General features: G+C 67.4%; 50 protein-coding genes and 1 pseudogene (1 of these 51 cut by a window edge). 28 read left to right on the top strand and 23 right to left on the bottom strand.

Annotation, left to right across the window (positions count from 1 at the left end):
• Positions 1-71 precede the first annotated feature (71 nt).
• Complete coding sequence (locus OWM54_RS14425) at positions 72-1,490, top strand: hypothetical protein (RefSeq protein WP_267697871.1); 1,419 nt, start codon at positions 72-74, stop codon at positions 1,488-1,490.
• Between the two features lie 175 nt (positions 1,491-1,665).
• On the opposite strand, the gene OWM54_RS14430 is transcribed toward OWM54_RS14425, so the two are convergent.
• The 5 genes from OWM54_RS14430 to OWM54_RS14450 form a co-directional block, all read right to left on the bottom strand.
• Positions 1,666-3,000: a hypothetical protein gene (locus OWM54_RS14430; protein ID WP_267697872.1), complete on the bottom strand. Its 1,335-nt coding sequence runs from the start codon at positions 2,998-3,000 to the stop codon at positions 1,666-1,668.
• A complete protein-coding gene (locus OWM54_RS14435) occupies positions 2,997-5,336 on the bottom strand; it encodes a hypothetical protein (protein WP_267697873.1) in 2,340 nt (779 codons plus the stop codon). The genes OWM54_RS14430 and OWM54_RS14435 overlap by 4 nt, the downstream gene beginning before the upstream one ends.
• Complete coding sequence (locus tag OWM54_RS14440) at positions 5,326-6,765, bottom strand: hypothetical protein (protein ID WP_267697874.1); 1,440 nt, start codon at positions 6,763-6,765, stop codon at positions 5,326-5,328. Before OWM54_RS14440 ends, OWM54_RS14435 begins: the two co-directional genes overlap by 11 nt.
• A gap of 690 nt (positions 6,766-7,455) precedes the next feature.
• Entirely contained in the window at positions 7,456-8,376 is a 921-nt protein-coding gene (locus OWM54_RS14445) for a DUF2381 family protein (RefSeq protein WP_267697875.1), read from the bottom strand.
• 73 nt (positions 8,377-8,449) lie between these two features.
• Positions 8,450-10,366 carry a serine/threonine protein kinase gene (locus OWM54_RS14450; protein ID WP_267697876.1) on the bottom strand — a complete coding sequence of 639 codons (1,917 nt, stop codon included), beginning with the start codon at positions 10,364-10,366 and terminating at the stop codon, positions 8,450-8,452.
• A 202-nt stretch (positions 10,367-10,568) separates the two neighbouring features.
• Here OWM54_RS14450 and OWM54_RS14455 point away from each other — a divergent pair, with 202 nt between their 5' ends.
• Both OWM54_RS14455 and OWM54_RS14460 read left to right on the top strand, forming a co-directional pair.
• Positions 10,569-10,943, top strand: coding sequence for a helix-turn-helix domain-containing protein (locus OWM54_RS14455; protein WP_267697877.1), 375 nt, complete (start codon positions 10,569-10,571; stop codon positions 10,941-10,943).
• A gap of 52 nt (positions 10,944-10,995) precedes the next feature.
• The gene (locus OWM54_RS14460; protein ID WP_267697878.1) at positions 10,996-11,343 is read left to right on the top strand and encodes a helix-turn-helix domain-containing protein; all 348 of its coding nucleotides are present in this window, start codon (positions 10,996-10,998) and stop codon (positions 11,341-11,343) included.
• A gap of 251 nt (positions 11,344-11,594) precedes the next feature.
• Here OWM54_RS14460 and OWM54_RS14465 read toward each other — a convergent pair whose 3' ends face one another.
• Together OWM54_RS14465 and OWM54_RS14470 are read right to left on the bottom strand one after the other, a co-directional pair.
• Entirely contained in the window at positions 11,595-11,981 is a 387-nt protein-coding gene (locus OWM54_RS14465; protein ID WP_267697879.1) for a hypothetical protein, read from the bottom strand.
• A 7-nt stretch (positions 11,982-11,988) separates the two neighbouring features.
• Complete coding sequence (locus tag OWM54_RS14470) at positions 11,989-13,161, bottom strand: serine/threonine-protein kinase (RefSeq protein ID WP_267697880.1); 1,173 nt, start codon at positions 13,159-13,161, stop codon at positions 11,989-11,991.
• A gap of 258 nt (positions 13,162-13,419) precedes the next feature.
• On the opposite strand from OWM54_RS14470, the gene OWM54_RS14475 reads away from it, so the two are divergent.
• A complete protein-coding gene (locus OWM54_RS14475) occupies positions 13,420-13,800 on the top strand; it encodes a DUSAM domain-containing protein (RefSeq protein ID WP_267697881.1) in 381 nt (126 codons plus the stop codon).
• A gap of 113 nt (positions 13,801-13,913) precedes the next feature.
• Here OWM54_RS14475 and OWM54_RS14480 read toward each other — a convergent pair whose 3' ends face one another.
• The 9 genes and pseudogenes from OWM54_RS14480 to OWM54_RS14520 all read right to left on the bottom strand — a co-directional run bounded on the left by OWM54_RS14480 (position 13,914) and on the right by OWM54_RS14520 (position 24,532).
• Positions 13,914-14,408, bottom strand: a complete 495-nt coding sequence (locus OWM54_RS14480; RefSeq protein ID WP_267697882.1) for a PspA — start codon at positions 14,406-14,408, stop codon at positions 13,914-13,916.
• 112 nt (positions 14,409-14,520) lie between these two features.
• Complete coding sequence (locus OWM54_RS14485; protein WP_267697883.1) at positions 14,521-14,943, bottom strand: hypothetical protein; 423 nt, start codon at positions 14,941-14,943, stop codon at positions 14,521-14,523.
• Positions 14,940-16,493: a recombinase family protein gene (locus OWM54_RS14490; protein WP_267697884.1), complete on the bottom strand. Its 1,554-nt coding sequence runs from the start codon at positions 16,491-16,493 to the stop codon at positions 14,940-14,942. Before OWM54_RS14490 ends, OWM54_RS14485 begins: the two co-directional genes overlap by 4 nt.
• The gene (locus OWM54_RS14495) at positions 16,490-16,690 is read right to left on the bottom strand and encodes a hypothetical protein (protein ID WP_176437595.1); all 201 of its coding nucleotides are present in this window, start codon (positions 16,688-16,690) and stop codon (positions 16,490-16,492) included. The genes OWM54_RS14490 and OWM54_RS14495 overlap by 4 nt, the downstream gene beginning before the upstream one ends.
• Entirely contained in the window at positions 16,687-17,244 is a 558-nt protein-coding gene (locus OWM54_RS14500) for a DUF2924 domain-containing protein (RefSeq protein ID WP_267697885.1), read from the bottom strand. The genes OWM54_RS14495 and OWM54_RS14500 overlap by 4 nt, the downstream gene beginning before the upstream one ends.
• A 229-nt stretch (positions 17,245-17,473) precedes the next feature.
• The gene (locus OWM54_RS14505; RefSeq protein WP_267697886.1) at positions 17,474-20,098 is read right to left on the bottom strand and encodes a hypothetical protein; all 2,625 of its coding nucleotides are present in this window, start codon (positions 20,096-20,098) and stop codon (positions 17,474-17,476) included.
• A 111-nt stretch (positions 20,099-20,209) separates the two neighbouring features.
• Positions 20,210-20,431: pseudogene (locus tag OWM54_RS43395) on the bottom strand (CHC2 zinc finger domain-containing protein); the annotation flags it as partial.
• Between the two features lie 266 nt (positions 20,432-20,697).
• Positions 20,698-21,468, bottom strand: coding sequence for a hypothetical protein (locus OWM54_RS14515; RefSeq protein ID WP_267697888.1), 771 nt, complete (start codon positions 21,466-21,468; stop codon positions 20,698-20,700).
• Positions 21,469-23,917: 2,449 nt separating this feature from the next.
• Positions 23,918-24,532 carry a tyrosine-type recombinase/integrase gene (locus OWM54_RS14520; RefSeq protein WP_141648973.1) on the bottom strand — a complete coding sequence of 205 codons (615 nt, stop codon included), beginning with the start codon at positions 24,530-24,532 and terminating at the stop codon, positions 23,918-23,920.
• 129 nt (positions 24,533-24,661) lie between these two features.
• On the opposite strand from OWM54_RS14520, the gene OWM54_RS14525 reads away from it, so the two are divergent.
• The 12 genes from OWM54_RS14525 to OWM54_RS14580 all read left to right on the top strand — a co-directional run bounded on the left by OWM54_RS14525 (position 24,662) and on the right by OWM54_RS14580 (position 31,687).
• Positions 24,662-24,844 (top strand): Bro-N domain-containing protein, encoded by a 183-nt coding sequence (locus OWM54_RS14525; RefSeq protein ID WP_267697889.1) that lies wholly within the window; start codon positions 24,662-24,664, stop codon positions 24,842-24,844.
• Positions 24,845-25,032: 188 nt separating this feature from the next.
• Positions 25,033-25,482 (top strand): hypothetical protein, encoded by a 450-nt coding sequence (locus tag OWM54_RS14530; RefSeq protein WP_223784996.1) that lies wholly within the window; start codon positions 25,033-25,035, stop codon positions 25,480-25,482.
• Positions 25,483-25,622: 140 nt separating this feature from the next.
• Positions 25,623-25,919, top strand: a complete 297-nt coding sequence (locus OWM54_RS14535) for a hypothetical protein (protein ID WP_223738440.1) — start codon at positions 25,623-25,625, stop codon at positions 25,917-25,919.
• A 71-nt stretch (positions 25,920-25,990) separates the two neighbouring features.
• Positions 25,991-26,215: a DUF6900 domain-containing protein gene (locus OWM54_RS14540; protein WP_141648975.1), complete on the top strand. Its 225-nt coding sequence runs from the start codon at positions 25,991-25,993 to the stop codon at positions 26,213-26,215.
• 114 nt (positions 26,216-26,329) lie between these two features.
• Positions 26,330-26,944 (top strand): DUF2924 domain-containing protein, encoded by a 615-nt coding sequence (locus OWM54_RS14545; protein WP_223738439.1) that lies wholly within the window; start codon positions 26,330-26,332, stop codon positions 26,942-26,944.
• Between the two features lie 175 nt (positions 26,945-27,119).
• Complete coding sequence (locus OWM54_RS14550) at positions 27,120-27,305, top strand: hypothetical protein (protein ID WP_223738438.1); 186 nt, start codon at positions 27,120-27,122, stop codon at positions 27,303-27,305.
• A gap of 279 nt (positions 27,306-27,584) precedes the next feature.
• Positions 27,585-27,923 (top strand): hypothetical protein, encoded by a 339-nt coding sequence (locus OWM54_RS14555; RefSeq protein WP_141648405.1) that lies wholly within the window; start codon positions 27,585-27,587, stop codon positions 27,921-27,923.
• A gap of 291 nt (positions 27,924-28,214) precedes the next feature.
• A complete protein-coding gene (locus OWM54_RS14560; RefSeq protein ID WP_267697891.1) occupies positions 28,215-29,171 on the top strand; it encodes an amidoligase family protein in 957 nt (318 codons plus the stop codon).
• An 86-nt stretch (positions 29,172-29,257) separates the two neighbouring features.
• Positions 29,258-29,698 (top strand): gamma-glutamylcyclotransferase family protein, encoded by a 441-nt coding sequence (locus tag OWM54_RS14565; RefSeq protein WP_141647213.1) that lies wholly within the window; start codon positions 29,258-29,260, stop codon positions 29,696-29,698.
• Positions 29,695-30,081, top strand: coding sequence for a gamma-glutamylcyclotransferase family protein (locus OWM54_RS14570; RefSeq protein WP_223738433.1), 387 nt, complete (start codon positions 29,695-29,697; stop codon positions 30,079-30,081). The genes OWM54_RS14565 and OWM54_RS14570 overlap by 4 nt, the downstream gene beginning before the upstream one ends.
• 8 nt (positions 30,082-30,089) lie before the next feature.
• Positions 30,090-30,320: a hypothetical protein gene (locus OWM54_RS14575; RefSeq protein ID WP_267701126.1), complete on the top strand. Its 231-nt coding sequence runs from the start codon at positions 30,090-30,092 to the stop codon at positions 30,318-30,320.
• 1,058 nt (positions 30,321-31,378) lie between these two features.
• The gene (locus OWM54_RS14580; RefSeq protein WP_223738432.1) at positions 31,379-31,687 is read left to right on the top strand and encodes a cell wall protein; all 309 of its coding nucleotides are present in this window, start codon (positions 31,379-31,381) and stop codon (positions 31,685-31,687) included.
• A gap of 68 nt (positions 31,688-31,755) precedes the next feature.
• Here the strand turns inward: OWM54_RS14580 and OWM54_RS14585 are convergent, their stop codons facing one another.
• The 5 genes from OWM54_RS14585 to OWM54_RS14605 form a co-directional block, all read right to left on the bottom strand.
• A complete protein-coding gene (locus tag OWM54_RS14585) occupies positions 31,756-33,630 on the bottom strand; it encodes a HEAT repeat domain-containing protein (protein ID WP_420715378.1) in 1,875 nt (624 codons plus the stop codon).
• 52 nt (positions 33,631-33,682) lie between these two features.
• Positions 33,683-34,297, bottom strand: a complete 615-nt coding sequence (locus OWM54_RS14590; protein WP_267697893.1) for an RDD family protein — start codon at positions 34,295-34,297, stop codon at positions 33,683-33,685.
• Positions 34,298-34,805: 508 nt separating this feature from the next.
• Positions 34,806-36,014, bottom strand: coding sequence for a copper oxidase (locus tag OWM54_RS14595; protein WP_324289117.1), 1,209 nt, complete (start codon positions 36,012-36,014; stop codon positions 34,806-34,808).
• Between the two features lie 274 nt (positions 36,015-36,288).
• Positions 36,289-37,815: a TolC family protein gene (locus OWM54_RS14600; protein WP_141648410.1), complete on the bottom strand. Its 1,527-nt coding sequence runs from the start codon at positions 37,813-37,815 to the stop codon at positions 36,289-36,291.
• On the bottom strand, positions 37,812-38,300 hold the full coding sequence (locus OWM54_RS14605) for a heavy metal-binding domain-containing protein (protein WP_324289118.1): 489 nt from the start codon (positions 38,298-38,300) through the stop codon (positions 37,812-37,814). Before OWM54_RS14605 ends, OWM54_RS14600 begins: the two co-directional genes overlap by 4 nt.
• Positions 38,301-38,526: 226 nt before the next feature.
• Here OWM54_RS14605 and OWM54_RS14610 point away from each other — a divergent pair, with 226 nt between their 5' ends.
• From OWM54_RS14610 to OWM54_RS14650, 9 genes are all read left to right on the top strand, one after another.
• On the top strand, positions 38,527-38,979 hold the full coding sequence (locus OWM54_RS14610; protein WP_267697895.1) for a cupredoxin domain-containing protein: 453 nt from the start codon (positions 38,527-38,529) through the stop codon (positions 38,977-38,979).
• Positions 38,980-39,322: 343 nt separating this feature from the next.
• On the top strand, positions 39,323-40,741 hold the full coding sequence (locus OWM54_RS14615; protein ID WP_267697896.1) for a TolC family protein: 1,419 nt from the start codon (positions 39,323-39,325) through the stop codon (positions 40,739-40,741).
• A 13-nt stretch (positions 40,742-40,754) separates the two neighbouring features.
• Positions 40,755-42,170, top strand: a complete 1,416-nt coding sequence (locus OWM54_RS14620; RefSeq protein WP_267697897.1) for an efflux RND transporter periplasmic adaptor subunit — start codon at positions 40,755-40,757, stop codon at positions 42,168-42,170.
• 3 nt (positions 42,171-42,173) lie between these two features.
• Positions 42,174-45,476 (top strand): efflux RND transporter permease subunit, encoded by a 3,303-nt coding sequence (locus tag OWM54_RS14625; protein WP_267697898.1) that lies wholly within the window; start codon positions 42,174-42,176, stop codon positions 45,474-45,476.
• 157 nt (positions 45,477-45,633) lie between these two features.
• A complete protein-coding gene (locus tag OWM54_RS14630) occupies positions 45,634-47,061 on the top strand; it encodes a sensor histidine kinase (RefSeq protein ID WP_267697899.1) in 1,428 nt (475 codons plus the stop codon).
• On the top strand, positions 47,058-48,458 hold the full coding sequence (locus OWM54_RS14635; RefSeq protein WP_223738424.1) for a sigma-54-dependent transcriptional regulator: 1,401 nt from the start codon (positions 47,058-47,060) through the stop codon (positions 48,456-48,458). The genes OWM54_RS14630 and OWM54_RS14635 overlap by 4 nt, the downstream gene beginning before the upstream one ends.
• Before the next feature lie 379 nt (positions 48,459-48,837).
• Positions 48,838-49,611, top strand: coding sequence for a hypothetical protein (locus OWM54_RS14640; RefSeq protein WP_267697900.1), 774 nt, complete (start codon positions 48,838-48,840; stop codon positions 49,609-49,611).
• Between the two features lie 218 nt (positions 49,612-49,829).
• On the top strand, positions 49,830-50,414 hold the full coding sequence (locus OWM54_RS14645) for a DUF305 domain-containing protein (protein WP_267697901.1): 585 nt from the start codon (positions 49,830-49,832) through the stop codon (positions 50,412-50,414).
• Between the two features lie 135 nt (positions 50,415-50,549).
• On the top strand, positions 50,550-50,927 hold the full coding sequence (locus OWM54_RS14650; RefSeq protein WP_267697902.1) for a hypothetical protein: 378 nt from the start codon (positions 50,550-50,552) through the stop codon (positions 50,925-50,927).
• Positions 50,928-50,985: 58 nt separating this feature from the next.
• Here the strand turns inward: OWM54_RS14650 and OWM54_RS14655 are convergent, their stop codons facing one another.
• Positions 50,986-52,260, bottom strand: coding sequence for a type II restriction endonuclease (locus OWM54_RS14655; protein WP_267697903.1), 1,275 nt, complete (start codon positions 52,258-52,260; stop codon positions 50,986-50,988).
• Between the two features lie 287 nt (positions 52,261-52,547).
• Between OWM54_RS14655 and OWM54_RS14660 the strand changes: the two genes are divergently transcribed.
• The 3 genes from OWM54_RS14660 to OWM54_RS14670 are packed head-to-tail and all read left to right on the top strand — an operon-like array spanning position 52,548 to position 56,109.
• On the top strand, positions 52,548-55,016 hold the full coding sequence (locus OWM54_RS14660) for a heavy metal translocating P-type ATPase (protein WP_267697904.1): 2,469 nt from the start codon (positions 52,548-52,550) through the stop codon (positions 55,014-55,016).
• A gap of 42 nt (positions 55,017-55,058) precedes the next feature.
• Positions 55,059-55,655 carry a c-type cytochrome gene (locus tag OWM54_RS14665; RefSeq protein ID WP_267701128.1) on the top strand — a complete coding sequence of 199 codons (597 nt, stop codon included), beginning with the start codon at positions 55,059-55,061 and terminating at the stop codon, positions 55,653-55,655.
• Positions 55,656-55,683: 28 nt separating this feature from the next.
• Positions 55,684-56,109 (top strand): DUF5666 domain-containing protein, encoded by a 426-nt coding sequence (locus OWM54_RS14670; RefSeq protein ID WP_267697905.1) that lies wholly within the window; start codon positions 55,684-55,686, stop codon positions 56,107-56,109.
• 342 nt (positions 56,110-56,451) lie between these two features.
• On the opposite strand, the gene OWM54_RS14675 is transcribed toward OWM54_RS14670, so the two are convergent.
• Positions 56,452-57,671, bottom strand: partial view of an efflux RND transporter permease subunit gene (locus tag OWM54_RS14675; protein ID WP_267697906.1) — the 3' portion only. Its footprint extends 1,927 nt past the window's final position; only the last 1,220 of its 3,147 coding nucleotides appear in the window; its start codon lies off the right edge, out of view; the stop codon is at positions 56,452-56,454.

A 57,671-nucleotide genomic window follows, 5' to 3' on the forward strand; every position in this document is an offset into this window, starting at 1 on the left:
GCATTCAAACTTGCTTGTGGTAAATTCCTCGGCTCGCGCAGCTCACACCCCATGCCTGTCAGGTGGAATGGATGGTCAAGCCTCTTCCCTGGTCATCGGCCGGTCGTGTCATCGCCCTCTGTCTTGCTCTGATTACATCGAGGCCCGCCACGGCATTCTCGCCGCAAGGCCACGAAGAAATCGAGGGTGAAGCTTACTCGCTCATCCCACCGGAGGATTTGAAGCTACTCATCGACAGGCACGCGATCCGCTCTTACATCAACGGACAGCCGGTGCGAGGTTCCGGAGGACCTGACATGGCAGTCGAGCGACAACTCGACACCGAGCAGCAGTGCTATCACTTCATGGCGCCCAACAGTGCGGTCCCCCGCAAAGACGACGCAGCCAGACTTCTCCTTCGCAAGGCCTATCCAGAATGCCTAAAACTCATGCGCATGCTGTATGACGAACTTCTCGAGAATCCGCTGGGTGCACGTCAAGCAGGACGCGGACTTTATGTGCTCCAACACATCGTTGGGGATTCTTTCTCACGGGAGCACACCACCCGCGATACGAGTGATCGAATTGAACGCCTGAAGGCTTGGCTTCTCCTTAATCCAGGCAGACTCAGCACCTCTCAGTTGGAGGCAGAGCCTAGTCGCAATGGAGAGCTCAGCGTCCTTCTCTACTTTCATACCGATCAAACAAGCCCGTCTGCCGACAGCGAGTGGGGCGAGTGCGCCTTTAGCGACGAGAAGCAGGTGTGCTCTCTTTCACCCAGGGGGGCTCGCACGGCCGTTGCCGTTGCAGATCTCCTCAAGACTGTGGCGCAGGCGCTGCGCGCGCCCGAAGCAAGAGACACTCTTTGGAGCCAATGGATCCGGGCCCACTTCGACAACTCCGTATGCCCACTCACAGCAAATGGACAGTTTGAATGCCCCGCCAATACGACTGCTCCAGAAATTCAGCAGCTCAATCTCACAGACAAGCTCGACGACTGGGACGCTGATGTATTTCCATCCAGGATGCTGGGAATTGGCTACGGGTTCGGATTTCCCCGCCATCAACTGCTTGGAACATGGAGGCACTTCACACTTCCCTGGGAGGCAAGGGGCATCATGACACGGCTGTTGTGGGGCTATCGCATCGCGGGGGCCCTTGACAATGCCAGCGGAACGGCCTGGGTCGAACCTCAATTGGGCGTTCCCTTCAGCGCAAGATCGCGTCTTTTCCTTGGCCTTGGTGGCGCAGGGGGCAGCATCATTTGGGACAAGACTTCGACCCAGGCCGACCAGACGCTGAACTTCCGACTTCCCGTGGCTTCCCTCGCCTTCGAACGGTCACTTTCGAACCGACTGGCGGCACGTCTAGGGGCCAGCCTCATGTACCAGACGGGGAAAGAGGGTTGGATAGGCTTGGTGAGTCTTGAACTCGGATGGACGTTTCGAGTCCGGCGCGTCATCCTCCCTCCACCGTCGAAGGAAGAAGTGGCAGCAGGCGGCGAGCATTGACGCGCATGGCCTCGGATTGACTCGCTGCTACTCGCCGAGATGCATGCCCGTGGACGCATGCATCGACGGACGGGATGAGTGTCCCGGTGGATGCGGAAGGAAGAAGCCGCCAGGCACGCCTGCCGACACGCGTCCTGGCTGCTCGATTTCCTGCCGCGTCCAGCCGCCCTCGATTTCAGGGCCGGTACCGCTCCGCCTCATGGAAGAACTGCGTGAGCGAGTAGTCCAGCAGCGACTGGCAGGACTGCATGTACCGGCGGGCGCGGAGGAAGGGCAGCCAGACGCGCTTGCCCACGCGCACCTGGGATTCTTCCATCTTCTGCCGCAGCACCCACGTCCCTCCCAACCGCCGCACCAGCACATCCCCCAGGTAAGCTCCGAGCGCCGGCGCAGTGTGCCCATCGATGAGTTGCCGCTCGTACTTCTCGGGGAAGTCTTCCCTCCAGAAGAAGAAGTCGAGGTCAGTGAGAGAGTCGGCCGTCTCGTCCATGATGGAGGGCACCTTCGTGTGCAGCCCAGCCACGAGGCCTTCGGACAAGTCTCCGTAGGATTCGAGGACGCGCTCCGGATTCGCCACGTCCGATGGAAGGGCAACCGGCAGCCACTCCTCCGGCACCGGCGGCCGGAAGGCGTTGAGTTCGGCAATCTTCCTTTGCCGCTCGCTGATGGAGAACTCGTCTGGCAGCCGCGAGAGGAATGGCGCCACGTCAGGGTGGAAGCGCGGCTCGACGGGTACGAGCGCGGCGCTGCGCTCCCGCAGCGTTCGCATCACCGTGTCGAAGTCGAGGTCCGGCCGCAGGTGGAGGTGGGCTCGGGCCTGCACCAAGCGCGCATCCTCACTCGCGAACTCGGCGGCAGTGGGCCAGAGCACCAGGAGGATAGAGCCATTGGGAAGCTCCTCGACGAGATGCGCAGGCGTCGAGAGCATCCGCTCGCGACCTACGCTCTCTACGAGCTTGGGGCCAAAGACGTTCAGCCAGCACAACTCATAGATCTTGTCGAACCCATCCCGCTTCCACGTCTCATCGTCGCGGCCGAAGGCGGGAGACGCGGTGAGTCCTCGGTCGGCAAGGCTATGCGCTGAAGCATAATCCGAAGGATACCGGGAGGCCCAAGCACGGGCTGCAGCTACAAAGCTGCGACTAGTCTCTGCCTCGGAAAAAAATGAGAGCGGTTGAATGCTGATATTGATGCTCAAGCTGGCCTGTTCGTCCATCGGTCCGAGATTGAGCACCATCGACACACTGGGGGCCTCCGACCGGAAAAGCCCGATGATCGTTCCATAGTCCGCGCGCCGCTCCTCCAGCGCGCGCCACACGGCGCCCCTAGAATATTTCCGCTTGCGGCTAGTTTTGACGATGCTCGGCATCCACCCGCCAGCGCATTGTTCAAGCGCATCAAGGAGTGGTGCCACTTCGTTCTCCAGCCCGTTCCTTGGGTCGTAGGCTCCAGTAAAGGAGAAGTGCAGGCTATCCACCTTGCTCAAGTCTCGCAGCGTCGGAACCCTCATCGAGACAGCACCTCCACGCCCTTAACGTTTCTCTTCGCCGAATCCACCGCGGCGTCCCACATCGCTCCGTCCTTGGGCAAAAGCTTCTGCCCCTCATAGACAAGGCGAACTCGCTTCACAGTCGCCTGCTGTCGCATACCATCCCGAAGAATTTTCAGCGTCCCACCGTAGTATTTCATCGCGTTGCTCGCATCCGTATTCACCTGCACCTCCAGCGCCTCCCAATCCAGGAGGCTGAGGTTTCGACTCTTGAAGCTGAACGTCTCCACCCGGGGTGGCTGGCCCGGTGGGGGGCGCTCCTCGATGACGAGGACGTCGGCGTACCGGAAGTCCACCTTCGACACGCCCACGTGCGTCTCGATGCGCGGCTGCTCGAAGTCGCCGAGCCACCGCCGCTGAGCACGGGGCAACGCGGCGTCCGCCTCCAGGATGGCGATCATGGTCCGCTCGAAGGCCATGCCCCGAGCATAGTAGGCGCGCATCCCCCCGTACCCCTCCCACTTCAGGGGGCCCTTGACGGCCTCACCGTCCTGAATCTCCTTCAGCCGCCTCTTGCGGTAGGCGACGTACTCCTGCCAAAGCGGAGCCCCCTTCTCGACTCCCGGCGGCGGCTCGTTCAGCTTGGGCGCCATCTCCTTCAGCAGCTTCACATCCTTCGGGAGACGGGGCCCCGAGGACTCCAGCTCCGCCTGGAACAGCTTGGCCCTCGCGGACTCCTTTGCGCCGACCTTGGCGTCCTGCGCGAAGAGGTCCAGGTTGACGTACCGATTCCCGCTTGCGCCCCGTGAAGCCGCGGCCTCGCGACTCGCGCCTCCTCTCGTCGCCGCAGCCCCGGACGACTCGCGGCTGGCCGCCTGCGCCTCCGCGGCGGACACCTCGGCGTTCTGCTCGAAGAGGTCCAGGTTGACGGGCCGCTTCCCTGCGGAGCCCCTGCTGGCCACGGCCTGGGCGGACTCGCGGCTCGCCGCCTCCATCAGCACGACCTGCGCCTTCGCGGGGTTTCCGCGCGCCTCGTACAGCGCCAGCAGTCCCGCCTCCCCCCACTCGGCGGCCACCAGCGCGCCCTCGCGGCTCGCCTGGAGGTAGCGCAACAAGTCGCGCGCGGCGGTGATGCCGAGCTGCTCCTCCAGGCGCGCCATCAGCGCCTTCATGCCGGCCACGTCGAGCGCCGGCATCTGGAGCCGTCGCAGCCCGCCGCGCGACTCCACCAGGGCCCGAGCGCCCTTGCCCCCGGCGTACACCGCCACCATCAGCGCGGCCGGCGCCAACTCGCGCGTGGCCTGCTCGTACTTGCCCTGCGCCAGCGAGTACGCCCCGTGCCCCGTGCCTACCGCCAGGTGGTAGAAGCCCACTGGCACACCGAAGGTCAGGTGGTCGAAGGCTCCCGCCGAGACGCTTCCCGGCGAGTAGTGCCTCTCCATTAGCGCCTTCTGCACTTCGTCGAGGGCGGCCTGGTAGGGCGACGGCATCTGCCCACGCATCGCCATGAGCTCCGTGTACCGGGCCTCACCGCTCACCAAGGTGCTGGAGAGCATGTCCCGGCCCGCGCGCCCAAGCCCGCGCAGCACGTCGCGGCCCTGCTCTCCCCGCTCTGGGAAGCCCTCCAGCGCCAGGCCCCGCCGCTTCAGCTCCTCGCGGACGACGGCCATGGCGCCCAGCGTCTCGCCCAGTTGCTTGTCGCGGGCCAGACGCTGCACCACCTCACGCAGCTCGTCGTCGAAGGCCGCGTGGAGGACGAAGAGGGCGAGCACCTCGGAGTACGGCACGCCGTACTTCTCCACGGACGTGACGAGGAAGGCCGCGCGCTGGCGGCCGAGGACGGCCGAGGCGTCTTCGTCCAGAGGCCCCAGGGCGCCCAGGCGGACAGCGTCCCAGGCCGTGAGGGACTGCACCAGCGCGGCCATGTCCACCCCGCGCTGCATGGCCACGAACTCCGCGGGCGAGGCACACGCCAGGAAGGGCGCCAGCACCTCTCGGCTGGAGTCCAGGCGGGGCCAGCCCGAGGGCAGGGCCTTGCCGCCGCAAACGAAGGCCCCTCCCTCTCCGCTCGAACCGCGCGTTCCCTCCTCGTGGACGACCCTGCCGATGACTCCACGTCGAAAACCCATCGGTGACGGCTTGGACGGCCCATCCGCGGAGCCCGACGCCTCCCCCTGGTACACACCCGTCGCCGCACTCCTCGCCGCCTGGGAGGGCACAGAGAAGGGACTGAAGGCCAGGGCCGCCCCACGGCCCGCCTGGCCCGGCCTCGCCGGCAACGAGGCGCACCCGGAGGCCAGGAGGGCCACCACCAGCGCGAGGCCAAGCCCGCCGCGCGGCAGTCGCTCAGCGCGCATTGTCCACCCCCAGCCCCACGGAGGCGAAGGCGCCTGGCCGCAGCGTCCCCTCCGCCGTCGGGAAGAGCAGCGTGCCCCCCTGCCCCACCGCGTACAGCTTGCCGCCCAGGAAGCGCCACCGCGCGTCACCCGAGGCGAGGTAGCGCGCTCCCGGCTGGCCCGCGCCAACCGCCAGGCCGCCCACCCCCACCGAGAGGTTGCGGTGGAAGAGCTGCGTCTCCAGCCGGCCGTCCACGTCCACCCGGCCCCAGTTGAACATCTCGGCACCCATTGACAGGCGGAAGTGGCGCTGTCCCAGCACGCCCAGGCTCTCCGCGTCCCAGTTGAGAATCACCTCGCCGTGGGCTGAGTACCCATCCGGAAACGGCGCGTCCGCCTGCGGCAAGCCGTCCGGGCCCGCCACCTGGAAGCGCGCCAGCTCGTAGTCCGGGCCGAAGGCACCCTGACGGAAGCCTCCACGCTGAAGGCGGCCCTCCAGGCGCGCGCGCATGTCCACCGTCGAGGACATGTACTCCGCCCCCAGCCCCGCCACTGCGCCCCACGCGCCGCCCTCTCCGGGACGCCCGCCCCATCCCGCGTTCGCCTGCAGCTCGAAGCCGCCTTGCCCGTTGCGGCGGCTGACGAGGATGGCCGTCCCGTCGAGGTGGGCCAGCGTCATCGGCTCCGACGTCCCTCCCGCCTTGCCCCAGTCATGCACCGCGGACAGCGCCAGCATGTATTTCATGGGGTACGGCTGGCGGCCCATGAGGATGTGCTGCACGTCCAGCACGACTTCCGCCCCCATCAGCCGCGCGCCCAGCACGTCCGAGGCGAAGGCCTCGACGTAGAGGGGCCTCAGCATCCCCGTCACCACCGCGCCGGCTGGGTTGTAGTTGGGGTTGCCCCGGTTGTTGTAGCGGCGCACCAGGTGCCCGGACAGCAGCGTGTACGACTCCAGGGCTCCCACCCACACGAAGTTCGGCGCGTCGCCTCCCACCATCAGGTTCTGCACCACCTGGCCCCAGTCGGAGAGCTCGTCCCAGTCCTCCTTGCGCACCAGACTGGCGCCCGCCTCTCCACCCCACATGCGCAATCGCATCGGAGCGCCCAGCTCGAGTTGGAGCAGGCCTGGCTTGACGACCTCCAGCCGTGGATGCACCTGCAGGAAACCTTCATCCGTCCCCGCCCCTCTCCGCGGCAGAAGCGCCCACGTCGTGGTCTCCAGGCTCAGCCGGTTCGCCCAGCGAGTGCCCGAGCCGGACGAGGCCGGCTCCTCCTCGACCAGGGCGTCACCCTCGTCCATGGAGGGCTCGAGCTGCTCGTCCACCTCTGGCTCAAGGAGGACGATGTCGTCCTCGACCTTCGCCAGGTCGTCTTCATAGGCAATCTCCTCCGCCCACCCCACTCCGGGTAACACCAACAGCAACACGACGGCCCAGCGCATGAACATCGACGTCTCCTGTGAAGGCCCCGGGAGGGGCAATGGACAGAGGCTTCCCGTTCAGTCCGGCAGGGCGCCGGGCTGCGGGGTGAATGCATTGCATTGCGGGAATCGCCGGCAGGCCGACTGGACCAAGCTATGGGCAGACGTGTCACGTCACGGCGCCAGGAAACCCAGCGCAGTCTCAACAGCAGGCAGACGTGTCACGACACGGCGACAGGAAGCCCAGCGCAGTCTCAACAGCAGGCAGACGTGTCACGTCACGGCGCCAGGAAGGCCTGGCTCCGCTCATGACTCCAAACGTGAGCATGGGGATGACGGAGGAAGGGCTCCTCAGCGGGCGTCAGGCATGCAGCCCGACGAAACGCAGACGACTCCTCGGCGCACGACGACCGTCGGCACGCGCCTCACGTGGCGGCGCGGGGAAGTCTCTGCGCGGTGCGAGAGCCCAGCGCCTACTTCGAAGCCGATTCATGAAGGTGGATCAGGCGCGTCGCCCTCCAGGCGCTCTTCGTGGCCACGAAGGAAGCGCGCAGTCGCGCGCACACACTCCAGCACAGTGGGGAACACATCGCCTCCAGGGCACGCCAGAATGGACTAGACCAATAGGTATAGTCCATTTGACCCTAGATTGGCATTCCGCACAAGCCCCCAAACGCCGGTAACTCACGAGAGGGCGTGGAGGCAGTGCTCGTAGGGTTAAGGGAAGGAGACGTTGCTCAGGGTGATGGTGCGGCGCATATCTGCATCCCAGAGCTTGAGCGTGTAGCTCCCCAGGGGGGACTCGGACGCGGCTTCAGCCTCTACCACCACTCGCTGGACCGACGAACCGGAGGCCACGGGACCCGACTGCCACACTCGAAGTACCTTCAGCTCGTCGTTGGTCTTGCCCCGGAGCGTCGCCCCCACTGCGGTCCAGGGCTGAGCGTCCCCTACATATTTGAGCGTGACCTCGACAGCTACCCTACGGGCTGCGCGATATGCATAGACATTGTGTTTGCTTGCTGCCCCTCCTGGGGCCTGGGTTACAGCCTTTGTCACCTCGCGGAAGTCAACGCCTCGCTTGCTGAGGACTTCCGTCGATATGAGTCCCGTCAGCCCATCAGGAGCACTTCGCTCCGCGCGCAGGCGCTCATTCTCCTCTCGGCATTGCTCAGCCTCGATGCGCGCCTGACGGACTTCCTCCTGGTATGTCTCGACGCTCCTCTTGCGCCGATAGACCTCGATGAGCGCTTCTGACCGTGCAGGGTGCGCGACCAGGACAACCGTCGCGCTCGCCGGGGCCGCTCCGTCCAGAAACCGTACCGTCAACTTGAGCCGCTCTCCCGCCGAGATTTTCTCGGACGGGACCAGACGCAAGGTGGTGAGCCCAGCGTCCACCACCGCGAAGCGCTCGCGTCCTTCGAGCGTCAGCCCTTCTCGACTCACCTCCGAATCGAAGATGAACACCGTCGAGAGCCCTGGGCTCACCGCGACTTCAGCCGCTGGCTGAGCATCATCCGAGACCAGCTCGATTCGGCGAACGCTCAGCCCCGCTGTAGCCGGGGGCGACTGCGCCAGAGCTGTCCCCTCGCCTGCGAGGAGTAGGAAAAGCAGAACGGCCGACACTGAATGATGCACTCGACATTTCTCCTGGCCCAAGCCAGCAGCGACGCCCCTGGCGGCTCATGAGCGTCTGCCAAACAGCGGCAGGTCATTCAAACTCACTCACTGCCTTGACCCAAACGGCAGAGTACACGCGTGCCTTACCGGTATCCCCTCCGCCGCCCTCTATCTCTAGTCCGCGGTTGCGAGTGCCGTCCTGTACCTCCAAGCACACGGGGAAGCTCTCTCCGCGAAATCGCGCCCGAGTCAGTCGGACATAGACGCGGTCGGCAATAATGAGTCGCCCAGACAGAGTGGCCTTGTCCGAACCAAGGATGATCTGCGCAGTGCCGTCCTTCACCGTTACGTACTTTTCTTCTCCCCTGACGAAGCTCGCCCCCTCCTCATCCCCAAGCCCCATGCCCAGCATCTTCATGCCCTTGGTGGCGCCTGCTGGGCACGGTTCAGGATCCGGAGCAGGGCGCACCTGGGGGCCCGAGCAGGCCAGCAAGCCACAGAGGGCCGTCGTCGCCAGGGCAGGGCCAACGCTCCTTGTGGCCTTCTTGGCAGGCGGCGGGGAGGTCGGGGTGTCACTCTTCTTCGTCGTCACGGTGGCAGTCACCTCGGGAAGCATCGCGGGAGGCGCGACGGCCGCAGGTGTTGCCTCCGGCCCGGTGGGAGCTGCGGCCGGGGCAGCTTGAGGTTTCTTTGTATATGGCGCTACTTCTTGGCCGGGGATGGCTTGCGGCTGCGGTGAAGCCGTCCGCTGTGAGAAGTACGCCCCAGACGCGAGGGCCATGGCCAGCAGCCCCGCGCCCAGCACACGCCCCAGCCGGAGTCGCGAGAGGAACGAACGCCGCCCCACCTCGACGACGGAGTCCTCGGGCGCCGCCTGCGGGGGTTCCGCCGCCATCCCCTCCTCCAGCACCAAGCCCGGCAGTTGCGCCTCCACGGGCCGCGCAGCAGCCACCGGAGAGGCCTGGGGCAACAGATCCGCGGGCGGACCCGCGCCCAGCAGCTCCGGCCCCGGAGCCTTGCCACGGCGCATCTGGCGCAGGGGCCGCTTCGCCCAACGAGCCAGCTTGTCCACCTCGCCCTCGGTGGTGGCCGAGTTCGGGCCATAAGCGTCGAACAAGGGAGTGTCCCACGCCTCGCCTTCCGCCTGGGACAGGAGCTGTTCCAGGGCCGCACAGACAGCGCTCGCGTCGGGACGTGCAGCAGGGTCCTTCTCCAGCAGCCGCATGCACAACATGGCCAGCGGCTCCGGGACGAAGCGGTTGACGTGGTGAGGGGGCACAGGCGACGTGCCAATGACACTCCTGATGTAGTCCTCCTCCGACCCCACGTCGAAGGGCAGCCGCGCGGTCAGGAGGCGGTAGAGGACGTTTCCCAGGGCCCACACGTCGTCCGAGGGGGCGGACACGTAGCGGAAGCCTCTATGGCCGAGGTGCTTCTGCAGGAAGAGCCAGGCCTCGGGGGGCCGGTACTCCATCGTCCCCGGCGGCAGCAGGGACTGGGTGACGCCGGGCGCTCCCTTGTAGTCCCCGATGCCGTAGTCCACCAGCACCGCCGGGCCGTCCGCGCCGCGCACCATGACGTTGGCGTCCTTCACGTCCCGGTGCACCACTCCTGCCGCGTGCGAGGCCGCCAGCGCCCGCGCCACGTCGAGCGTCACCTTCGCAATCTGCCGGGCCGAGGGATTCTCCTCCTTCACCCAGGTGCTCAGCTTCCGTCCGTCCACGTACTCCATGGCGATGAGGGCGAACTCACGCTCCCATGCCTGCCAGTAGGAGAAGCCCCGAATCCCCACCACGTTGGGGTGCTTCAAGCTCACGAGAATGGCGATTTCTCTCTCGACCCGCCCCTCGACGCGCTGCCGCTCCACGACCTTCAAGGCGCAGGGCTGCCCGTCGTTCGTCGCGAGGTACACGGTGCCGAAGCCGCCCTGGTCCAGGTGCCGCACCACCGTGTAGCCCTTCACCACGTCCCCGGGGGACAGCACGGCCGGGGGGCCGTTGTCCCTCATGGCGACGTCCTCCTGGCGACTCTGTAGGACAGCAGGACTGCGGCCACGCGCATGCAGCTCCCTCCCCGACGCCGCCCCACGGTACCAGAAGCCCGGGGAAATCGCGCGAAGTCTTCCCCCACCTCCAACCACCCGCCAGCGATGACACCGAGCCATTCAACAAGGTGAAGTTGACTAGACATTCAGGTACAGTTTATTCGGAATGCATATCCCCCCGGATACCCGCGTCTTCGCTCCTCCGAAGCCGCCCTCCCGTCCCTTACCCGCCATCATCGGCGACACCCTGCGCACGGCCCGCCTTCGTGCCGGCCTGAACCAGTCAGAGGTGGCCAAGGTCATCTCCATCTCCCGCAACGCCTACAGCCGGCTCGAGCGAGGACTCATGCTCCCCAGCGTCGCGACGCTCTACCGCCTGTGCACCGCCCTCAACGCCACCCCCAACGAGTTGCTGGGCTTCCACACCGCGCTGCCACCGGGCGGCGTCGCCGCTGCCAAGGACGCCCTGCGACGCCGTGTGCACAATTTGAGCGCGCACCAGGCCCTCGCTCTCATCCAGCTCCTGTCGGGCATGCCCTGATGGAATCGCACTCCCTTGACAACGCGCAACTCAGGTATACTCCCTTGTACCTATGAACGAACAGCTTGCAGCGCACCTTGGCGCTATCGCCCGCCTCGCCCGGGAGCAGATGAGCCTGACGCAGGTCCAAGTCGCGGAGCGCGTGGGGATGGCCTCCGCCGTCTATAGCCGAATCGAACGCGGGCACATGATTCCCAGCGTTGAGACGCTGAAGAAGTTGTGCATCGAGCTGATGGTCTCTCCGGAGGACATGATGGGCCTCACCGAGTCCCCCGACAGAGGGGCTCCTACTCGGCCGGAGGATGACGTCACCTTGCGCCGGCTCCTCTTCCTCGCGCGGAAGCTCGACCCGGCGAAGTTGGACGCCCTTGTCCGCGTCACCACCGAGCTGGCCCGCTGAAGCAGCTTCCTGGGCGGAGGGGCGCCGCCAAACGGCTCACGCCGCTCTCCCAGCTCGAGGCGGCTTGCGGCCAGCGATCCGGCACCTCCGAGCAGGGAGCAGGCCTGGCGAGCAGAGCCCCATGCCTCGGGGCCCTGCACCAGAGCACTCGCCCTCAACCCGAGCGGACCTGCAGCAGAGCACTCGCCCTCAACCCGAGCGGACCCCGGCGTTTGCGGAGCGCCTCCCCGTCGGAAGGAGGAGGCACTCCGCTACGCCGCGCCGCGCTCCGCCAACTCCTCATTCACTTCGGCGAGTTGCGCCTCCAGGCCCTTCTTCCTCAGTTGGAGGCGGGCTACATCGTCCAGCCCCGCCTCCTCGTCGAGGTATCTCTCCCTCGGAGGGTCGGCCTCCAAATCATCACGCACCTCCACTGTGAGGACGTCGCCGGCGCGGATGTTCTTGGCATAGCACCACTTCAGGTGCTCGCAGTGCTCCCTGCCCGTGGAGCCCCCAACATAGAATGTCATCTCCGGGTTGTCGCGACTCTCGTCGTGAGGGCGACGCACCCATGACAGGATGGTGTTGACGACGCCGAAGTCCGACACCCCCGCAGTGGTGATGTGCCGGCCATTGCGCAGGACGCGAAAGCAGAGCATCGGCGGCCTACTCCTTCTTGGGCAGCCCCAGTTCGTGCTTCTCCAGCCCATCCGGGTAGAGGCCCGCCTCGCCGAACTCCACTTGGTCACGCAGCACCCCGCCCTCGGACACCACAAGGGCGGCCTCCTTGGCGGCCTCCGCGCGCCCATAGGGCTCGCGAAGCTGGGCGTGGGCGACACCGCGAAGTGCATCCCGCATGTCCGCCGCCGTCGCGAAGCGCTCCTCGGGGTTGAGGCGCAGCGCCGTGCGCAGCACCGCCTTGAGGTCCTCATTGAGGTGGGCCACCGCCCTCTCGACGACGTCCGGGCCGAACGTCTCCATGAGGGCCTGCATCTGCTGCAGCGGCAATGACGGCTGCATCTCCGGGCGGAGCCGGCTCTCCTTCGCCGCCACCAACGGGACGTCGCTCACCTCGAAGAGGTGTCGGCTCGTGAGGGCCTCCACCAGCAACACACCCAGGCTGAAGACGTCGGAGCGCGGCGTCAGCCCCTCCTTGCGGAGGTATTCGGGGCTGGCATAGGCCACGTCCCCTCGGAGCAGATTCTCCGGCGACTCCTCCCGCCCCACCAGCAGCGAGTACGCCGCGCCGAAGTCCAGCACCCTCACCTCCCCATGGAGGCCCAATGCGATGTGCCGGGGGCTCACGTCGCGGTGGACAATGCCCAGGGGCACTCCCTTCTCCGACGTGAGCGTGTGCGCGTAGTGCAGCGCATCCGCCACCTCTGCCCCCACGTACAAGCAGAAGCCCTCCGAGAGGGGCTTCCCTCTCACCAGAGCCGCGCACACCAGAGTCTCCAGCGAAGGCCCACCCACGTACTCCATGATGGCGTAGGGGGCGTCCTCCTCCTCATCCACCTCCATATGGAAGACTTGAGCAATGTTGGGATGGTTGAGACGAAAGGCCAACTGCACCTCTTCAATCATCCGCATGCGCTGCATGTGCGTGGATGGGCTGGCAATTCGGCGGACCAGACACAGACCGGACAGCGCGCCGCCCGCCACGCGCCGCTCCACCTTCAGCAGCCGCTCGCCACTCGGCCGCACCTCCAGTTCCCGCACCGCCTCGTAACGCACGCCCCCCACCTCGAAGAGGAAGTGCGCCGCGCTCGGTGCAGGCAGGGTGGGGACGCTGGGCGGTAACTCTTCCGTCGTCACATCATCTTCCGAACGCTTCGGCATGGCTGTGAATCCTCCTGAAAGAAGGGGCGCGACCCCACGGGCAACGAGATTCGCGTCGCCGGGCGCCTCCCCGGAAAACCGCAAGGTCTAGTTGACTCGACCGTCGAATTAACATGACCTTGCATACCTGTGAAGCCCTCTGACACCCGCAGCAGACAGGCCGCTGCTCCATGAGCGCCTATCCCTCTCCTGGGTGCAAGTGAACCCAGCCCTGGCTTCGCATGCAGGCTTGGGCTGCTCCCAAAGGAAAAATGACTCGTGAGTGAAGCCGTTGATTGGGGTCCCATCCGCGAGCTGGCCCGCCGCGTCTTCATCGAAAGAACGCGCCTGGCCCTCACGACGGAGGTGAAGGCACTGCTGAAGCGCACGGCCTCCGAGGTGGGCATCAGCGACACCGAGGCCGAGAGTGCACTCGCCACGGAGGAGGGCGCCTTGGGCCTCTTGAGCGAGGAGTCCCGGCGCATCCGAGAAGGCTCCCGCAGGCTCATGGACGCGTTGCACCGGATGTACCAGCACAAGGACAAGGGGGACTTCGGCAGCGCCCGCGAGGAGATGCGGGGCGTGCTCAAGGCGGAGGTCGTGCCCCACTACCGCGCCCTCGCCCAGGGGCAGCTCGAGGCCATGCCCGACGAGCCGTGACGACGGGCGCGGCGCACCTTCAATCAGCGGTGTGTCGGGCGAAGGCGCGTCTCGCGCGCTCGACCTACTTGCCGCAGGAGCGCCCTCCAGCGAGGGCGCTTCGCGGCCCGGACTCAGGCCGGCGTCACCTTGTCGAAGGGGCGCACTACCTTCCTACCGTCGGAGACGCGCGCCAACGTCACCGTCCTCGCCTCCTTGTCGACGGCCGTCACCTTCGCCGAGAAGCTGCCCCGCCCCTGCTTGTAGCGCACCTCCTGCCCCTCGGCATAGGCGACGGACGTCGCGGCGCTGGAGCTGGGCGCGGCGGCCGTCGCCGTGCGTGCCGCCGCAGGCGGACGCCCTCGGCGCTTCTGGGGCGCGGCCTTCGCCCGCGCGGGCTTCGACGCAGCCTCCGGCTTCACCCACTTCCGCACGGGCACAGTGGGCGTGCGCTTCGTCGCGGGCGCGGACGCGGGGGTGCGCTTCGGCGCGGACGCCGCAGGAGCGCGGCTGGGCTCGATGCCCAGGAACCGAGCAATCTGCTCCAGCAGCTCCGTCTGCCGGCCCATCGCCTTCCCCACTTCCTCCGCCACCGCTGCCCGAATGGCACTCTTCATGTCGTTCTGCATGTGCTCTCGCTCGCTTTCCTGGCGGACCACCCGGCCCGCCTATTCTTCACCACCACAAACAGCCTCTTGCACTCACGCTACACCAGGGAGTCCAGGCATTCGGACTCCTGTCTCAGAATGAAGCCTTCACGTCGCGCCAGCGCTCGCGCTGCACCTCCCACGTCCCCGCGTGTGCAACGGCCCGGAGGACTCGCTCGCTGAGGGGCTCCTCACCCTCCACGGCCTCGAGGAACAGCACCTCCTCCTGGATGTCGGGCGCCAGCAACCGCAAGTCCAACAGGTGCGTCACACGCGCCCGGGTAAAGCCCAACTGGCCTGCGACGTCCGCTGCGCTCGCCACCAGTCCCCGCTCAATGACGGACTCCACATGGTGCGCCAGCGCCAGCATTCGCGCGACGTGCGCGGGCCTTCGCGCCACTTCTCGCGGCGACGGTGGCGCCCCCTCTCGGAAGCGCACCTTCGCGCGATGCACGCGGTGGAAGTGCGCGCTGACGAGGCCGGCCTCCGCCGGCTGTGACTCGGGACTCGCGCTCACGCTGCCGCCTCCTCGCGCGCGGGCGCTGTCGACTCACCGGCATGGGACAGGTAGACGTCAACCTGCCCCGTCGCCTCGTTCACCACCACCCGGCCAACGAGGGCTCGCAGCAGGCGCCCACGGTTTGTCGCCGTCAGCGCGTCCCACACCGCGTCGAAGTCCGCCAGGGCCTGGGCCACCCACTCCGCCTCCACCTTCTCCCTCTCCATGGCGTCCAGGGCGCGCTCCACCTCCGCCAACCGCTTCCTCATGCCGGCGACTTCCTCTTCCGCAGCCGTCAGCTTCTCCTCCAGGAGGCGCCGGGCGGGGCCCTCCAGTTTGGCGAGGGAGTCCACCCACTTCCCGGACTCCCCAGCGCGCTTGCCCAAATCCTTCGGAAGCTGCGCGCGCTCGGCGCGTAGGGCCTTGTGCTTCTCCTCCATCCGCGCCGTGAGGCGGGCGTGTACCTGTGCCGCGAAGCCCTCACCTACCGAAACCTCCCTCAGCCGCGCGACGACGAAGTCCTCCAAGGCGGCTGCCGGAAGGGACGCAGCCCGGCACCCCTCCTTCCCCTGCTTGTCCCGGGTGATGCAGCGGTAGTAGCGGTACTCACGCGCTCCCTTGCGCGTGCTGCCGGGCGTCATTGCCTCGCCACACAGCCCACAGCGCAACAGGCCTCGCAGCACGTAGTCAGGGTTGCGCCCGTGGTACTGGATGCCGGGGCCACGGCCCTCCAGCATGTCCTGCGCCTGATGGAAGGTGGCCCTGTCCACGATGGGCGAGTGCTCTCCCGGGTGCATCTCGTCGCCATACGGCACGAAGCCCGCGTACAGGGGACTCCTCAAGAGGCGCAGCACATCCTGCGTCGTCCATTTTCGAGCCGCGCGCGTGGCACCGCTCCGGGCCTCGTGCCGCTTCGTCTTGCGCCCCACCTCGTTGAGGAGGCGCGCCACCGTCGAGGCCTGCTGGTGCTGGAGGTACAGCTCGAAGGCCTCCCGCACCACCGTCGCCTCGTACTCATTCACCACGAGGCGCTTGTCCTTCACGTCGTAGCCCAGCGGAGCGCGTCCCCCCGTCCACAGTCCCTTACGGCGCGCGGCGGCCACCTTGTCCCGCGTCCTCTCCGAAATCATCTCCCGCTCGAACTCGGCGAAGGACATCAGCATGTTCAGCGTCAGCCGCCCCATGGCGTCCGCCGTGCTGAAGTTCTGCGTCACCGAGACGAAGGAAGCGCCCGCTGTGTTGAGGCGCTCCATGACTTTCGCGAAGTCGAGGAGGCTGCGGGAGAGGCGGTCCACCTTGTACACCACCACGACGTCGACCCGGCCCGCGTCGACGTCCTGCAGCAGCCGCTGGAAGGCGGGCCTCTCCATGTTGGCGCCGGTGAAGCCACCGTCGTCGTAGCTTTCATCCACCAACGTCCAGCCGGGCTGGCGCTGCACGTAGGCGACACAGGACTCTCGCTGGGCGTCCAGCGAGTTGAACGCCATCTCCAGGCCCGCCGCAGTGGACTTGCGCGTGTAGACGGCGCAGCGCTTCGCGTCCGTGGGTGGCGACTTGCTCTTCCTCATGGCCCCTCCGAATCCCCGGGCGACGGTTCCCGTGGCTCGACGCTCGGCGCCGGCTTCTGCCCGGCGAGTTGCTCCGCCACCGTCACCAGCCGCTCCAGGTTGTCGTTGAGGCGCCGCAGCTCTCGGACGAGCTGCGGCATCGTCGTCTCGTAGAAGCGCTGGCCCATGTACGTTTGAAAGAAGGCGGGGCCACTCATGACGTCACCGCCTTCGAGCCGCCGGCCTTGAGCCCGAAGAAGGTGAAGCCATTCCAGGCCGTGCCCGAAATCAGCTTGGCCACGCTTGAGAGGCTGCGATGGAGCTGCCCCTCGTACTCAATCCCGCCCTCGCGCACCGTTACCCGGTGCTGCGCCCCTTTGAATGCGCGCGTCAGCACCGTGCCCGGCGGCGGCAGGCGCGCGTCGCGTCCGCCCGCAGCGGGTGCGCGTGCGTCCGCAGCGGCAGGCGGAGGCGGTGCTGCGGGCTTCGTCACCTCCACCTGTCGCATCCTCCAGCGCTCGGGCAGCTTGTCGCCCAACTCCGAGATGCGTGTGACAGCGCGCGCGGAGAGCCCCCCTTCGGCCAGCTCCTGAATCCGGAAGGCCAGGCGCTTCTTCAGGTAGTCTCGGTTACGGCTGCGAGTGGGCTCGCCATACAGCTCCTGGTACTTCTCCGCCAACTCCGGCACCGACATGCTGGCCAGCGCGGCCAACTGCTGTGGCACGTCCGCCAACTGCGTGCGCGCGGCACGTGCAGTCCCTCTCTTCGCCATGGTGTTGTCTCCTTTGCCCCGGGCAGCAGGCCCTCGGGCGAAAACCATGGACGCTCTGTCCCCAGAAGAAGACAAGTCGAGAGTCCGCGGCTCAGCCATGCGCGCTCCTCTTGGTGCAACTTCATTACGTGCGGCGCATTCTGCGAATGGCGACGAAGCACCAACTCCCAGAGGGCCTCCGAGAGAATCTCCACTGCGTCCTCGCGCCGTTGCTGCGGGGCGCGCCGGGTCACTCCTCCGCCCATGGGTCGACCTCATCTACCTCTGCGGCAGCCATGTCTGCATTCACCTCCGGCTCGCCTCCCAACTTCTGGAGTGCGTACATCGTCCGCTTCTTGCGGTCCTGGTTCCGCACCACCACCCGCAAGTCCCCAAAGACTCGGTCCCTCGCCGTTTGCAGCGCTCGGCCCAGCCGGCTCTGCTGCGAGCGGGAGCCGCCCTCGCCTCGCACCTGCAGCATCAGTTCGTCCTTCTCGCAGAGCTCGTTGAGACTGGAGACGAGCACCTCCCCAGCGCCGTGCGCGCCCCACCAGGCCTGCACGAATTCGCGCCAGGACTCCCCTTCGACGTCCGCATTCGCATAAAGCTCGTCGAGGTTGCCGAGGAAGCCTCCCACTCCAGCCACATTGAGAAGGCCGCCCATGACGGCCGCCCAGTGCTCGAAGGAGCCCAGCCGCTCGCGCCCCAGGGGCCTCCCCGCGGCAATCCACGCCTGCACGAGCGTCAGGGCCGCACGCACCAACTCGCTCCGGTGCTCCTTCACCCAGAGGATAATCGGGTCATGCTTGAAGCGACTTCGCGTCCAGGCCCTGTCCAGCTTGGGGTCGATGCGGATGCGCACGGAGCGACGGGCAATGTCCTTTGAAAGCTTCGGGTTGTTGCCGGTGAGCATCCACATGGCGGTATTGGGCAGCGTCAGCTTCTGCGTCTTGCCCAGGAGGCGGTCCGTCCAGGAGGTACTCGTCAGCATGGCGGCGAGGGCCGCGGAGGAGAGCGTCGCCTTCTCATTGGCGTTGTCGAGGAGGATGAGGGGGCGCGCCAGGGCGAGCTCGGCGGTGAGCGTCTTTCGAATCTCCTCTTCATTCTCAGGCAAGGTGCCAATGGCGAACGCCCTGCCCGTCGCCACCCACGAGACGAGGTCGCACAAGAGGCCCTTGCCGGAGCCGACAGCGGGCGCCTCCACGACGTGGAGGGGAGTGCAGCCCTCAATCATCCGCCGGACGAAGGGCAGGAGGACGGCGGCGAGGGCATGCGCCTTGTCACTGGGGTGCGCAAATGGGAAGTCCACAAAGACGTCGTCGAAGAAGAGGGCACGTGCAGCGGCAATCTCCTCAGGTGTCGGCCGCTCGGGCACGGCGCCAAGGTGAAGGGCGGGGGTGGGCTCCAGCCAGAGTCTGTCCTCCGGGTGCAGCCCGGGCATCAGGAGGAGCTTCCCGTCCTGGCCGAATACCGGCGTGGTAATGACGGCCTCCACCGGGGGAAGGCCCGGAGGCGGGTACGCGAGGAAGTCCCGCGCGACGTCCTTCGGCGGGAAGACGGAGTGCGGCCTGCCCTCGACTTCCGTTACCCACGCCGCCTCCCGCAGGAGGACTCCGTAAACGGCGGCCTCCGTCATCTCCGAGAGAATGGGCGCCTCCTTCTCGGGCTGCGCGAGTTGCACGAGGGCGTTGCCTCGCACAAAGAGTGGCGCCGCCTCATTGGCGAAGCCCTGCGTGCTGGCAGCCCGCATGCGACGCTCATTCGCCTGCACCACCGCTTGGCGCGCCTCGGTGACAATGGCCCAGAGTTGGCGGTTGCCCACGTTGATTTCCGGGCGCGCGGCGGACGCACGGCGCTGCGCAGTGGCCGCCGCCTCCTTCTCCGCCACCACCCCCTTGAGGTTGGCGTTGAGTGCCCGCCTCCGTAGGCCAAACTTCGCCGAAATGGCGTCCAGCACCACGTCGGCTCGGACTGCCGTGCATTGCTGCAATGAGGCCAGGAGGGGCGCCAGCGCCTTGTCCAAGTCTGCCTTGGGCGCACTCTCTGGAATGCCATCCAGCAGGTACTCCGGGTATGCCCTCGCGCGGCCCAGGACTTCGTGGAGCGTCGCGGCGCCCTGCGACGCAACAAGCGCGTTGACGTCCACCTTCTCGGTGCCCTGCGGACGTGGAAGCAGGGCGACGCACGCCTCGCGGCCCTCGGCCCAGAGGGCTGCGGCAGTCTCCCGCGCGCCCGCCTCTCCGGCGCCGCTGGCCTCGGCGTCATTGCAAATGACGACGCGCCTGGCGTCGCGCGTGAGCCTCAGCAGCCGAGGAATGTCCTGCTTGCGAAAGCGCGTCGTGGCCGGAGAGAGGCAAGGAATGCCCGCCTGCATGGCGCTGATGCAGTCGGTGACGCCTTCCGTAATCAGCAGCGTGTCGGCCTTGCGTGCCGCGTCCTCGTTGTAGAAGTAGTCATTGCGGACGGTGGTCGAGATGTAGGGGTGCCGCTCCGAATGGGTGAGGAGCTTCTTGTACTTCGCCTTCTCCCACTCTTCGTCGCCCGTATATTGCGTCGCGCGGGCGATGAAGTAGACGACGCGGCCATCCTTCCAATATGGGAAGACGAGGCGCTCCCTGAAGAAGTCCTCGACGTGGCCGCCCGGCAGTTGGACGAAGAGTCCCGTCTTGAGGGCCGCCTCGCGGCTCGCGCCCATACCCTCTCTCAGGTGCGCGAAGAGGCCGCCGTCTGCCCACCCCAGCTTGAGGCTGTCCACCACCTCGTCGGTGAAGCCGTAGTGCTGGTTGAAGGACTCCTCACGGAGTTTGGGGGGCAGGCGGCGGTGGTAGTAGTCGGCGGCGGCAGTGAGGAGTCGCTCGACGTCGCGGCGCTCCACCAGCGCCTCGAGCTCACGCGCGTGGGACTCGTCATGGGGCGAGGGAGGGGGAATGCCGGCGCGCTCGGCCAGCCGGAATACCGCCTCCTTGAAGTCAACCTTCTCCCTCTCCTGGACGAAGTTGAAGACGTCTCCCCCCAGGCTGCCGCCGTTGGAGAAGTCGTGCCACGTCTGCGTGGTGGGCCACACGACGAAGGAGGGCGTCTTCTCGGGGTGAAAGGGTGAGAGTCCCTTGAGGGTGCTACCTGAAGAGCGCAGCTCGACGTAGGCGCCGACAAGGTCGGCGATGTCCGTGCGGCTCCGCACCTGTTCCACGAAGGCGCGAAAGCTCATGGGGCCCGCACCTGGGCGCTGCGCCTCGTCGCCGCGGAGTCCGGCCCTCGACGCACGCCAGGTTGGCGCGCACGCCACGCCAGCAGGGCGCTGGGCCGCCGCTGCGCAATGACTGTTGGGAGGCCGAGGACACGAGAGGCACCGCGCCCCTCGTCCCCGCGGCTCGCGGAGAAGGAGTCCTGCATGGGTTGTTTTCCTGAGACGGGCGGACGGGCTGCCTCGCAGCGCGCCCTCAATTGGCGGCTCAACTCACCTCGGGCTGGCGCTCAGCAGTTCCGTTCCCAAAACGCCCGGTACTCGACTGCAAGCGCTTCGACGAAGGTTTGCCACTCCTCGCCGCGCATGGCTGACACGTCCCCAACCTGCTGCATTCCGAGGTGATGGAGGAGGCGCTCCACCCTCTTGCGCGGCATGGTTTTCAGTACGTCAGAGAGGTACTGCACGAGGCGCGTGTTGGGTGGCCTTGCGCCCGCGTCGCCGCGGCGCGCCGCTTCGGCTTCCGTCGACGCGTCCACCCGGAGCTTCGCCAAGTCGTGAAGCGGCAGCCCCTGGAAGGCCTGCTGCTGCTCTGGGGACAGGCGGCGCTCGGGCTGCAGGGAGTAGCGCGTCTGCCACCAGTCCTTCGGGGCCCCGTGACGCTGGACTTCAACGGCCCATGTCTCCAACCCAAACGTGTGCCGCACGCGCAGGACGTCCTTGAAGAAGGCAATCCCGTACTCCAGCACCTTCACCTCGCGCGTCTCGAAGAGGGCGACGTTGTGGGTAAATCGCAGCACGGGATTGTGTCCCTCCGCCTTCAGCCTCCGGGTGAAGGGGACGAACTTGTTGTCGATGAATGCCACGTCGCGCGGGTGCGGCTCCCCGAGGAAGACGACGACGGCGGTGTCTCCGTCATTCTCCAACTTCAGCCAGGCGTCCCCGACCTCCTTGTGCGGCTTCGCCAACTCCTGCGTGCGGCAGTCCTCCCTCGATGGCTGGGCTGGGGCAGGGCCGGGCGTCTGGGTGAATGGTCTGGGGGAGTCGCTCTCGTCACGCATGCGTGCCTCAGGGCCGGAGGAGGTTGTGGCCGCCGCTACTGGGGAGCCGCTCCGCCCAGCAGGGACAAAGGCTCGGTGCCCGCAATCGGGGACATGCTGACGCGCCCGAATTTCCACCGGGGCCTCCGACTCTCCAGGTACTCAGGTTTTGCTGGAGTCCTGGTGGCTTGCCCTGCGTCCGGCAGCACCATGAGGAGGCCGCGGCGGGCCATCCCGCATGGAGGGGCGCTCCTTCATGAGGGCGGCGATGGCCGCTGCTGGGCGGGCCTCATGCCCCTCTGCCTTGAACACGGGCGGAGTTCCCACCTCCTCCATTCGGACGCCCACGCTGCGCTCCAAGGGGAGCGGCCACGAGCACTCCACGAGGGGCTGGCCATGACTGCTCGGAACGAGTGAGGAGTGCGTGGGCGAGGCAACCTTCGCGCCGAAGGGCGCGGACCACCGTCTTCCCCAGAAGCCGCTCTCGCTCGAACCAGGGCAACCCCAGCAGACGCATGGGGTGGTGCTCACCGGTGACGCGTAACCGGCGGCCCCAGCACGGCGCGAGGGCAAATAGGACGATGAAGGCGGGGAACAGGAGAGTGCGTGGCCTCACCACCTACATTCTCCCCTCCGACTCTCGCATTCCTGCCGGACTGCCGGACTTCATGCCGGACTTCCCCCGCTGAAGTCCGGCACCCAAAATAGCTGTAACTACGAGGGGTTAGACCCTCCTGCCGGACTTGCCGGACTTCCTCCCCCGTCCCTCCCCTCTACGGGGAAATATTTTCTGCGCGCTTCCCTCCCAGAATATTTTCCCTCGCGTACGTAAAAGTGGCTTTGAAGTCCGGCAAGTCCGGCAGAGTGAATCAACCCCATGAAGTTGTTACGGAAATTGCTGCCGGACTTCATGCCGGACTTCTGCCGGACTTTGGAGAAGTCCGGCAGCTGAAGTCGGGGTGTCGGTGCCTTGCTTCAACTGGAGATACAGGGCGCCTGGGTGAGACCTCGGCACCTCCGGCTTCCCTGCCCTGGTTGCGCTGGACGCCAGGGACCGGCTCAACGGATCGCATCCGGGTCGGCCAACCAGCTCGCGACTCCTGCGCTCTCAGGACTGGCCACTTGCGCCCGGTTGCCCTTCGCCTGCGCGAGGAAGGCGGGGCAAGGGCGAGAACCGTTCAGGCTTCGGCGAAGCGGCCCTTTGACGCTCCTGAGCACCCGGGCTGCTTGAGCGGAGCGGGACTTCGATTCGCGCAGGTGCCCCACAGGAGAGGGCGGCCCATGACAGCTCGAAGGCGCGGCTGTCTCGGCGGCTGCGCGAAGCCCGAAGCTGTTCGTCCAGGTGGGCCCAGGGCCAGCGACACTCCCGCGCTCGGAGAGATGTCCCTTCGGCAGGCTCTCTTCCCCCCACGCCCCCCTTTGGGGCGAATCCCAAGAAAGTGAACGGGCTTCATTCCCGAGCTTGTTCACTTTCAGGCCCGTTCACTTTCACCGGACCAGGCCCCACCAGGCCAGGCTCCGCCATGGAGCTCTACCAGGCGCGCGGAAGCACACGCCTGGCGCCGCAGGTCTCGTAGTTTCGCGGGGTTGGGGCGCCAAGCCACCAGGTGCTCGAGCACCGCGGTCCGAGTCCGAGCCTGAACTCGCGCCCGGAAGCACACTCCGTCCAGCGGGCCGGACTCCAGCGCGCCATTCACTTCCCCGGCCCACCTGCCCCCTCCCCGCTGGGGTCCGCTTGCCGCCCCCTGGCCCCTAGCGCGCGCCCCCGATTCAGCCCCGCGCGCCAACGCCTCCTCTGCGTGGCGCCCCGTTCGTGCGCGCGTGTCCTCCAGCGCTTCGGGCCGCAGGGCTTTGTGCTCTCCGTGAGCCCCACGAGGCCCCGAGCTGCCCTCGAAGCACCAGCCCTTCGCCCCGCGCGCACCTGGGCGCGTGTGCCGTTACCAGGGCCGAGCCGAATGGCCGGAAACAGGTAAAGGCGGCCATTCGGCGTCACGGACCCCACGCTGTTTCGCGCGCTTACGAGGCCTCATAAAGGGCCGAAGCGCCGAGGCCGATTGCCGCTTTCCGCTGGTTGGGGCCGCCTGCCGCGCACCCTCGCGGCCCAGCTCCTCCCACGTCACCGTCACTGCCTGCCCCTGCCGGGCGCCACCATGCCTACCGACGACGCCAGCACGCCTACCCCGCCTACCCCTGACGCCAGGGTGGGGGGTGGTGCGTTTTTTCGTGCGGGCCTCGCCGCCGGGGCGTGTACCTGGGGCCCTTTTCGAGAGAGTCACCTCTGAAAAAGTGAACACCCCGCGCCTGTTCATTTGCACCCGGTAAGTGAACGCCTCGCGCTGTTCACTTTCGCCGGCCGTGCCTGGGGCAGCCCGCGCGATCTCCGCGCACAACTGCCCTCACCGCCTCCGCGCGGCACCCCGGCCCAGCCAGGGGCTCTCGCGGGCGCTCAGCGCGGAGGCGGCATTCCCCATCAGCAGGGCAAGTCCTGCGTCACGCGCACCAGCTCGTCGTCCGAGGGGTGCGTGTAGATGACCGTGGAGTCGATGCTGCGCTGCCGCGCGAAGCGCTGGGTGAGGCGAATGTCCTTCGTCCGCCGGTACACCCCGGTGCACGCGGTGTGGCGCACGGCGTGGAAGTTGAGGTGCCGCTCCAGGCCCGCGCGCTGCTGCCACACCGCGAAGCCATGGCGCACCTGCCGCGTGGAAAGGCGCAGGCCCTTGCGGCTCAGGAAGAGCGGAGCCTGGGGGCCCACGTCGTGCCCCAGCGAGCGCTTCAGGCGCAACAACTTCTCCAGCTTCGCGCGCACCGTGTCCGAGAAGACGACTTCCTGGGGGCCCGGGTGCCGGCGGCAACCCTTGAAGACGCGCAGCGGTACGTGCCGGCGTGCGCGTCCGCGCTCGTCGAAGATGTCGCCGACGTTGAGGGCCACCAGCTCGTGCTCGCGCAGGCCCGATGCCAGCGCGAGGCTGTAGAGGCAGTGGTCCCTGAATCCCTCCTTGTGCAACCCCGTGGTGCGCAGCAGCAACGCCACCTCCTTCTCCGTGAGAGTGCGGGGTGCGCGCGCGACAGCAGCATAGGCAGACATGGAGACTCCTTCGTGAAGAGGACGCGGCCATGCACGCTCTGTCGCCCCCACAAGACAAGTCATTAACCACGCTGCGCATTCTTGAGTCGGGCCCCGCGCGGCCTCGGCGTTTCCCCGAAAGGAGTCGCTGTGCATCCGCTGGCCCATTTCAACTTCGAGACACACCGCATCCGTGTCTCCATGGACGAGCGGGGTGAGCCATGGTTCGTCGCCGCCGACGTCTGCGCGGCCCTCGGCATCGCCAACAGCCGGGACGCCCTGAGCCACCTGGAGGCGATGAAAGGGGTGTCGGCCCTACCACCCCATGGTTAAAGACGTCGCAGCTGACCTTGAGCATCGTATGTCCAGCCCCCCATACGGACGCTTGGCCAGAGGACGAGGTCGATACGCACGTGGTGCGTACCAAGGAAGGCGGCTCAAACGGTACCCATCATCAACACCATGCATGATTACGACCACCTCGTCGCGACGTACTGGCTCGGCGCGTACACCGCTCTCGCGTGAGGACTCGAACGGCCCTCTACGAAATCACCTCGACTGAAGTCCTGCAGCGCGGCATCAGGTGCGGCAGAGACAACCGCCTTGCCCTCGACCCTCAGGAGGTGGGCGTCGCCCGGCGAGGGGACGCGGATGACAGCCTCGTCCAACTGCCCCCCTGCCCCGCCTGCCGATCCACCGAGTTCCTCACCCGCGCAGCCGAGCGCGAGCCGGGGCACCCCGTCCCAGGCAGCTTCGGGCACCTGCACCGGCTCCTCGTCGCCCACCTCCATGCCGAGCTGGTCCAGCGCGGGCGCCTGCACACGGTGCTCAAGCCCAAGGGGGGCAGCGCCGGCAAGGTGCTGATGCGGCCCCTTTCTCAGGAGGCTCGCGAGCGCTGGCTCCCCCAGGGCCTCCGAATCGCGGTCCCCGCCGACGAGCAGCCCCGCGCCCCTGAAGAGTCCAGTCAATAGACATACACTGTCGGCAAAACAGTCCCTCGCGCCGCGATGCCCCGGGGCGTCGCGAATCCCTCGTTCCTCGACTTGCTATGTCCCCAAGACAGAGCGTGTATGTCTTCACGCGCCGCCTACTGCGCGCCAGGGAGACACGCATGTTTATCGGCACTGACACCACCTACATCGGCAATGAAATCCCCGGGCTCCGGGGGCAGAGGGTCCGCATCTTCGCGGTGTTGCGAGGCAGCCTCCGCCCCGACGCCAACCCGGACGCGGACGACTACTACGTGAATGACAACGAAAAGCTGGCGCGCCTCGGGGGTGTAACGGCCGAGGACTGCATCGACGCGGCTCCCATTCACCCGGACGGAACCACCTCCTTCGTGCATGTCGACCCGCGCGCCATCGATTTGGAGTGCTTCGCGCACCTGAGCAAGCCCAACGAACAATGACTTGTCATACGCACAAAACAGAGCGCGTATGTCTCACGCGCGCCTCCGAAAGCGTACGAAAAGACGAAACAATGACACCCCGCAAGCCCCGCCCCGCCACCGCCGCGAAGCCCACCCGGGCGCCCGAAGAAGTCCTTGAGCGCATTGCACGCCAATCGCTCAACATCGAAACCCTGAAGACACGCAACAGCGACAGCCTCGACTTCCACGACGTGGCGGTGTGGGGCCTGAAGGAGGCCCTCGAAGCGGCCTATCAGGCCGGCCTGAGCGCCGCCAACAGCGCCCGCAGCAAGTAGCACCTCCTCTCACCACCCACGCCCCGCCCAGCGGGGCACCAGCGCATGAGGGCCACCGGGCCGCCCTCGTGAACGGCAGACGTGTACCCACGGCCCGGAAAGGAAAACAGCACCATGTCCCGCACCACCGCCCCGAAGAAGAAGCTGGAGTCCATGAACCTGACGGAGCTGCGCGCCCGCTACCGCGAAGTGGTGGGCGAGGAGACGCGCAGCCCGAACAAGAAGTTCCTCATCCGCCGCATCGAGGAGTCTCTCGCCGCCAAGAAGCGGCGCAGCCCCTCCCGCCGGGCGACGGCCACCGCCCCCAGCGCGCCTCCGGCGCCTGCCGCACAGCCCCCCACGTCGGTCGAGGGCACGCAGTCTGCCAACCAGCGCGGGCGCTTCGCCGGCATGTCGCTGGAAGCGTTGCAGGCGAAGTACCGCGAAGTCGTGGGGCGCCCGACGGGCAGCAGCGACATCCCCTACCTCAAGTGGAAGATTCGGGAGGCGGAGGCCGGACGCGTGCCGGTGGGTCCCCGTCCCGAGCGCGAGGTGAAGGTGCGCGAGGACGGCAAGCGCGTCATCCCCCTCTCCTTCGACGCGGAGGACTTGGCGGCCCTGGACAAGGCCTGGCGCGACGCGGGCATCCCGAGCCGGACTCGTTTCTTCATGCGCGCGGTCCACCGAGAACTCACGGCCATGGGCGCCACCGAAGCCGCCGCGCGCTTCGCCCCGAAAGAGGAGGAGTGAGGCCCGCATCCACTCGCCCCAGCAGGACAGCGAATAGGCCGAGAGGCCCTCCCAACCCGGACGAGCTCCGCCCCGCCGTCCACACGCGAGGCGGGCGCCAACATCGCCGTGAAGTGAAACACCGCCCGAGACCTTCGACCGGCCCCTCCTTCAACGCAGTCCCCACGGGAACAACATGAAGACACGCGAAGAATTGGAAACGATGACCGTCAAGAAACTGCGCCGCTACGTCATCGACACCGGAAACAGCTTCCCCTACTTGGGGGAAACCAAGAAGGCCAAGATCATCGACAAGCTCATGAAGATTCGAGCAGAGCGGGAGGACACGAAGCCCACGCCGACCGCCAAGGGTGCAACCTAGCCGCAGCCCCTCGCCATTCGAGGGCCTTGCCGGGCTGCGACAGGCACGTCCGGCAAGCCACTCGAAGCGGCCGAAATAGGCCCCAAGCGCGCACGCCCAGCCTCACCACCAGACACACGCTCCATCGGGAACAGCGCCCCAGCCAAACGCCAACGCCCCGCCACAGAACATACACCCCAAAGACAGCAGAGAGGACTTGATACGCCCGCCCACAAGAGCGTGTATGCCCCTCGCGACGGGCACAAAAAAGCACCGCGCAATCCCACAGGAATACCGACCATGAGCGCGACGGCCATCCCTTTTCACGTTATCCCGATGAAGGTGATTGACTTCAGCAACGCCAAGCTGAGCCTCGACCTCGGCAAAAGCCGGTACGGCACGGCCCAGCCCCAACTGGACATCTTCCTTCCGCCCAGCGCAACCCACCGGCAGATGAGCGCGTTGCTCCACGCCTTCGCCGCCAGCCTGGAGCTGAGCACCCCCGCCAGCGAGCGGTGGATCGTGCAGAGCGAGCGCCTCTCGGAGCCGAACCATGGCCGCATCTACCTGGAGCTGGCCGAGGGGGACCATGCCGAGGCCATGCGCGGGATGATGCTCCTCAACACCCTGCTGGGCTGAGCGGAGAGGTCAGCGGGAGTCCGCGCCGCAGCACCGCGCAGGTTTCCCCGTCCATCCTCACCCAGTCAATCACACACACTGGAATTCCCCCACCAGCCGCAACCCAAGCGCCTGAAACACGCGCCACCCGTCGAGAGCGGACGAGAAACCCCGCGTATTCTCGCGAATACTCCAGACGCCCAAATCCGCCCTTCCGGCCGTCGAAGTGGACTTGCTTCATTCGCACACAAGAGCGTGTATGTGTTTCGCGACGGGCGCCACAGCCCCGCGCGGACGCGAGAGGCAAACTCCATGAAGACGCTCCGGTTTGGAATTGAGATTGAGACGGTTGGCGCCAGCCGCCAGAAGCTGGCCCACGCGATTCAGGGCGCGGTGGGCGGGCACGTTTCCGGCGACTACCGGGGCTGGCAGGTGACGGACTCCCAGGGCCGCGCCTGGAAGGTGGTGCCGGACGGCTCGCTGAGCGGGGGCGAGTACAGCGGCGAAATCGTCTCCCCCATCCTCACCTACCAGGACCTGGAAGCCTTACAGCAGGTGGTGCGCGCCGCTCGCGAGGCCGGCGCCCGCGCCGACGCTTCCACCGGCATCCACATCCACGTCGATGGCAGCCGCTTCGACGCCAAGGGCGTCACCAACCTCGTCAAAATGGTGCACAAGCAGGAGCGCCTCCTGGAGACCGCCCTCGGGGTGAGCGCCGCGCGGCTGAACCGCTTCTGCAAGCCCATCGACGGGGCCTTCCTCCAGCGGCTGGAGGCCCGGCGCCCGCGCACCCTCCAGGACGTGAATGAGGCTTGGTACGGGCGCCGCAACCTCGCCCCGCAGCGCTACGACTCCAGCCGCTACCACGGCCTCAACCTCAACAGCCTCTTCTTCCGGGGCACGATTGAATTCCGATACTTCAACGGCTCGGTGCACGCGGGCGAGGTGAAGGCCTACGTCCAACTGGTGTTGGCCCTCGCCGCCCGCGCCCTGGCCTCGAAGGCCGCCTCCAGCAAGCGCCGCGACTTCAACCCCGCCACCGCGAAGTACGACTTCCGGGTGTTCTTGCTCCACCTGGGCCTGATTGGAGAGGAGTTCAAAACGGCGCGCCTGCACCTTCTCAAGCACCTGGAAGGCAGCGCCGCCTGGAAGGGCCAGCGTCGCGACGGGCGCGGGCCGGGTGGGGAAGGCACGCCCGGCAGCGAAGGCGCGCAGGGCGGCAGCGGCAGCGCCCAGGGCGGCACGAACGAGGCCCTGGCGGCCGCCTGAAGCGGACTCAACGCCGGGGCCCTTCGGGGCCCTGGTTGGCACTGACAACGGCGGGCCGCGCGCCTGCCACCCACGGGAGAATCCCCATGCTCTACTTCGCCTACGGCTCCAACCTCGACAGGGCCCAAATGCGCGTGCGCTGCCCCAACGCCACTGTCGAAGCCCGGGCCACTCTCTCCGGCCACACCCTGGTGTTCGGCGGATACAGCCGCCGCTGGGGCGGGGCCGTCGCCAGCCTCCAGCGGGTGCGCGGCGCCCACGTCGAGGGACTGCTGTACCGCCTCACTCCCGAGGACCTGCGGGCCCTCGACATCTTCGAGGGCCACCCCTTCGCGTACCGGCGCGCCATCCGGCTGGTGATGGACAGAGCTGGCCTGCGCCGCCGCGCGCTGGTGTACCTCCAGCCCGAGACTGGCTTCGAGGCCTGGCCGCCCGCTGGCCGCTACTTCCGCGTCCTCTGGCACGCCTACGGGCGCCTGGGCTTCAACCGCGCCGCGCTCGCGGGCGCCCTCGGAGGTGTGGCGTGACGCGCGCGTCGACATCGACACGCGTTTTCGTCTACGGAACGCTGCTGTCCGGCGAGCCCAATCACCGCCTCCTGCGCGGCGCACGCCTCATCGGCCCCGCGCGGACGCGTCCGCGTTTCACGCTTCACGACTACGGGCCCTTCCCCGCTCTCGCCTCCGGCGGCAAACACGCCATCGAGGGCGAAGTGTACGAAGTCGACGCGCTCATGCTGGCGGCGCTCGACAGGCTCGAGGGGCACCCTCGCTTCTACGAGCGCACGCCCATTGCCCTCGACGGTGCCGGCCGCGTCGAGGCATACCTGTTTCCCAAGGGGCGGTTGGCTGGCCGCCCCATCATCGAGTCCGGTTGCTGGCGCACACACCTGAAGGAGAAGAAGTCATGATGATCATCATGCGCGACGGACGTGTCTTCGAGGGCACGGCCGTCCAAATCGTGAAGGGAATGCAGGACATCGCCTTCGGCGTGGAGCGCCTTTCCATTCCCGAGTACATCGACTGGGTGGTTGCCAATACCCAGCGTTTCGAGTCCGTCGCGCTGCGCGTGCAGGGCGCAACCGCCGAGGAGAAGGCCGCGTCACTCGTGGATGAAATGTTGCGCGGGGGCCTGGCGACGCGAGGGTGAGCCGGGCCGGTATGGCATGCCTCTCAGGGTATGCCCATGCGGCCCGGGCCCGTCCGCCTGCCGAAGCGCCCTGTTTCACCTGATGTTTCACGCACGTCCAGGAGGCGCGCCCCTCATGCGTGGTGCTCGCCACTGCGGAGGGGCAACTCTCTCGCCCCGCGAGTAACCCACTCCCGCAGTGCTTCCTGCTCCGGGGCGTGAGCGCACGCCGAGTCATTCGCCTCCACCAGAGCATCAACGCATCCTCGGCGCCCAGCACGTGCAGCGCCGCAGCCTCTGCCGTTCGGTACTCCGCCTTCGCCCTGGCCATCCGCGTCCGCGATTCGGCACTCCCGTCCATTGTCGCGTACGCTCGCTGCAACGCCACCTCCACCCGCCGCAGTGCTTCTGCGAGGGCCTCCCGCTCGCTCATCGTCATCCGCACTCCCCACAGCACGCGACGTGCCAGTTCGCCGGGCGACGCATGCCAACAACCATTTCCGTGAGGTCGCTTCGTATTGTCACCAGAGGCGGGCGCTCCCTTCCTCCACTCAAGCACTGCTCGACTACGACACATGCCCAGAGGATGGTAATCATTACCCGCCGTCCCAACGCGCATTCGCCCCGAATACACAGCAATGCGAGCAAAGCCACACATGCCCAAAATCCCACGCACTCCTGCTTCGAAGGCTCACGGCACATCCTCTTCCACGAGGGAGCCGCTCCGCTCGTCCGCTCCGAAGTCCACGGGCTCTCTTGAGTCGGCCTTCCGCGCGGCCCTTGATGAGGAGCTGGCGCGCCCACTCGCCAGCCTCGTCGCGAGACTGGCCGGGGTGGCGAGGCGCCTCGCCCCGGGGCCCCAGCAGGAAGTGTCGAGCCGGCGCCCAGGCCGCGACGCGAGGCCTCCTCCCCCTACGCAACAGCAGCGCCGGCCCCCGCTCCCGCCTCCCGCGCAACAACAGCACCGGCCTCCGCTCCCGCCTCCCACGCCTACAGCCAGGGCATGCGCCGTCATCGGCTGCAAGCGCACCCACCGCAGCCAGGGCTACTGCGGGGCGCACTACCAGAAGCGGCGCCTCATGTTGGCCACGGGGCGCCTGCACGCCGCATGGGTGGAGGACGCCGCGCCCCACAGCATCCCCGAAGTCATCCTGCCGCGCGGGCGCAGGCCCAGGGCTGACGCCGCGCCTGCTACGCCGGCTCCCGCCGTCACCCCTGCCCCTCGCATGTGGGTGCGCAAGAAGGGGGCAACGGGGGCGGACGGCGCCGCCGGCCCTGGGGCGCCCACGCCGGCCGGGCAACCCAACGCGAGTTCGGAGCAGGAGCGCGCCAAGGCCACCGTCCAGCGCTGGGCCAGCGAGTTCCGCTCGGGGAAGCGGCGCGCCTGAAGCGGCCCCGCCCGCACCAGGCCCCCTCCTCCTGCCCCAGGAGGGGCGCCCCTTCCCGCGCGGTGACGTCAGGGCCGCCCGTCCGGTTCGACGGGGGTCAGGCGCCCGTCCATCGTGACGCGCAGCACGTGGGCGGGCGCGGACGCACCAGCCCGGCCGCAGAAGACTTCGTCGAGTCGCTGATTCGTCGTCCCCACCACGAGGTTCCCCGCCTCATCCAGCGCGTGTGCCAGCGGCGCGCCTGGGAGTTCCACCCAAGGCGTGGCGCCCCACCGTCCCTCGGACGCGTCGACACGCACCAGACGCCCGTCTCCGCCAAACAGGTGTGAGAGTCCCTCCACCACCACGAGGGTGCCGTGCACCCGCACGGCCAGCAGGGGGTTGGCGTGTGGCTCCTCCAGCACCGTCACCCGCCCGGCCTCGTGCACTTCCAGCGTGCCGCCAAACTCCCCGGAGTCCCGGCCGACGAGGCAGGCCTCCCCCATGGCTTCGAGGACGGACGCGAAGTCCGCTCCAGGTACGTTCGCGCATGGCCCCTCTCGTGACGGCGCCTTCGGCTTGTCCCAGTGCAAATGGATGGACGTGGGGCTCTGGCACATCTGCCAATCCGGGCCGCGCCCTGGAAGCACGCTGGGGGGCTCAGACGGCGACGCCGGCTGCACCTCCTCACCGGAGAGAGCCTGCAGGGCCCACCTCGCGTGGCTCCGCGCCACAGGAGAGGCATGCGTCGTCAGCACCTGATGGAACAGCGGCTCCAACTCTTCCGCATAGGGCCGGAAGGTGGAGCTGCCCAGCGCCCGGACAGCCGCGGCCTGGACTTCGCTGTGCGGCTCGTACACCGCCTGGCGCAGCGCCTCGAGGGCGGCTGGGTCTCCCACGCGCCCAAGTGCCTTCGCCGCCCGCGCGCGCTCCCACCCCTCCTCCCCCGTGGCCAGCAGGCGCAGCAGCGACCCCGTCGCGACTGGCCGCGCCACCGGCCCCAGGGACGCGAGGCTCGTGAGGGCCCGGGCGCGGCATTCAGGCACGGCGAGCTGCTGGAGGACCTCGGGCACCGCCGCAGGGCTGTTGAAGGCCACCAGCGCCTGCAGCGCCACGGGTGTGAGGCGCACGTCCGCCCGTTGTAGCCCCTGGAGTACCTCGGGCGCTGCCTTCGCTCCCCGGCGCTCGTAGGCCGCCAACACCGACGCCACGTAAGCCGCTCGCGGGGTACACCCGTCGAAGATGGCCTCGCAACTTGGCGCTGGAGCTGCCGGGCAGGACATCCCTGGCGGGCGCCGGAGAGTGGGCTCCGCCAGCTCTCGCGCAAGGAGCGTCCGCAGGCGCGGGACGAAATTCTCCGTGAGCATGGAGGCGCGCCGGGCGAGCACGTAGCGCACCCGCACCAGCGCCTCCCAGCTCGATTCCGGGTTCTCCAGCACGTCCAGCAGCACCGGAACCAATTTCGGTCCGAGGTGCTCCAGTGTCGACGTGGGCGACTCCATGAGGTGTCGCACCATGGCTGGAGCTGCTCGCGCGTCATCGAGTGAGGAGAGCGCGTGCAGAGCCATTCCACCGGGCTCGCGTTCATAGGCTTCGAGGAGCGCAGGCACGGCTTGCCTGGCCTTCTCTTCCATCGACGCCAGCGCGAGTGCTGCACCTCCGCGGACCCGACGCTCCCCATGGCGAAGAAGCGGAATCAGCCGGGGGACGACGTCCTCCCCCTCTCGCCCCAGCTTCCACGCAGCACACTGCTGCTCCGGCGGCAGCCATCGCTCCCCACTGTCTGGGCCGTGGACTTCCTGCAGGAGCGCAAGGCACGCGTCGGCCCCCTTGCAGCAGCCCTCCCACGTCATGACGTCGTCCCGCCTCCACGCCTGCCGGGCACACCCCAGCGACAGCGCCACCACCGCGCACACGAGCCCAGCCAGCCAGCAGGGGCGCCCGGACCTCACCTCTCCCTCCATGTCATCGCCTCTCATTCTCCCTTCGCTGTGAAGAGACTCCGAACCCAGCGCTTCAGCCAGTCACGAGCCGCGCAGCGAAGGAGCGCTGTGCGCGAGGGGCCTTCACGACGCGGGTGCCGGCCATCCAGTCGTGAAGACACCGCCGGTCCTCTCCAACGCAGAAGAGCGCGTCCACGAGGCCGAACCACCCGCAGTAGCCGCAGAGCGCAATCGGGAGCGCGTTCCTCAGCAGGGCGATCCTCCACACCTCCGCTGGACGGCCATCTCTTCGGACGACGCGGATTCCCAGGAGCCTCTTGCCGAGACTCGCCCCCGTCCCTCGAATCAGGCTCGCCTGCACGAACAACACGAGGAGCGCCGGGGCGTAGACGACCGGAGCCTTCATCGCTGCCTCGTCCGGAATGGCCAGACACCGAAGGACGCCCAGGAGCAGGGACGGCAAGAGGAGCGCGGAACCATCGACGAGGCTTGCCGCGAGCCGGGCCCTGCGCGTCGCCAACTCAGGAGCGGCGTGAAGGCACCCGAAGCACCGGCCCGCCCAGGACAAGGCACAGAAGGCACAGACGAAGGTGCCGCAACGGATACAGGCACCGGCAACGGAGAAGCCTGGGTGCTCGGAGCATTGGGCTTCCGAAATCGATTCAACGGCCTCGCGGAAGTCGGACATGGGGAGCCGCAGCACAGCTACCCCGCCCCAAGACGGCAAGTTCCTTCAACGAGAAGTTCCCCTTGCACCCACAAATGCAACCTAACAGGTTTAGTCTACTCGACCGTCGCGGAAGCCCTCCTGCCACCCACGGGTTACCGCGACGCCTGTTTCCACTGATTGGAGGATCGTCCCACTCAAGAAATGAACCCTTGAAGCGCACTGCTCCAGGGAAGAGCCACGGCGGAGGGACCCTATATTTGGCGGGAGGAACGACCAACCTCGATTGCTGCGCCTCGATAGCGTCAAGGCTACGCGAGGACCTGCGTCATCATGGTTCAACGAGGCGCGTGGAGAGCATTGTCGGCTCGGCGCGTCCACGGGGGCGACAACATTCCTGCCCCAAAGGGCCACTCGTTGGCACTCACGAGGCCTCGGTGCAGGAGTCTCGGGGTAAAGAGTCAAATTCTACGCCACGAAGAGGGACACGTAATGGACCGACGTGTCCCGCAAGCCGGTGTCAATGGCGTTACGAGGATGAGCCGGGCTCGACCGGTGCCGGTGCATTCACGTCGATTCCGTCCCGGCGAAGCTCGTCCGTGCCGGCCGCAATCGCCAGTGTACTGGGCGGGTTGTCGTACCAGCCCGGGTCCGCGTAGCTCTCCAACCTTTCGCGAACCTTAAGCACGGTGAACATACCACCTGCGGTTATGTAGTCGTGCTTGCCCCGGGCCCCCAGCATGGGAATGGAGTTGGGTGGAACGGGCATCCCCATTTCGGCCATCTCCGCCATGCCCGTCTGTCCCATCGTCATGTAGCCCGGCAGCAGCGAGCGCACCTTCGCGTCCAGACTCCCCGGATTCACGCCAATCATGTTGGGGAACTCATGGCCCATCTGGTTCATCATGTGGTGGGTCATGTGGCAGTGCAGGGCCCAGTCACCGGGCGCGTCCGCCACGAACTCGATGACACGTGTGCTGCCCACGGGGACGAGCACCGTCCCCTCCGGCTGCCGCGCAGACTCGGGGACGCGCCCGGCGTCCGTTTCGGTGATTCGGAAGTGGTGGCCGTGAAGGTGGATGGGATGGTGGTTCTGCGGGCTCAGGTTGCCCAACCGGATGCGCACCCGCTCCCCCTGGCGCACCACGAGCGGCTCCGTGCCTGGAAACGCCTTCGCGTTCATGGTGAGCACGTTGAAGTCCGTCATCTCGTTCGGATTGGGCCGCCCCGTGCCGACGTCGATGCGCCATTCATGCAACAGGATTGCGAAGTCCCGGTCGACGCGGGGCCCCGCAGGCTGGCGAGGATGGATAATGAACATCCCCGTCAGGCCGAGGCCAATCTGCGTCATCTCGTCATGATGCGAGTGGTACATGTTCGTACTCGCTTGGCGCAGGGTGAATTCGTACCGGAACGTCTCACCCGGGGGGATGGACTTCTGGCTGAGGCCCCCCACGCCGTCCATGCCGCTTGGAAGCAGGATGCCGTGCCAATGGATGGTGGTGGCCGCTGGTAGCCGGTTCGTGACGTAGATGCGCACTCGGTCACCCTCCACCGCTTCGATGGTGGGTCCGTGGACCCGGCCGTTGTAGCCCCAGCAAAAGGCTTTCAGTCCCGGAGCAAACTCGTGCTCCACCTCCTCGGCCACCAAGTGGAAGACCTTCACGCTGTCCACGACCCTCCATGGCAGCTTGGAGCCATTGGGCACCACCACGGGTCGGTAGTCCCGGTTGGGCATTCCGGGGCGCAGCCAATCCTGCCGCGTATGGCGCTGGCCGATGTCTGCGGCGGAGCCCTCGCGGGGCCCCTGGGCCCTTGGGACGTCTGACTGAGCGCGAGCCGCAGAGCCGCTCAGCAGCAGCGCGCCTCCCGTGAGCGTGACGCCGGCCGTGGCCAGCATGCTCCGCCGCGTCAGCGTTCCCTCGGCTCCAGTCTCGGGAAGGTTTCCAGGGGGGCCCCTGCGCTCCGGAGTCCGAGGAGCGTCATCCTCGCGGCCCGGTGCGTGCTCGGTCTCAATCGTGCGGGTTCTCATGGGGAGTCTCCGTGCCGTTGGCGGTGTCCTGTCCATGCCCGGTGTGCGTCCCAGGCTGTGCTGGCTGCGAGGGTTGCGCGGGCTGGATGGGCGGCCCGGGCTGCGCTGGTGGGGCGGGCTGCACCGGCTGCGTGGGTGATGGCGTGGATGTCGCACGACCCTCCCGAAGCCGGCCGCCTACGAGCCGCTCGAGTTCGGCCCGCGCCATCCAGTAGTCGCGGACGGCCTCGATGTAGCCTCGGTACGCCTCCACCTGCTCGCGCTTGGCGGAGAGCAACTGGAAGAGGCCAATCTGCATGGCGTTGTACTGGAGTTGCGACTGCTCGACGACCTTCTCGCGCAGCGGCAGGACCACCCGCCGGTAGCGGTCCGCCACCCCGCGGAGCGCCAGCAGCCGGGCGCAGGCGGCGCGGACCTCCGAGCGGGTGTTGACGGACAGCTCCGTGAGCCGCCGCTCGCCCTGGCGGTGCTGGGCCTCCAGGCGGGCAATGAGGGCTTGGCGCTGGTCGAAGATGGGCAACTCCAGGGACAAGGTTGGGCCGAAGAGCCTCGGGCCGTCCGCGTCCTGGTGCGTGTGGACGCCCACTTCCACCCGGCCGAAAAAGCGCGTACTCCGCGCTAACTCCAGCGCGTTCCAGAGCAGCGCGGCCTGCTTCCGGGCTGCGTCGATGTCCAGCCGCTGGCGGATGGCAAGCGACTCCAGGTGTTCCAGTGGGGCTTCCTGCTCGGGCAGCGGCGGGAGCTTCTCGGACACGGTCCACTGCGTGCGTGGGCCCCACAGTCCCATGAGGCGGTTAAGGTGCTCCCGGGCCTCCACCCACGCGACCTCACCCTCCGACAGCTCGAGCCGGGCTTCCTCGGCAGCAGCCTGCTCACTGGCAAGGTCCAGTTCGGTGATGTTACCTGCGGAGCGCAGCCGCACAGCGAGGTCCGCCGCCGCTTCAGCCGCCTGGAGCGCCATGCGTCGCAGTTCCACGAGCTGCTTGAGGGCCTGCACCTCACTGTAAGCCTTCCGCACCTCGGCCGCGGTGGCCAGCGCTTCATGCGCCACGCGCAACGTGTCGGCCATGAACTGTTCCCGGGCGACGCGCTTGCGCAGGGGAAGCGTGAAGAGGTTCACGAAGTCCTGCACCAGCGAGACCTCGTACTCTTTGGAGCCAACTCCGGAGATGGGAAAACCGAAGCTCCCGTCCAACGTCGGGTTGGAGAGCAGCCCGGCCTGCACCATGTCGGCCTGCGAGACACCCAGTTCCTCGTAGGTGCCCTGGAGCGCCGGATTGTTGAGCAGGGCCACCTCCACCGCATGGTCCGAGGTGAGGTCTTCCTTCAGGAGCGCATCGAGATGGCGGGCGACCTCGGCATCCTCCGGGGTGCCCTGGTTCCAGCGCGTCTTCCGGCCCAGCCGCTCCTCGACGAGGGCCGCCACCTCCGCGTGGCCACGCTCCTTCTGGATGGACGCGCAGCCGCCCGCCATCAGCGCCGCGCCAGCGAGTACGGCCAGCCTCATGGATGCCCTCCGTGTCCATGGTCATGGCCCGTAGGCGCTGAGCCTGGCTGCCCCGCATCGGTGGCCTCCGCGCCCGAGGGCTTCTCCGGCACCAGCTTCATGCCGCACTTCGGGCAGGTGCCCGGCTTGGCGGACCGCACCTCATGGTGCATCGGACACGTGTAGACGGTGGCTCCCGCATCCGAGGCGGAGGCCGGAGAGGATGCCCCGTGCTGGGTGTGCCCCGCGCCTTCTGGCGCCTTGGCGGGCGCGGGCACTTCCGGAGTGGGGGCCGCGAATGCGGTCGGCTGGGCAGCAGGTGGAGCCTCGGGGGCATCCGGATTCGATGGGTCCATCGCGGCGGGTGGCCTCTTCGGCTCGGAGACGCAGGCCGCGAAGGACAGGATGCTCGCCAGCACAACGAGGGTTCGGCGCATGGGGGACCTCGGGGACATGCCGCGATAGCATCCAGGAAGAGGACCCATGTCGATGCCCCAGTGGTCCATGGGGTTCACAACCTCACGGCTCCGTGCAACGAGGCCGCTTCACGTTCCACCTGTGACCGAGCCGGTTACAGCGAAACCCGTCTGGGCACTCCGGACAGGGGCCTCGCCATGGCAACTCCGCCTGAACAGGCGCGTTCAGCTGTCGGCACGCGTTGTGCTCTAGCGAGCCGTACCCACAGGATGCCGGACGTCCCGAGGGCATCCTCACTCCGGGAGCAACCAACCGATGAAGAAGAGCCTGATGGGAGTCCTTGCTGCCCTCCCCCTGTTCGCCGCGGCCCCTGCGGTCGCGTGTGAGGAGCACGCCAAGCAGAGCGAGCACGCCAAGCACAGCGAGCATTCCGCACACGGAGGCACGGCCAAGGCCGCAGCGCCTACGCAGAAGCCCCCCTCGGCCCCTGCCGCCAAGAACGGCCTCCAGACCGTGGATCTCACGGTGACCTCCAAGGGCTTCGAGCCCGCGAACGTGAAGGTGAAGGCCGGCCAGCCAGTCCGCCTCGTGGTCACCCGCAAGACGGACAAGACGTGCGCCACGGAGATCGTCGTGGCCGACCTGGGCATCAACCAGTCGCTCCCCCTGGACACGCCAGTGACCGTGGAGTTCACCCCCAGCGAGTCGGGCACGCTGCGCTACGCCTGCGCGATGGACCACATCAGCGGGCTCGTCACCATCCAGTAGTCCGCCGCGCCGTGGCGCGGGCCTCGCGTAGGGCCGCGCCGCAGCTAGGCATCCAGCCGTTCCGGGACGACGTTGCACCGGGAGAACATGGTCTCCAGACAGCGTCCCCGCGCCGGTTCAGCACGCAGCTCGCGGTGTGATTCTTGGAGTTACACCGTGACTCCACGGGCTCCGGCTTCCTCGGGCCCGCGCGCGAATCTCCCGCGGCGCTCCCTCTCACCCACGAGGGCCTGCCCATGGCACAGGCCCTGCTGCCCTCTCTATCGTGCAATCAACTCTCGACATGTCACAGCCAGCCCTCTCCCCTGTGCGGCGATGCGGCTCGATGAGGCACGTGGCTCTCATGCTGGCGCTGCTCTCTCCGGTGGCGGCGCTGGCCCAGGAGGACGCCCGCGCGCCAGCCATGCAGGCCACCTCCATGCCGGCGCTGTTGACTGACCCAACGCTTGCGCAGCTCCTCACGGAAGCCCTTGAGGCGCGCCCTGAGCTGCGTCAAGCCAAGGCACAGGTCCAGGCGGCGCAGGAGCGCGTTCCCCAGGCGGGTGCCCTTCCGGACCCGGTCCTGCAACTGGGCATCCAGAACGACGGCTTTGGCGAGCTCATGATTGGCGAAATGGAAGGCAGCTACTACAGCATCATGGCCTCACAGGCCGTACCCTTCCCTGGCAAGCGTTCGCTGCGTACCGAGGTCGCACGCTTGGGGGCCAAGGCCACGTCAACGCAAGTCCTGCGAGCGCGGCTGTCTATCGAGGCTGAGGTGCGCCGTGGCTACCTCAACCTGGTGCTGACGCGCGAGCGGCTCAGGCTGCTGGACCGGCTTGAGGCGATCTGGAAGCAATCCGCCGAGACAGTCCGCATCCGCTACGAAACCGGTGAGGGCGCCCAATCCGACCTGCTGCGCTCCCAACTCGAACTCAACCGGCTGCGTCAGCGCCGGGTGGCACTGAACGCCGACGAGCGCACCCGGGTGCAGACCCTGAACCGGCTGAGTGGCCGGCCTCTTGATGCGCCCCTGCCCACCACTCTGCGCGTGCGCGACCTGGGGGTGCCGGAGTTCGGTGACGCCGAATCAGCGACGAAGGACGCGCTCGCCCGCAGCCCCGAGCTAGCCCAGGCGCGCGCAACGGTGGAGCAGGCAAGCCAGCAGGTGGCGCTGGCGCGACGTGAGCGCCTGCCCGACTTCACCGTGAGCGCGGGAGTCATGCCCCGTGGCGGCGACTTCCCACCCATGTGGCAGGCCAATGTCGGCGTCACCCTGCCCATCTTCTCCGGGAGGAAGCAAAACCGCGCGGTAGCGGAGAGCCGCGCCAATGCCGAGGCCACCACTCAGGCCACGGAGGCAGTCGAGCAGGTGCTGCGGCTGCGGGTGCTGGAGCGCCTTACCGCCCTGGCCGCGCTGCGCGACACGGTGACCCTCTTCCGCAGTGGCATCTTGATGCAGTCGTCAGCGACCGCCGAGAGCACCCTGACGCAGTACCGCGTCGGACGCGCCTCGTTCGCCTCGGTGCTGGAGGCCAACACCGGCATCATCCGCGACGAGGAGGAGTACCTGCGGACGCTCGTGGATGCGCAGCGCCTCGCCATCGCCCAGGCCGAGGTGAGCCTGGAGCCCGTCGGCTCCATCGCCGCGGGCGGCCTCGGCTCGGGCGGCATGCCCGGAGCGGGCAGCACCCCGTCGGGCCCCGCCCCCGCCACCTCGCCTGGTGGCACTGCCGGCGCCGCGCCCGCCGCCGCCTCCTCGTCTTCCATGTCCGGAATGTAGTTCTGGAGAACCCATGTCTCTTGAGAACCCTTCGCCGTCCCCCGCGCGCCGCCGCTTCGGAGCCGCCGCGCTCGCCGCCGCGGCGCTGGCCAGCGCCGTCCTGGGCGGAGGCGCCGTGCACCTGCTGTCCCACCAGGATGAGGCGCATGAAGCCCTCGCGCCGGATCCCTCGGCCAGCTCCACCCCATCCGCCTCCGAGCCAGCCGCCACTCGCTACCAGTGCCCGATGCACCCGAGCATCGTGCAGGACCACCCGGGCAAGTGCCCCATCTGCGGCATGGATCTGGTGGCGCTTGCGCCGGCTGCTCCCGGAGGCGAGGGAGCCGCAATGGTGCAGGGGCTGGCCCCCGTCACCATCGACGCCTCGCGCCAGCAGCTCATCGGCCTGCGCACCGCTCCGGTGACGGAGGGCAAGGTCGGGGGCACCTGGCGGACCAACGGCCGCGTGGCCGTGGACGAAACCCGCGTGCGCCGCGTCAACATGAAGGTCGCCGGCTTCGTCGAGCGCGTGCACGCGGACTTCACCGGCAAGCCCGTGCGCCAGGGTGAGCCGCTCCTCTCCCTCTACAGTCCCGAGTTGCTCGCCGCGCAGGAGGAGTACCTGCTGGCCCTGCGCACCCGCCAGGCCCTGGGCGAAGCCGGGGGAATGGCCACGGACGGCGACACGCTGGTCGCGGCGGCCCGACGCAAGCTGCTGCTCTGGGACGTGCCGCCGGCCGCCCTGGAGCGGCTCGCCCGCGCGGGCGAGGCCACCCGCACCCTCACCCTGGTGTCGCCCATCTCGGGCGTCATCACCAAGAAGGATGTCGTGGAGGGAGCGCGCCTGGAGATGGGTGCCACGCCCTATGAGGTCGTCGACCTGTCGCGCGTGTGGGTCCTCGCGGACGTGTACGAGAGCGAGCTGCGCCACGTGAAGGTGGGCATGCCCGCCAACCTCCAGCTCAAAGCCTTCCCCAACCGGGTATTCGCCGGGAAGGTGGCCTTCCTGGACCCTGTGCTGGAGCCGGCCACGCGCACCGTCAAGGTGCGCCTGGAGTTCCCCAACCCTGACGGCGACCTGCGCCCCGAGATGTTCGGTGAAGTGGTGCTCCGCGGCATGACGCGGGACGCGCTGAGGATTCCGTCCGACGCCGTCGTTCCCACCGGCACCACCCAGGTCGTCTTCCTGGCGCTCGGCGACGGGCGCTTTCAGCCCCGCGAGGTCCGCCTGGGCGAGTCGGATGGAAAGAGCGTGGAAGTGACGTCGGGCCTGAAGGCCGGCGACCAGGTCGTCACCGGCGCCAACTTCCTCGTCGACTCCGAGTCGCGCCTGCGCGCGTCGCTGGCCGTGCTGGCCTCCTCTTCATCCGGCAGCGCCACGGCAGAGCCTCCCCCCTCCTCGCCTCCGGCGAATGCTCCCCCGGCCCCCTCCGGCCACGAAGGTCACTGAGCCATGATTCGCGCCATCATCCGCTTCTCGGCGGAGAACAAGTACCTGGTCATCGCAGCCACCGTGGTGGCGCTCATCGGCGCTTGGTGGACCATGCGGAACATGCCGCTGGACGCGCTGCCCGACCTGTCCGACACCCAGGTCATCGTCTACGGCCGGTGGGACCGCAGCCCCGACATCATCGAGGACCAAGTCACCTACCCCATCACCACCGCGCTGCTGGGCGCCCCCAAGGTGAAGGCGGTGCGCGGCTTCAGCGACTTCGGCTTCAGCTACGTGTACGTCATCTTCGAGGACGGCACGGACATGTACTGGGCACGCACGCGGGTGCTTGAGTACCTGTCGAAGATAACGCCCCAGCTTCCGCAGGACGTGAAGGTGGAGCTGGGCCCGGACGCCACCAGCGTGGGCTGGGTGTTCCAGTACGCGCTCGTGGACAAGAGTGGCAAGCACCGGCTGGACGAGCTGCGCTCCTACCAGGACTGGTTCCTGCGGTATCAGATTCAAAGCGTCCCCGGCGTCTCCGAGGTGGCCACCGTGGGCGGCCAGGTGCGCCAGTACCAGGTGACGGTCAACCCCAACACCCTTGCCAGTTACGGGCTGTCGCTAGACGCGGTGGTGCGCGCCGTCCGTCAGGGCAACAACGACGTGGGTGGACGGCTCGTGGAGGTGGCCGGGCGCGAGTACATGGTCCGGGGCCGTGGCTATGTGAAGAACGTGGAGGACATCGAGAAGCTCGTCCTCAAGGCCCAGGGCGGCACCACCGTCACCATCAAGGACGTGGCCAGCGTGGCATTGGGCCCCGAACTGCGCCGTGGCGTGGCCGACCTGGACGGTGAGGGGGATGCGGTGGGCGGCATCGTGGTCATGCGCCAGGGAGAGAACGCCCTCAACGTCATCGAGCGCATCAAGGCGAAGCTCGAGGAGCTCAAGCCTTCGCTGCCCGAGGGCGTGGAGGTCGTCACCACCTATGACCGCTCGGACCTCATCGAGCGCGCCATCGACACGGTGACGCACAAGATGGTGGAGGAGATCATCATCGTCTCCATCATCATCCTCATCTTCCTGTGGCACGCGCCTTCGGCCCTCGTACCCATCGTCACGATTCCCGTGTCGGTAGCGCTGGCGTTCATCCCCATGTACGCGATGGGGCAGAACGCCAACCTCATGTCGCTGGCCGGCATCGCCATCTCCATCGGCGTGCTCGTGGACGGCGCCATCGTCGAGGTGGAGAACGCGTACAACAAAATCCACCACTGGATTAAGGACGGGAAAAAGGGCGACTTTCACCAGGTGCGCCTGGAAGCGCTGATGGAGGTGGGGCCGGGCGTCTTCTTCAGCCTGCTCGTCATCGCCGTGGCCTTCATGCCCATCTTCACGCTGGTGGACCAGGAGGGCCGCCTCTTCCGCCCGCTGGCGTACTCGAAGAACCTGGCCATGGCCATCGCCGCGCTGTTGGCCATCACCCTGGACCCCGCCATGCGGATGCTCTTCGCGCGGGTGGAGCCCTTCCGCTTCCGCCCGAGGCTCCTGGCGTCGGTGGCCACCACGGCCCTGGTGGGCAAGTACTACTCCGAGGAGCGGCACCCCATCAGCCGGCTGATGCACCGGCTCTACGAGGGCCCCTGCCGCTTCGTGGTGCGCCACGCCAAGGCCACCATCGCCGTGAGCGTGCTGCTGGTCGCCACTACCATCCCCGTGTACCTGCACCTGGGCAGCGAGTTCATGCCGCCGCTCAACGAGGGTACCATCCTCTACATGCCTTCGGCGGTGGAGCCCGGCATGTCCGTCGCCGAGGCGCAGCGCGCGCTGCAAGTCCAGGACAAGCTGCTCATGCGCTTCCCCGAGGTGGAGCGCGTCTTCGGCAAGGCCGGCCGCGCCAACACCTCCACCGACCCCGCCCCCTTCACCATGATGGAGACGACGGTGCTGCTGCGCCCCGAGTCCCAGTGGCGCGAGGTGCCACGCTGGTACAGCAATTGGGCTCCCGAGTGGCTGAAGAGCGTCCTGCGTCCCTTCTGGCGTGACCGCATCACCCAGGCGCAGTTGGAGTCGGAGATGAACGCCGCGCTCCAACTACCGGGCATCTCCAACGCGTGGACCATGCCCATCAAGGGCCGGCTGGACATGCTGACCACCGGCATCCGCACCCCCGTGGGCATCAAAATCATGGGCGCGGACCTGGCCACCGTGGAGCGGATTGCTCGCGAGACGGAGGCTGCGGTGGCCCGGGTGGAGGGCACCCGCAGCGCATTCGCCGAGCGCGTGGCGGGCGGCTACTTCCTGGACTTCGTCCTCAAGCGCGACGAACTCGCCCGCTACGGCCTGAGCGTGGACGACGCAAACATGATGGTGATGACCGCGGTGGGCGGTGACAACCAGTCCACCACGGTGGAAGGTCGCGAGCGCTACGGCATCAACGTGCGCTATGCCCGCGACTACCGCGAGGACCTCCAGGCGCTCAAGCGCGTGCTGCTGCCTCTTCCCGGCGGCCAGGGCCAGATTCCCATGGAGGCCATCGCGGACGTGGTGCTCGCTCACGGCCCCTCGATGATTCGCAACGAGAACGGAATGCTAACCGGCTACGTCTACGTGGACTTCGACACGTCGAAGTACGACGTGGGCGGCTTCGTGGAGCGCGCCAAGGAAGCGGTGGCCGCAGGCGTGAAGGTGCCCTCCGGCTACTCCATGACCTGGAGCGGGCAGTACGAAAACATGCTGCGCGTCCGGGAGCGGCTCCAGCTCGTCATCCCGCTCACGCTCGTGCTCATCTTCGGGCTGCTGTACATGAACACGAAGTCAGCCTTCAAGGCGGGCTTGGTGATGCTGGCGGTGCCCTTCTCGGCCATCGGCGCGGTGTGGCTGCTCTGGGCGCTCGACTACAACGTCTCCATCGCGGTGTGGGTGGGCATGATTGCCCTGATGGGACTGGACGCGGAGACCGGCGCCTTCATGCTCCTCTTCCTCGACCTCTCACATGACGAGGCGAAGAAGCGGGGCCTGCTGCGCACTGAGGGCGACCTGGTGGAGGCCATCATTCACGGGGCCGTGAAGCGCGTGCGGCCCAAGGCGATGACGGTCATGGCGGCGATGCTCGGCCTGCTTCCCATCATGTGGTCCACTGGCACGGGCGCGGACGTGATGAAGCGCATCGCAGCGCCCATGGTGGGCGGCCTCGTCACCAGCTTCCTGCTGGAGCTGCTCGTCTACCCGGCTGTCTACTTCCTCTGGAAGCGCCGCGAGGTGGTGCCGGGGCCGGCAACCCCCGAGGCCGAAGTCGCTGGCGCCGCTGCCATCCCCGCCTGACACTGTCGCCGTCACAGTGTGACGCTCTTGGTCACGCTTCACACTTCCCTGCCCACAAGACCGGAGCCTGTGTCAGGAACGAATTCAGGCACTTGCTGCGGGCAGGGTGTTGGCCTGCGCATTGCTAAACTGCCACCTTCGTTCGCTGGGGGACGCTGTGTCCGGAACCGCTCGCAGGCTCCTATACGCCTTCTCGCTCCTCGTCCTGGCCTTCGGCGCGGCGGCCTATGCCGCGCTCGAAGGCATGGCGGAGATCCACGAAGCCCTGCACAGCGTGCGGAGGCAGGAGACCGCCGTGCGCACCACGTTGTCGCTCGCGACCGCGGTGCGAGACCTCTACGCGCACCTGGCCCATACCCTCATCCTCGGCAATGCCAGCCACCTGCCGCTCTACGACGGCGCCCACCGCCGCGCGCTGGCGCTCCTTGAGCAGGTCCAGGCGCAGGCAATTACCCCCGAGGAGCGAGCCCAGGTGGACACGATGCGCCGCACCACGGCGGAACTGGACTTGCTCTTCCGGGAGGCACTCGTCCCGGCCGTTCTGAAAGGGGACCGCACCACAGCGGTCCGTGAGCACTCCCGGGCACTGGAGCTGGTCGGAGTCATCCAGGAGAGCGCGGACACACTGGCTTCGCACTACGAGCGCGCCATTGGGAATTATGAGGAGCACGCGAGCACAGTCCAGCATGGCAGCTTCCGATGGACCGTCGTAATCCTGGCCGCCGCGGCCCTCCTCGCAGCGGGTGTGGGCCTCTATATCGGCCGTTCGGTAGCCCGTCCTGTGTCCCTATTGGAGGCCGGTGCAGCCCGTATCGCTGCAGGCGACCTCACCACCCGCATCGCGCTGAACCGCCCGGATGAGTTCGGAAGATTGGCACAGCAATTCAACCGGATGACCGCCGCGCTTCGTGAGCACCAGGAGCGTCTGGTGCAGAGCGAGCGGCTGGCGGGCATTGGCCGCCTGGCAGCGGGCGTGGCGCATGAAATCAACAACCCCCTGGGTGTCATCCTGGGCTACGTGCGCCTGCTTCAGCGCAAGGCGGAAGGCGCGCTGGCCGATGACCTGCGCATCATCGAAGAGGAGACGCTGCGCTGCCGTGACATCGTGGAGGGGCTGCTCGACCTGTCGCGACCGCTCCAGGTTCCGGGTGAAACGCTGGAGCTGCGAGAGCTGGTGGAGGAGGTCGTCTCCCGGCTGCGAGAGTCCGCCCAACTCTCCGACGTCTCCTTGACGGTGGAAGGCGAAGCCCGGGTGGCCGGCCACCCGCAGCGGCTTCGCCAGGTGGTCACCAACCTGCTCAAGAACGCCGTGGAGGCCGCAGGGCCTTCGGGACAGGTGACGGTGGCCATTCACGCGCGCGAAGGTGAGGTGGCGCTCACGGTCCGCGACACCGGACCAGGCCTTGCTCCCGAAGCGCACGAGCGGCTCTTCGAGCCCTTCTTCACCACCAAACCTCAAGGCACCGGGCTGGGGCTGGCCGTGTCACAGGCCATCGCCCAAGCCCATGGAGGCCACATCCAGCCACGCAATCTCCCCGGACATGGCGCGGAGTTCACCCTGCATCTCCCCCGGAGTACGCCGTGACGAACAGACCGAGCGTTCTCGTCGTCGACGACAAAGAGAACATGCGTCACCTCTTCACCCGGATTCTGGGTGACGCCTACCAGGTGAGGACGGCTGAAGACGGCGGCCGTGCGCTCACTCTCATCCAGACCCAGGAGTTCGACCTCGTAGTGACGGACATCCGCATGCCGGGGGCAGACGGCTTCGAGGTGCTTAGGGCCGTCAAGCAGCACTCGCCGGCCACCGAGGTCATCATGATGACGGCGTATGCCTCCGTCCCCAAGGCAGTGGAGGCCATCAAGGAGGGGGCCTACGACTACCTGCCGAAGCCCTTCGACCCGGACGAGGCATCCCTGGTCGTGGCTCGCGCTCTTGAGCGCAAGCGGCTCAAGGAGCAGGCGGCCACATTGCGGCGCGAGTTGGAGGGCATCTACAGCTTCCAGAACATCATTGGCAGGAGCCCACCAATGCGCACGCTCTACGGCCTGCTGGAGCGCGCCGCCGAGTTGGACATCACGGTGCTCATCACCGGAGAGACGGGAACGGGCAAGGAGTTGGTGGCCCGGGCCATCCACCACCACGGCCCGCGGAAAGACCGGCCCTTCGTCGCCGTCAACTGCGGCGCGCTGCCCTCGGAGCTCATCGAGAGCGAGCTGTTCGGTCACGCCCGGGGGGCATTCACCGGCGCGGTGGAGACCAAGCCCGGCCTTTTCGAATCCGCGTCGGGGGGGACCATTTTCCTGGACGAGATTGGCGAGCTGCCCCTGGCTGTCCAAGTAAAGCTCAACCGAACTCTCCAGGATAAAGAGGTCCGACGTGTCGGTGACTCGGTGGCGCGCCGCATCGACGCACGCGTCATCACCGCCACCCACCGCGACCTCAAGGCCGACGCCGCCGCAGGCCGATTCCGCGAGGACCTGTACTACCGGCTCAATGTCTTCCCGGTACATCTGCCGCCCCTGCGCGAGCGGCGCGAGGACATCCCGTTGCTGGCGATACACTTTGTGCAGAAGGCGGCGAAGACCTACCACCAGTCGGTGGACGGCTTGGAGCCGGACGCGCTACGCGCGCTGACCGGGTACAGCTGGCCCGGCAACGTGCGCCAGTTGGAGAATGCCATCGAACGCGCGGTTGCCATCGCCACGGGCTCCCGCCTGGGCCAGGGCGACCTTCCACCGGAAGTCGCGGGGGCGCCCCAGGGGGCACTGCCCGCGAGCCAGCTGGTAAAGATGCCCTTCCGTGAGGCGGTGGACCTGGCGCGGGACCACGCGTCCCGGGACTATCTCATCGCCCTGCTGAGGGAGTTCGGGGGCAACGTGACTCGAGCCGCGGAACGGGCGGGCATGGAGCGCGAGAGCCTCCATCGACTCCTCAAGCGCTATGGACTGCGTTCCGATGACTTCAAGGAGCCAGATTGAACGTCCAGCTCACGCACGCCAAGGAACGCTTCGCCTCCAGCAACGCCACAGCAGAAATTAAATGCAACCGAGTTTCACAAACACGCAAGCACGTCTATTAGGTCCCCCCTGGTCTGACTCTTCACGCGGACATTCCGAAAGGCTCGACTGATGGAACTCCTCAAGCGGACGCTGTGGGCACTCCCTTCCCTGGCGTTACTGACCATAAGCGGCTGTGACGACGACTCGGACACCTTCCCCTCCGCCGAGAAGGACGTCGTGTTCGTTGTGAATGGCGGGAGCCACTCTCTCAGCGTCATCGACGTGGAGCAGTGTGAGTTATCCGCACCACGTCAACCTGAGCCCGGATGGAACCTCGCTCGTGGTGGCCGTCCCTGGCATGGACCTGAGTGGAGGGCACGGCGGCGGCCACGCGGGCCACACCATGCCGGGCAAAGTCCTCCTCCTGGACGCGAAGACGGGCGAGACCCGGGCCATATGGCAGTTCGACGCGATGCCCCACAACGGCGCCTTCTCGCCAGATGGCACCGAAGTCTGGACGGCGTTGATGTCGGAGCCGGGCACGGTCCTCGTACTCGACAGCCGGACGCTGGAATCAAGGCAGACGGTCACCGTGGGGGACATGCCCGCGGAGGTGACGTTCTCACAGGATGGCCGATATGCCTTCGTTGCCAACGGTGACTCCAACAGCGTCACTGTCATCAACGTTGTGACCAAAGCAGTGGAGAAGACAGTGCCCGACGGTGCCAACCCCGTGGGGGCCTGGCCGGGGAACGACGGCCTCATGTACGTGGACAACGAGGACGGGAAGAGCCTGACCGCTATCAACTCCGGGACGCTGGAGGTCGCGCGCACCTACGGATTGGGCTTCACGCCGGCCATGGCCGCCACGGCCCCCAACGGCGACCTCTGGGTGACGGACACTGACAATGGCAAGCTCATCTTCTTCGCGGCGGGAACCACGACGCGCCAGGGGGAACTCGCCACAGGTGCCGGCGCTCATGGCATCACCTTCTCCGCCGACGGTGCCACCGCCTTCGTCACCAACCAGGCAGCGGGGACGCTGAGCGTCGTGGAGGTTGCCACCCGTACCATTCGGAAGACGCTCACTGTGGGCACCAAGCCCAACGGTCTCGTCTTCCGCAAGAACTGATTTCTTCCAACAGCAGCCCTGGCCTGAAGTCGCAGTGCGCGTTGGCTCGCCAAACCGCACAAGTAAGCCTCGCGGGCCAAGCCTGTAACCTCGCCGCTCACAGCTGACAAGGAACTGCTCCGTGCTCAGTTTCTGGTCCTGCGAGCGTTCCTAGTGCCTCGGCTCGGCGAGGCGTACAGGGCGTCGAGCGTGGAGGTTGCGAACATATGAGTCCCCCTATGCTGTGCCGCGCACTGACGGTCGTATTGCTCATGGTGGTGGCAGGCTGCGGAGACGACGAGTCGAGCTCCCATGGCATGTCCATGGGCGATGACGTCGCCCCCGAACAGCTCGTCGTGGACGGCAACTACTCCGACGAGCGGTTCATCGACATGATGGCCGCGCACCACCAAATGGCCACCGAGATGGCCATGGTCGAGGAGCAGCGCGGGACGCGCCAGGATCTCCGGGCGCTGGCGACGAAGATGATCCAGGATCAGCGGCAGGAGATTGACGAACTGAAGGCCCTCAAGCAGGCCCATTTCGGCTCCTCGGACGTGCCGACCATGATGAGCGAGTCCGAGATGCAGAACAGCGGCATGCTGATGCCCGACGAGCTTGCGCAGAAGCCGGACGTCGACAAGGCGTTCATCGACTCGATGATGCCTCACCACGCGGGCGCCATTCAGATGGCGACTGTCGCGCTCCAGCGGAGCAGCATCGCGGAGATCCGCGCCATGTCCCGGAGAATCATCGACGCGCAGGCGGAGGAGGTCGGCCAGCTGATTGAGTGGCGTAAGGCGTGGTACGGCAGTCAGCCATAGGAGAGCCGGGCGTGCTCAGGGTTGTAGGCGGCAAGCCACCGCTTACACCGCCATCCCACTTTGGCTCGGCCAAGCCATCCTCCAGCTTCGGCAGCACCTTTTCTTTGGGGAAGCTCGAGTCAGGGAGGAAATGCCATGAGGAATTTTGGGTACGGCCTACTCATCACCACGGGACTGCTCTTCGGACCGCTCGCTGGAGCCCAAGGCACCAGTCAGGCGCCGAAGGCGGAGCGCCAGACGGACGCATCCGCGCAGCAGCAATCCGGCTGTCCCTGCGAAATGATGGGCGGCGGAATGATGGGCCAGGGCATGGGCGGCGCGGGAATGAACTGCTCCATGCGCGGAATGGCGGACGTGAAGGTGGAGCAGACGCCGACAGGGGCCATTCTGCGGCTCACCGCAAAGAACGCCGGCCAAGTCGAGGAAGTTCAGCGCATGGCGCAGGGGATGCAGCGCTGCATGAGCGGAAGCGGCACCCAGCAGCAGGGCCAACCGGCCTCGCCCGGTCAGTAGCAGCGCTGACGACAGCGTGCTGTCTCGGTCTGGAATGTAGTGTTCCTGAGAGGCACGCTCACGGATGGAGGCGGCGAGCCACCGCCTGCACGGCCTTGAGCCCCTGCCCGAAGCGGCCCATCGCCTCGCGGTGGCGCTCCAGCTCACCGTAGGGAAGGTAGCGCACGTCGAGGTCCGCGACTCGGCGGAAGGCAGGGCGCACGAGCTGCTGCCGGACATCCTCCTCGCGGCGGTCTGGCGCGACGAGGAACAGGCCCCTCGTGGCGGAGCCCGGGGCCCCCAGCGCCAAGTCTAGCAGCCGCACGATGCCGGAGTAGATGGACGTCGTGTGCTCCACCTCGAACGCCGCGGCCACCGCGGCGCGTCCCTTCTCCAGCCAGAGCACGTCGATGAGACGGACCGCTTCGCCCCCTGGTGCCGTCGCCACGACTGACGGCAGCTCCGCGAGGCACCCATCTCCGAGCAGGCCCGTGCCGCAGCGGCGTCCGCGGTCATTGGCGGCCACCCACACGTCGTAACCGAGTGCGGCGCCCAGGTCTCTCAGCCAGCCCTGGACCTCGGTGTGGGTGAGGTCCTCGGCCTCGGCAGCCTCGCGGGCCTTACGTGCCCCCGCTGCCTCGGTCCGCACCTTGGCCAGGTCCGCCTCCCAGGCAGCTCGCGCCTCGACGTCCTCCTCCCCGGGCGGTGGCGCATACCGGCCACTGCCGATGTCGAAGAGCAGCCCGCCCACGGCGCCCAGGTCATTGGAGAGCAACTCGCGGTGGGTCGCATTGAGCCGGAGGACGCCCTCGCGCATGGCGAGGTACTCCTCCCACTTGCCCAGCTTCACCTTCGCACCGGTGAGCGCGTTGTAGCCGTTCACGATGGCCGTGTTGAACGGCGGCATCAGCGTGGGATGCAGGAAGTAGAGCAGGTTCGCCGCGGCGGGCCCGAGCCCCTTGATTTTCCGCTCATCGAGGGCGCGGATGGCCGCCACGAGCCCCTCACCGTCACCACAGCAGGCACACGCGGACAGGAAGCGGCCGAAGGCGCGCTGGTTCTCCGGGGACTCGTAGATGTCCGGGATGCGCAGCTTGGGCTTCCACAGAAAGGCGTGGTCCGCGCCCTTGAAGATCTGCCGCTGCTCGGACACCGAGCCCACCACGGTCTCCAGGGACGAGCCCTTGTACACGTTGCCGAAGGTGCCCTTCTCGATCTCCTCCACCACCGTGGCCAGGCCGCGGCGGATGGAGCGGAAGTTCTTCAGGCGCTCCTCCCAGAGGAACCAGGAGCGGTAGGTTCCGCCCGGGTCTTCGCGCCACCGGGAGATGAGGGAACGGAGCGGTTCGGACATGCCCTCATGTTCCAGCGCGCCCGCGGGGTTCGCAAACCGGGTGTGACCGACCTCATCAGGGTGTAACAGCACCGGTTACGCCGCGAAAGCGTACGCCTGAGCAGAATTGCGGACTTACCTCTCAGGCATGGCTGGCCTCCGGGTTGCTTGTTACCGGGATGGGGAGGCCTCCTCATCGAGAGCATCCCTCCGAAGCGGGCGGGCAGCCGTGGGCCGCCTCCAGATTCACCCGGAACTGTAAGAGGGGATGGGGTGCTTCGTGAGCACCGGTGAAAGGAAGCGCGACGATGACGACGCATCACCCCCCAGATGTCCACGCCGGGCACCACCCTCCGCACCTGCCGGAGGACAAGGTGAAGGACCCCGTCTGCGGGATGTTCGTGGACCCCCATGACGCGAAGGGCGGCAGCCACGTGCACGAGGGGCACACCTACTTCTTCTGCAACCCGAAGTGCCGCGAGAAGTTCAAGGCGGAGCCGCAGAAGTACCTCTCCCCCGAGACCCAGCCGCCACCGGCACCTGCCCCTGCTGGCACCGCGTACATCTGCCCGATGGACCCGGAGGTGCGGCAGGACCACCCGGGCACCTGTCCGAAGTGTGGAATGGCCCTGGAGCCCGAGCAGCCAGCCGTCCAGACACGCACCGAGTACGTCTGCCCGATGCACCCTGAGATTGTTCGGCCCGAGCCCGGGACGTGTCCCATTTGCGGCATGGCGCTTGAGCCACGGACTGTCACCCTTGAGGAAGCGCCGGACCCGGAGTACCTCGATATGCGGCGGCGCTTCTGGGTGAGCCTTGCCCTCTCGCTCCCCCTGTTCGTGCTGGGTATGTCCGAGATGATTCCCGGGCAGCCCGTGCAGCGCCTCGTTCCAGGGCCGCTCATGGCCTGGGTGCAGCTCGCCCTGGCGACGCCCGTTGTGCTGTGGGGCGGCTTCCCCTTCTTTCAGCGGGGTTGGGCGTCGGTACGCAACCGGCACCTCAACATGTTCACGCTGATTGCACTGGGAACGGGCGCGGCCTACGGCTTCAGCGTCTTCGCCACCCTCTTCCCCGGCCTCCTGCCCCATTCCTTCATCGGCCACGGGGGCCACGTGCCCGTGTACTTTGAAGCCGCAGCGGTCATCACCACGCTGGTGCTGCTGGGCCAAGTGCTGGAACTCCGGGCTCGTCATGCCACCTCGGGAGCCTTGAAGGCGCTCCTCGGGCTGGCTCCGAAGACGGCACGGCTGCTGCGCGAGGACGGGCGCGAAGAGGACGTGCCGCTGGAGCGGGTCCACGTGGGTGACCGCCTCCGGGTCCGCCCTGGTGAGAAGGTGCCCGTGGATGGCATCGTCCTGGAGGGCGAGAGCGCCGTGGACGAGTCCATGGTGACGGGTGAGCCCATTCCCTCCGAGAAGGCGCCCAATAGCCGGGTGACGGGCTCGACTGTCAATGGCACGGGCAGCTTCGTGATGCGGGCGGAGCGCGTCGGCCGCGACACCCTCCTCTCACAAATCGTGCAGCGGGTGGCCGAAGCCCAGCGCAGCCGGGCCCCTATCCAGCGCATCGCAGACACCGTCTCCGGCTGGTTCGTGCCCGCAGTGGTGGGAATCGCCGTCCTGACGGCGTTCGTCTGGGGGCTGTGGGGGCCGGAGCCCCGCCTCGCCCACGCGCTGGTCAACGCGGTGGCCGTCCTCATCATCGCGTGCCCGTGCGCCCTGGGCCTGGCCACGCCCATCTCCATTGTGGTGGGCATGGGTCGCGGCGCGCAGGTCGGCGTCCTCATCCGAGACGCGTCGGCACTCGAGGAGTTGGCGAAGGTGGACACTCTCATCGTCGACAAGACGGGCACGCTCACGGAGGGCAGGCCAAGCCTCGCCACGGTGGTGCCGGCCCCCGGCTTCGACGAGGCGCGGCTGCTTCACGTGGCCGGCAGCATTGAGCGCGGGAGCGAGCACCCGCTCGCGTCCGCCATCGTGAAGGGCGCACAGGAGCGCGGTGCCGTCCTCACGGAGGCCACCGGCTTCAAGTCCGTGACGGGCCAAGGAGTGACAGGCCACGTGGGCGGTGCACAGGTGGCGCTGGGGAATGCCAGGCTCCTCGCGGGGCTCGGCATCGACGCCGAGCGACTCGTGCAGAAGGCGGAGTCCATGCGGCGGGAGGGCCAGACGGTGATGTTCGTCGCCGTGGATGGCAAGCCTGCGGGGCTATTGGGCGTGACCGACCCGGTGAAGGCCACCACGCCCGAGGCCATACAGCAGCTGCGGGCCGACGGGCTGCGCCTCGTGATGCTTACCGGCGACAGCCGGACGACGGCGGAAGCGGTGGCCCACCGCCTGGGCATTGACGAAGTTCATGCCGAGGTGCGCCCCGAGGAAAAGAACGCGTTGGTGAAGCGCCTGCAGGCCGAGGGGCAGGTGGTGGCCATGGCCGGAGACGGCGTAAATGACGCGCCCGCGCTCGCCCAGGCCAACGTGGGCATCGCGATGGGCACGGGCACCGATATCGCGATGGAGAGCGCTGCTGTCACGCTGGTGAAGGGTGACCTCCGCGGCATCGTCCGCGCCCGGCACCTCAGCCGCGGTACCGTGCACAACATCCGCCAGAACCTCTTCTTCGCGTTCATCTACAACGTGCTCGGCGTCCCCATCGCCGCTGGGGTCCTCTACCCGTTCTTCGGTCTGCTGCTGAGCCCCATGATTGCCAGCGCGGCGATGAGCATCTCGTCCGTCTCCGTCATCACCAATGCCCTGCGGCTCAGGCGGCTCGACCTCTGACCACCGCCCCCGCCAGCTTCAGGAGGAGAAGCTACCGTGAGCATGCGCCGCAACGTGGTGGGAGGACTGGCCGTGATAGGCGCTCTGGCGCTCGCCCTGGGCGTGGGTGGCGGGGTGTATGGGCTGGCCATGGCGCGACGCGGCTTCTCGGCCCGAGACGAACCCTCGGCGCTCGAAACAAAGGTGGCACGTGCGGCACGGAGCCTCAGCATGCCTGCCGGCGCACGGGAGGTGAACAATCCACTCGTTCCCGTCCCGTGGCAGGCGCTCGCCGACGCACGTGCTCATTGGGGTGACCACTGCGCCATCTGCCACGCGGCGGACGGCAGCGGACAGACCCCCATCGGGCAGGGGCTCTATCCACGCGCCCCCGACATGCGCGCGGCCCCGACCCAAGACCTGAGCGATGGCGAGTTGTACTGGATCATCCAAAACGGCATCCGCCTGACGGGTATGCCCGCCTGGGGGCAAGCCCACGACGAAGTGGGCAACAACGACAGCTGGGCTCTCGTCGGGCTCATCCGCACGTTGCCGCGCCTCAGCCCGGAAGAGTTCGACGAAATAAAGGCCGCCATGCCCCAGTCCCAGCACGAGTTCAACGAGAAGCGCATGGAGGACGAGTTCCTCGACGCGCAGTAGCGCCCAACTACGCAAGGAGAGCAATGCCATGAGAACTAAACTCCATCGTCCTCCCCTCACCGGCCTCACCGTACTGAGCCTCGCCCTGCTGATGCCGGCCATAGCACTCGCCCACGGCAAGGACGGGGCGCACGTCATGGGAACAGTGAAGGAGGTGAAGCAGAACACTCTCGTAGTGGAAACGAGCGACGGGAAGCAGCAGGAGGTGATGACGGACCCCAACACTCGTTACGAGAAGAGCGGCGTGGCAGTCACCGCTGCCGACCTCAAGGCAGGTGAGCGCGTCGTCGTCCACGGCATGAAGATGAACAACGGACAGGTGCATGCGCAGTTGGTGAAGTTCGGCAAGCCGCACGCCAATGGCCCTGAAAAGCAGAAGGGCGATACCAAGAGAGCCGAGCCAGCCCCCACTCCGCCGGCGCAAGGTGAAAGCCACGAGCACTCAGGACACTGAGGCCTGCGTCTATCTGGCGCTCGCGACTTCGAAACCTGGGCCGAACCTCGCAACAGACCATGAGGGGGCCGACCGTCCCTCCCCCCATTCAATCGCTGCGTCAAGAGCGCGGCATAGCCACCTTCGGCACCGCGTCAATGCGAGTGAGCGAGGCGCGCAAGGGGCCAGCGAGTTCCTCTGCAAGCGCGGTGGCGCCGGAATCACCAAGCGCACTGCAAACAGCCTTGAGGGTGGGCACCAGCCCTCACCCCGCCCGAGCGAATTCGAAGCAGCGTTGAAGTCCGCGTCCTCGCCCATGGGACCAGGCCACAGCCCCAAGCCTGCCAACCGAACCGCACCCGCTCACCCCCCCACGGGCTCTGAGGCGGCAGGGAGCGCGGGCGGCCGGCCGAAGCGCCGGAAGAGGACTGGCACCACCAGCATGTTGAGGAAGGTGGAGGACAGCAGTCCCCCGAGGATGACCACGCCCATGGGCGCCTGAATCTCATTGCCCGGCTCGTTACCCGCGATGACGAGCGGCACCAGGGCCAGCCCCGCGCACAGTGCCGTCATCACCACGGGCGCCAGCCGCTCCAGCGAGCCCTGCACCACGGCCTCGGCGAGCGTCTTCCCTTCCTCCTTCATCAGGTGCTCGTAGTGACTCACCATGAGGATGCCGTTGCGCGTGGCGATGCCAAACAGGGTGATGAATCCCACCAGCGACGCCACGCTCACCACGCCGGAGGTGAGCGCCACGGCAACCACACCGCCGATGAGCGCCAGCGGGAGGTTGATGAGTGTCAGCAGCGAGTTGCGCACTGAGCCGAAGGCCACCACCAGCAGCAGGAAGATGCCGACCACCACCCCCACGCTCAGCCAGCCAATAGTTCGCGAGGCCTCCTCGGCGCTCTCGAACTGGCCGCCGTAGTCCACGTAGTAGCCCGTTGGCATGGGCACTTCGCGGGTGAGGCGGGACCGCAAGTCATCCACCACCGAGGTCAAGTCTCGGCCCGCCACGTTGGCCTGCACCACCATCTTCCGCTGCACGGCTTCGCGGCTGATGGTGTTGGGACCTGACTCGCGCGTGAGGCTCGCCAGCATCTTCAACGGGATGCGTTGGCCGCTGGGCGTGTCAATGAGCGTGGAGGATATAGCATCCAGGTCCGCACGCGAGGCGTCATCCAGGCGCACGGCGATTTCCACCACCCGCTGTCCCTCCAGCACGGTGCCCACCATCTCCCCGGCAAAGGCCCGCTCCACCGACTCGGCCACCTCGCCCGCGGTGAGCCCGTAGCGAGCGACCGCATCCCGGTCCATGCGAATCTCCAGCTCGGGGATGTCCACCTGCTGCTCAATCGCCACGTCCACCGCGCCAGGGGTGCCCTCGGCCACCTTCTTCACCTGCTCCGCCAGCGTGCGCAGTCGGTCCAAATCATCGCCATAGATTTTCAATGCGATGTTGGCCCGCGTGCCCGACAGCATGTGGTCGATGCGGTGGCTCAGTGGCTGGCCGATGGTGACGATGACACCGGGCACCTGGGCCAGGGCCTTGCGCATCGCCTCCAACAGCGCTTCTTTGCTCC

Origin of the sequence: Myxococcus sp. MISCRS1, from assembly GCF_026626605.1 — a bacterium.
In the GTDB taxonomy this organism is placed as follows: Bacteria; Myxococcota; Myxococcia; order Myxococcales; family Myxococcaceae; genus Myxococcus; species Myxococcus fulvus.

Coding starts and splice junctions, on each gene's coding strand:
- OWM54_RS14465 (WP_267697879.1), bottom strand. CDS start 11,981: ATGCTCTGCTTTCGCGTCCTGCGCAATGGCCGGCACATCACCACTGCG.
- OWM54_RS14545 (WP_223738439.1), top strand. CDS start 26,330: ATGTCCCGCACCACCGCCCCGAAGAAGAAGCTGGAGTCCATGAACCTG.
- OWM54_RS14640 (WP_267697900.1), top strand. CDS start 48,838: ATGGACCTGAGTGGAGGGCACGGCGGCGGCCACGCGGGCCACACCATG.
- OWM54_RS14455 (WP_267697877.1), top strand. CDS start 10,569: ATGCATATCCCCCCGGATACCCGCGTCTTCGCTCCTCCGAAGCCGCCC.
- OWM54_RS14580 (WP_223738432.1), top strand. CDS start 31,379: ATGTTGGCCACGGGGCGCCTGCACGCCGCATGGGTGGAGGACGCCGCG.
- OWM54_RS14655 (WP_267697903.1), bottom strand. CDS start 52,260: ATGTCCGAACCGCTCCGTTCCCTCATCTCCCGGTGGCGCGAAGACCCG.
- OWM54_RS14585 (WP_420715378.1), bottom strand. CDS start 33,630: ATGGAGGGAGAGGTGAGGTCCGGGCGCCCCTGCTGGCTGGCTGGGCTC.
- OWM54_RS14515 (WP_267697888.1), bottom strand. CDS start 21,468: ATGCGTGACGAGAGCGACTCCCCCAGACCATTCACCCAGACGCCCGGC.
- OWM54_RS14660 (WP_267697904.1), top strand. CDS start 52,548: ATGACGACGCATCACCCCCCAGATGTCCACGCCGGGCACCACCCTCCG.
- OWM54_RS14495 (WP_176437595.1), bottom strand. CDS start 16,690: ATGAGTGGCCCCGCCTTCTTTCAAACGTACATGGGCCAGCGCTTCTAC.
- OWM54_RS14535 (WP_223738440.1), top strand. CDS start 25,623: ATGTTTATCGGCACTGACACCACCTACATCGGCAATGAAATCCCCGGG.
- OWM54_RS14615 (WP_267697896.1), top strand. CDS start 39,323: ATGCTGGCGCTGCTCTCTCCGGTGGCGGCGCTGGCCCAGGAGGACGCC.
- OWM54_RS14430 (WP_267697872.1), bottom strand. CDS start 3,000: ATGAGGGTTCCGACGCTGCGAGACTTGAGCAAGGTGGATAGCCTGCAC.
- OWM54_RS14425 (WP_267697871.1), top strand. CDS start 72: ATGGTCAAGCCTCTTCCCTGGTCATCGGCCGGTCGTGTCATCGCCCTC.
- OWM54_RS14625 (WP_267697898.1), top strand. CDS start 42,174: ATGATTCGCGCCATCATCCGCTTCTCGGCGGAGAACAAGTACCTGGTC.
- OWM54_RS14435 (WP_267697873.1), bottom strand. CDS start 5,336: ATGCGCGCTGAGCGACTGCCGCGCGGCGGGCTTGGCCTCGCGCTGGTG.
- OWM54_RS14560 (WP_267697891.1), top strand. CDS start 28,215: ATGAAGACGCTCCGGTTTGGAATTGAGATTGAGACGGTTGGCGCCAGC.
- OWM54_RS14650 (WP_267697902.1), top strand. CDS start 50,550: ATGAGGAATTTTGGGTACGGCCTACTCATCACCACGGGACTGCTCTTC.
- OWM54_RS14490 (WP_267697884.1), bottom strand. CDS start 16,493: ATGAGGAAGAGCAAGTCGCCACCCACGGACGCGAAGCGCTGCGCCGTC.
- OWM54_RS14565 (WP_141647213.1), top strand. CDS start 29,258: ATGCTCTACTTCGCCTACGGCTCCAACCTCGACAGGGCCCAAATGCGC.
- OWM54_RS14540 (WP_141648975.1), top strand. CDS start 25,991: ATGACACCCCGCAAGCCCCGCCCCGCCACCGCCGCGAAGCCCACCCGG.
- OWM54_RS14645 (WP_267697901.1), top strand. CDS start 49,830: ATGCTGTGCCGCGCACTGACGGTCGTATTGCTCATGGTGGTGGCAGGC.
- OWM54_RS14620 (WP_267697897.1), top strand. CDS start 40,755: ATGTCTCTTGAGAACCCTTCGCCGTCCCCCGCGCGCCGCCGCTTCGGA.
- OWM54_RS14480 (WP_267697882.1), bottom strand. CDS start 14,408: ATGCAGAACGACATGAAGAGTGCCATTCGGGCAGCGGTGGCGGAGGAA.
- OWM54_RS14590 (WP_267697893.1), bottom strand. CDS start 34,297: ATGTCCGACTTCCGCGAGGCCGTTGAATCGATTTCGGAAGCCCAATGC.
- OWM54_RS14450 (WP_267697876.1), bottom strand. CDS start 10,366: ATGAGGGACAACGGCCCCCCGGCCGTGCTGTCCCCCGGGGACGTGGTG.
- OWM54_RS14470 (WP_267697880.1), bottom strand. CDS start 13,161: ATGCCGAAGCGTTCGGAAGATGATGTGACGACGGAAGAGTTACCGCCC.
- OWM54_RS14440 (WP_267697874.1), bottom strand. CDS start 6,765: ATGTTCATGCGCTGGGCCGTCGTGTTGCTGTTGGTGTTACCCGGAGTG.
- OWM54_RS14520 (WP_141648973.1), bottom strand. CDS start 24,532: ATGTCTGCCTATGCTGCTGTCGCGCGCGCACCCCGCACTCTCACGGAG.
- OWM54_RS14500 (WP_267697885.1), bottom strand. CDS start 17,244: ATGGCGAAGAGAGGGACTGCACGTGCCGCGCGCACGCAGTTGGCGGAC.
- OWM54_RS14670 (WP_267697905.1), top strand. CDS start 55,684: ATGAGAACTAAACTCCATCGTCCTCCCCTCACCGGCCTCACCGTACTG.
- OWM54_RS14575 (WP_267701126.1), top strand. CDS start 30,090: ATGCGCGACGGACGTGTCTTCGAGGGCACGGCCGTCCAAATCGTGAAG.
- OWM54_RS14555 (WP_141648405.1), top strand. CDS start 27,585: ATGAGCGCGACGGCCATCCCTTTTCACGTTATCCCGATGAAGGTGATT.
- OWM54_RS14610 (WP_267697895.1), top strand. CDS start 38,527: ATGAAGAAGAGCCTGATGGGAGTCCTTGCTGCCCTCCCCCTGTTCGCC.
- OWM54_RS14550 (WP_223738438.1), top strand. CDS start 27,120: ATGAAGACACGCGAAGAATTGGAAACGATGACCGTCAAGAAACTGCGC.
- OWM54_RS14460 (WP_267697878.1), top strand. CDS start 10,996: ATGAACGAACAGCTTGCAGCGCACCTTGGCGCTATCGCCCGCCTCGCC.
- OWM54_RS14600 (WP_141648410.1), bottom strand. CDS start 37,815: ATGAGGCTGGCCGTACTCGCTGGCGCGGCGCTGATGGCGGGCGGCTGC.
- OWM54_RS14605 (WP_324289118.1), bottom strand. CDS start 38,300: ATGGACCACTGGGGCATCGACATGGGTCCTCTTCCTGGATGCTATCGC.
- OWM54_RS14665 (WP_267701128.1), top strand. CDS start 55,059: ATGCGCCGCAACGTGGTGGGAGGACTGGCCGTGATAGGCGCTCTGGCG.
- OWM54_RS14595 (WP_324289117.1), bottom strand. CDS start 36,014: ATGCCCAACCGGGACTACCGACCCGTGGTGGTGCCCAATGGCTCCAAG.